Below are 55,734 nucleotides of genomic sequence, written 5' to 3'. Positions count from 1 at the left end.
CGTGTCGCGCAGCGACTCCGTCCAGGAGGCGAGGGCCTCGACGCGGCGCATGGCCGCCCGTTCCTCCGCGGCGCCGCCGAAGAGGCGGTCCCAGAAGAAGACGAGGACACCGGCCGCGATCCCGGCGACCGCCCAGCGCGTCAGCAGCAGCACGACGAGGCCGATGATGGCGGCCAGCGAGCCGCGCTGGCCGGCGAACCGGATGAGTTCGCCCGCGCGTTCCGCGGCCTTCTGCTTCTCGTGCTCGGGCTTCGCGGGCAGCCCGCGCAGGGCGACCATGAGCAGCGCGAGCCCGCCGCCCGCGGCGACGCCGCACCCGATCGAGTACAGGACGGTCGTGGAGAACAGGCCGCTCATGGACCCGAGCGAGCCGAGAGCCTCGTAAGTCATGTCACCCCCACGTGCCGGTGGGCCGGTAGCCGTACGCGATCAGTTCCTCCAGGCACGCGATGGGCGCGTGCGGCACCACCCGCCCGTCCGGGGTCTCCGCGAACACCTCGCTGGACAGCACACGGCCGTCCACGCCGTTGACCTCGCGGACCGAGGTGACCATGCGCTGGAGACGGCCGCCGCTCTGGAAGTTGTTGCGCCGCTGGATGAAGACGACGAAGTTCACCGCGCCCGCGATGAGCATCTGGCTGGCCTCGATGGGCAGCCGCTCCGACGCCTGCAGCGCGTAGGTGGAGATACGGTTGAAGACCTCGCTGGAGCTGTTGGCGTGGATCGTGGACAGTGAGCCGTCGTTGCCCTGCGACATCGCGTTGAGCATGGTCACGATCTCGTCGCCGAGCACCTCACCGACGATGACGCGGGAGGGATTCATGCGGAGCGACCGGCGGACGAGCTCGGCCATGGAAATGGCGCCCTGACCCTCGGAGTTGGGCAGCCGCTCCTCGAAGGCCACGACGTTCGGGTGCAGTTCGGGGAAGGTGTCGAGGCCGAGTTCGAGCGCCCGCTCGACGGTGATCAGGCGCTCGTGCGGCGGGATCTCGTTCGCCAGAGCCCGCAGCAGCGTCGTCTTGCCGGCGTTGGTGGCGCCCGCGATCATGATGTTCTTACGGGCTCGTACCGCACAGGCGAGGAAGTGCGCGACCTCGGGAGCGAGCGTCCCGTTGCCGACGAGGTCGGAGATGAAGACCTTGCCCATGCGGGCCCGGCGGATGGAGAGCGCGGGCCGTCGGGCGACGTCCATGACGGCCGACAGCCGCGAGCCGTCCGGGAGACGCAGGTCGAGCTGCGGGTTCGCGGAGTCGAAGGGGCGGGAGGACAGACCCGAGTAGGCGCCGAGCACCTGGATGAGCTCGATGAGCTCCTCGTCCGTCTCGGCGACCGGCTCGCCGGTGACCTCCCGGCCGTCGGCGTATCCGACGAAGACCTGGTCGCACCCGTTGATGTCGATGTTCTCGACCTCGGGGTCGTCGAGCAGCGGCTGGAGCCGGCCGACGCCGAAGAGGGCGGCGTGCACGGCGGCCGCGTACTGCTCCTCGGTCTCGGCGTCGAGCGGCGTACGGCCCGCGTTGATCTCGGTGCGGGCGTGGTCCTCCAGGATCTGGGCTATGACCGCGCGGGCGTACTGCCGCTCGTCCTCGGTGGACATCGGCGTGACGCCGTTGGCCTGGTCGAGGCGGCGCTGCTCGGCGATGCGGTCACCGGCGTCCTGCCGGAACCGCTTGACCAACTGGTGGTCGACGGCGGTCATGTCCCGGCCCCCGCATGGCCGCTGACATGGCCCTGGTGGGCCTGTGCCGGGACGGACCAGGCGGCGCCGTACTGCTGGTAGATGTCCGCGGTGACCTTGCGGGCCGAGCGGATGAGCAGGGACTTCTCGAGGCGGCCGCGCTTGCGGCCGGCCAGCTGCTCGGCCCCGGCGGGGTCGTCGGCGATGGTGCCCACGACGCGGGCGCCGGTCTGGGCGTGCACCAGCATGTCGTTGACCTGACCGGCGATCTTGGCCGCGTTGTTGGTGTCCGCGATCAGCACGACGCCGATCAGCGGTGTCCCGAGACTGGCGGCACCGCGCGGCCCGCCGTGCAGCTTGTTGCCGAGCGCGGCGGCGCGGTCCCGGACGCGCGCGATGGACTCCGGCTCCGTACGCGCGACGAGCAGGACCAGCGCGGCGTGCGGGAAGAGGTCGACCGCCGGGGTGTCTCCGCTGATCCGGCCGCAGTCGGCGATGACGTCGGCGGGCGCGTTCGGCGAGTCGGCGAGCGAGGCGAAGGCGTGGCCGAGGGTGGGCCAGAGTCCCGCGAGACCGGCGGCGTGCTCGGCGTGCCCGAGGCCGACCAGGACTTCGAGACCGCCGCTCAACGGCTGTACGTGGTCCCAGAGTTGGTCGGGCACCAGGCCGCGGCGCGCGGTCGCGGCGATGGACAGCATGCCGGTGTTGGGGTTGAGCGGTCCGCCGTGCGCCGCGGCGCTGCGGTAGACCAGGTCGCCGCCCGCCGGGTCGGTCTCGGCGAGCAGGACGCGGCGCGGCCAGACCGCCGAGAGGGCGACGGCCGCGGTGGTGACGCCGGGAGAACCCTTGTCGGCGGCGAGGGCGATGAGGGCCATGGTGTGCGCAGCCGCCTTTTAGTTGCCGGGGATCTGGACGACGGCGACCTCGCCGTTGGACGCGGCCTGGGCGAGCGCGGGCGCGTCGGAGGCGTCGACGGTAAGCGTGACCGGCAGGTTGGTGCTGCTGATGACGTCGCCGCTGCTCCGCTTGACGTCGCTGACCACGGCGTGGCGGACGAGCGGGGAGTCGCCGGAGGAGTTCGACGAGGAGGACGAGCCGGAGGACGAGCCACTGCTCGAGGAGCTGCTCACCCGGTACACGGCGACGCTGTCCCCGGGCTTGAGCGTGTTGGGGTACTGGCCTTCCTTGAGGGAGACGCCCACCGTCGCCTTCCCCTGCTGCACGTCGCTCTTCGCGGAGAACATCTGGCCGACGAGGACCGTGCCCTTGTAGAGGGTGGACTTGGCCTGGAGCTTCTTGAGCGCCTCACGCTGGGACCACGGCACGAAGGCGGCACCGGAGTCGTCGTTGACCATCACGGACGTGATCTTGCTGTCGCTGATGGACTCGCCGGCCTGGACGTCACCGGTCAGCCGGATGACCTCGACCCGGTTGCCGGCGCGCAGCACCAGCATGGTGGCGCCGAGCGCCCCCACCAGGATCAGCAGCACCGCCAGTGCGGCCAGTGCCGGTTTGCGCTCGCGAGGCGGCGCGGGAAGCCGGTCGCCGACCGACGGCTGAGCCGGAGCCGCAGAACGCCCTGCGCCCGCCCCCGTACGCTCCTGGATCTTCACGCAACCGCTCCCCGTTACAGCCAAGAATGTCTTAGACACGCTAGCCAAATACCCTGCAAATACGGACACTTCGCCCGACCTGGGCGGTTAGCCATGGCAGGGGCGAGTGTCAAGCCATGGCACCGTATCAGCCGCACATAAGCCCCTCAAGGCGCGTCCTGACCCATGGGCCGCACCCTGCCCACCCTTGTTCATCTGCAACTCGGCGGGTCCGTTTCCCCGTACGGCCCTGGCCGCGGGCCGTGACCGACTGTGCGGAAGCGAATCAGCCACAGGAGCGTGACGCCGCCCGGAGCGGGGCCTCCCGCACGCCGCGACCATGAAGCCTGCACGAATCACTCACGAAGGGGACCTGGGTCGGGCCGGACCGGGCCGGACCGGACCGGCCTGGACACGCACAGCCTCTTCCTCGACTTCCCCGAATCCTCGACTTCCCCGAATCCTCGACTTCCCAGAATCCGCAACCTCCCAAGCATCCGCAACCTCCCCGGATCCGCCTCGCACGGCGACCGCGGGGCGCAGGGAACCGACGACCGCGGCTCGGCGATCGCCTCGCCGCCCCGTCGGCGCGCCGCCCCGTCGGCGCGTCAGCGCGTCAGCGCGTCGGCGCGCCCCCGAGTCATGACGCATGGCCGTTCGCGCCGCTTCACGCCCCGCGTCCACGGAATCGACACGGCGTGCACAGTGACCGCGGGCGGCGGCGGCAATCGGTGTCGTCGCAGGCAGTCCTGCCGAACGGGCGCCACGGACGTCGGGCGCCCGCCCGCGCGCCCGAGACGCCGAGACACCGAGACGCGGAGACGGGTCGTGTCTCCCGTCGTGGTGTAGCCGATCACGGTCCGTCGCCTCCGCTTCGGAGCCGTCCGGTACGTGCCGCTGCGGTCCGTCGTGCGATCACCGCTGGTCCCGGCTCGGCGAGCCCCAACGGGGCCGCCAGCGAGGGTGATTCGGGCCGCGACCTGCGGATTCCGCCAGCTTGATCGGCTACACCACTCGGCGGGACGCCATCCGGAGACGCGGAGACGCGGAGACGCGGAGCACTGCGGTAGCGAACCGGAACACCCACGACCACGGCAGTCGCGGAGGCGCCTGCGCGCCCCAGGAACGCTCCTCGGACCGCCACCCGTCCGAGCACGATCGGGACACATGCCACACCTCCGGAGGACCCCTTACGTCCGCAATTGCACAAGCTCGCAGGGAAGTTCGCTCTGGCGAAACCGGGAACCCCACCGATAGCGTTCGTGCTCTTGACGAACTTCAGTCTCACGGGGAGTCCACCACTGTGAAGCGCCGCACTCTGCCCGCTGCCGCCGCGCTCGCCGCGACCGCAGCCCTGCTGCTGACGGCTTGCGGGAGCGGGGACGACAAGTCCAGCAACAACGACAAGATCGCGGGAGCCGACCAGGGCTCAGAGACACCGAAGGGGTCGGCACAGTCGTCGGCGGCGCCGGCGGAGAACAAGCCGGACGGCGTGGACGTGTCCCTGCCCAAGGACATGCATCTGGTCTTCGACTGGGAGAAGCCGAAGGACAAGAACGAGGCGGCGGCGATGGATGACGCCGCCAACTACATCCGCGCCATCTACCGGGGCGTCGACAAACGCACGACGAAGGACGCGGCCCTGACCGCCTACGCCACCGGCGATGGGCTCCACTACGCCAAGGTACAGATCAACGAATGGCTCAAGGGCGGCTGGACCGCCACCGGCACTCGCCGTCACTACAACGCGACGACACGGTCCGCCCCGAATGGGAACTCGGTCGAGGTCGCGTTCTGCGCGGACACCGGAAAATTCTACGGGAAAGACATCAAGACGGGAAAGGTCCTGAAGTCCAAGCCCAGCATCAAGGACTTCAACTACTACAAGGTCGTCATGGTCAAGGTCCCCACCAGCAAGGCGCTGTGGCAGGCGTCGAAGGTGTTCGTCGAGACGAAGGCGAGCCAGTGCCGGTGAACGGATCACGGCGCACCGCCCTCGGCACCGGCACTGCTGTCCTGACCCTCGTGATCAGCGCGCTAATTCTCGCGGCGCCCAACGCTGCGGCGGAACCGGTGGACACAGGCAAAGGCAGCGGAACGCAAGAATCAGGCGGCAGCGACAGCACCGGCATCTACGCCGCCGCCAGAATCCAGTACTCCGGAGCCGTGGCCAAGAACGGCACCGCCGGCAACATGACGTCCTCCGACGTCAACTGGGCCCCGCCGCCTTGCTGGTACGCCCCGTACCTCGGCGCCAAGGACTTCAAGAAGAAGATGTCCGAGAACATCGACGGCCAGCTGAACACGCCCGGTATGGGTGGTACCGCGGGCGCGGCGCTCGGTCAGTTGCAGCGCCACTACGAGGACGGGTACGGCTGGACCGACACCCCCGGCTACAAGGACTACAACGTCGAGAAAGACGGCAAGGGGATGTTCTGGGCCGCCGTCGAAAATCCCGACGAGCCCGACATCCTGAAGCGGAGCTCGTGCAACGACCTCCCCTTCTGGGTCGACAACGGCGAGGCCCCGCCACCCCAGTACGAAGAGGCCATCACTCCGAAGATGCTCGCTGCCTTGGCGTACCAGCACATCGAACTGCCCGACACCAAGGTCACCCTCGCTCCCAAGGCCGTCACCAAGGTGAATCTGCCGACCTGGGCATGGCTGGACAAGGCCGTCTTCAACGAGGTCAAGGCCACGGCGGCCATCAACGTCCCCGGTTTCGACATCCGAGCCACGACCACCGCCAAGCCGGTGTCCCTGAAGCTGGAGCCCGGCACGAGCGACGCCGAGACCTACCCGGCCTCCGGCGAGTGCACCATGAACGCCGACCACTCCATCGGTGAGCCCTACGCCAAGGGCAAGGCCGACCGGACGCCGCCGTGCGGCCTCAAGTACCTGCGCTCCTCGGGCGACAGCACGTTCAAGCTCAAGGCGACCATCACCTGGAAGGTCACTTGGACCGGAACCGGCGGCGCGGGCGGCAAGATGCCGAACGGTACTTTCGGCACCACCCAGAACATCACCGTCCAGGAAATCCAGTCCATCAACCACTGATGAGACGTGGGGGCGCAGCACAAAGTCCTCGAACCTCCGGTGGTAGCTCCTACCGCCGTTCCGACCTCAACCTGCGCGTCCACGCAGTCGACGGGGCCGGCACGGTGACCACCGACAACGGCAGAGCGCGAAGACATGGCCGGCCGCCGCACCGACCGGTGGCGTACACGTCGCCGCACCTGCCGCTCACTCGTCGAGTCGCAGAACACCGCGATAACGAATCGAAACCCCCGGCAGCGGCGGCTCCGCGCGCTACTCCGGACGCGTCCGGAGCCGCCGCATGTCTGCGCACGATCAGGACAGAACTCACACGTGTGCAAGACCGTTACGCCCTCATTTGCGCTTGCCCGCAGTGAGGTTCGCTCTGGCGAAACCGAGAACCCCACCGATAGCGTTCGTGCTCTTGACGAACTTCAGTCTCACGGGGAGTCCACCACTGTGAAGCGCCGCACTCTGCCCGCTGCCGCCGCGCTCGTCGCGACCGCAACCCTGCTGCTGACGGCTTGCGGGAGCGGGGACGACAAGTCCAGCAACAACGACAAGATCGCGGGAGCCGACACAGACAGCCACACGTCGACGTCACCCAGCGCTTCGGCTGCCGGGAACGCCGGCCGACCGCACATCAAGTTGCCGCCGGACGTCACGGACAAGTACGAGAACTGGAAGACGGGCGATGCGACCCAGGATGCCGTTCTGGGAGACACTGCCCGGCGCATCGACGCGACGAACGATGCCATTCTGCGTGGTGACGCCGGTGCCCGGGGTCTTTCGTTCTACTACCGGGACAAGGCCTTCTCCGATGCGGTGGCCTGGGTCCAGGCCTACGTGAAGGCCGACCTCTCCTTCACGGGAACCACGCGTTACTACGCCCCTAAAGTGACACTCAGCGGCAGCAGCACCGCATCCGTCGTCTACTGTGCCGACGAAAGCAACGGTTTCAATAAAAACCGCAAGACCAACAAGGTCGACCGAACCCCTTCTAAAAACAGTCCATACGTGCTGTACAACACGCGTCTTGAGAAGAACAAGCAAGGTGTGTGGCAGACCAGCAACCTGATTTCGAAGCGAGGGGCCAAGACGTGCGCCGGATGATCGGTCGGGGGCGCATCCTGGCACTCAGCGTGTTCGTTGCCGCGTGTGGCTTGGGGCTGCCGAACACCGCTTCAGCGTATGGCCCCGGTGAAGGACAGGGTTCCCAGCAGTCCACGAGTACGTCCGGGAACTCCAACGGCAAGGGCACCATCTCTGCGACCGCAGGAGGGGTTGTCTACGCCACCTCCGACAACGGCTCCGGACCGTCGGTCGGTCCCGTCACCTCGACGACGACCTGGACCCCGCCAGCCTGCTATTACGCACCCAAGTACACGCCCGCGGCACTCAAGGCGCACCTCGAGCCGATCTGGAACGCCGAATCCACGGGATCTCAGTGGGACCTGCAACAACGCAACACCTACCAGGACGGTGGCAAGGAACCCGGCACCTACAAAGACTTCAACAAGGACAAGACCGGCAAGGGCTACTGGTGGGACTCCTACGTCACCAAGGGGCGTGAGGGCGACCCAGGCGCACTTGACTGCACCAAACCCATCTTCTGGGTCGACAAGGGCGACCCACCCCCCGCCGACGCCAAGAACGCCGTAACCCCCGAGATCCTCGCCGAACTCGCCTACAACGAAATCCGCGTCCCCGGCACCCACCCCACCCTTGCCCCGGCCGGCACAACCAAGGTCAACCTGCCGACCTGGGCCTGGCTGGACGCCACCGCCTTCAAACCCGTCTCGGTCACCGCCTCCGTCCCGGCACTCGGCATCTCCGCGACCACCACCGCCGAACCGGTCTCCCTCACCATCGACCCCGGCACCCCCGACGCCCAGACCTACCCCGCCTCCGGCGTCTGCGACTTCCACAACGGCCGCATCGGCGAGCCCTACGCCAAAGGCAAGGCGAACCAGACCCCGCCCTGCGGCGTGAAATACCTGCACTCCTCCGGCAACGGCGCCTACCCCCTCAAAGCCACCCTCACCTGGAAAATCCACTGGACCGGTACCGGCACCCCCGGCAAACGCCTGCCCGACGGCACCTTCGGCGCCACCCAGAACATCACCGTCCAGGAAATCCAGTCCATCAACCACTGAACAGAGACAGGCGAACGGCGAAATCCGATTGCTCCAGCCGCCAGGAGACAGGTATAGCGTCAAGATCTTCCGTCGCTCTTGACGGAAGGGCGTTGGCTGCCGGAGCGGCGAGACTCCACGTCTGTGGCTATGACGAACATTACGAATAGGGGGTTCTGCGTGACATTCAGGGGGATGTCGAAGGATGACGCACGCAAGTTGGCTGCCGCATTGGACGTCGCTGATGGCGCACTTTCCATTCAGGGGCCACTGGTGTCCGGAATCCTCGCCAAATGGGAAGGCGACCAGGGGAACCTCAAGCGCTTTCGGCAGGATGCGTCCTGGTCACGCGACCAGGCCAAGGACGTACGTCATCGACTCGGAATCCTGAACGCAGATCCGAGTGCCGAGCTCATGTTCATGGGACTCACCGGCGTGCTCAAGACCTGGCAGGAATACCAGGAGCATAGAGGTGAAGTCGGCGAGTACATGGATGAGTTCAAGGAAACCAAAAAGAATGTGACAACGCCGCTTCGGCTCACGAAAATCACTTCAGGTATCGAGGCTTCTCTCCAGCTGTACCAACGCTGGGCACAGGGACAGAACGTCGTCGGGGCCAAGGCGGTGCTTGAACTGAACAAGTACTTCGGCATCACCGGTGACCGGCTGAAGCTGAAGAACATCGACTACATGCGCGAGCTCCTGAAGGCACAGAAAATCGAGGAGCTGTACCAGCAGCCCTGGAAGTGGCAGCAGGGGCTACGTATCTTCCTCACCACTAAGCTGAAGATCCCCCTGCCTGCCAAGCTGCTCAACCAGGCGCCGGGACTCAGCATCCTTGACCGCGTCGGCCTGCCGCTGGCCGTCGTCCATGGCGCCAAGGAGATGGCCGTGCCTGACCACAAGGGCGTGCTGGGCGGGTTCGACCGTGGCATGGGAGTTGTGGAGGCGGGCGGCGCCGGGGCTGTTCTGGGCGGGTCCGCCGTGGCAGGAGCACTTGGCGCGAGCGCGACGGTCGCGGCGGCGGTTCCTGTGGTCGGCTGGGCGGCACTCGGTGTGGCCGGTGCCTACTTCATCGGCACTTGGGCCTGGGACAACAGAGAAGCAATCGGGAACGCGACCGAGAAGGCTTGGAACGCGACGACCAAGTGGGCTGGGGACGTGGCGGACAAGGGCGAGGAGATCGTAAACGGTGCCGAGAGTACGGTCACAAGCCTAGTCCCCAGCACCATCAAGAAGTACAAGTTCTGGTAGGAGATGGCGCCCGTGGATTCGAGAGACCTGTTCGGTGTGCCACGAGAGCAGCAGTGCCGGAACGGGAACACCGCTTCGGTACCGCCGGCTGCATCCATGGGGCGTCGCTATGGGGCGGCGGCCATTGACGGCGGGTTGGCTGTTGTCTGCGCGGGCGTTTCCGGACTGGCGTATGTGCTGAGCCTTCCGGCGTCGGTGGCAATTCCGCTCACCGACGGGATTCTGTGGCTACGGATTTTCGTCACAGGGATGGGTGTCTCTCTGGTCAACCAAATGTTGCTGGTCCTGCTGTTTCGCTGCAGCGTGGGCAAGTTGCTCGTTGGAACCCGGGTGGTCCGACTGACGGACGGCGGCAGGCCGCAGCTATGGCAACTCTTCGGCCGGTGGATCGGCGGTATCGCGTACGGCTTCACGGTCCTACCCCTTGGGTTCATTCTGGGTGGCAGCGATGCGCCCCCGCTTGATTTCGCCGGGGTGCGCATCGTGGCAGCCGTTGACATGCGGCCGGAACAGACCTGACGGCTTCGCGTTCCGACTAGTTCTTACGCAGAACCCTTGTATGAAACCTCGCACGCATCTCCCGAAATGACTGCAAGACTGCAATCGACCCAAGGATCTGGTATGGCAAATCCCGAACTCGATATTGAGCTGGACAAGTTCCGCGAACTCGTTGGCACCGCACTCGCAGAAGGCGGAACGCAGCCGCTCATCAAGCTGACCGACGAGGAGCTTGCCGTACTGGATCCCAGTGCGCTCAAGGACGTCGTGGCGCCGACACCGCATCTGGCGACGTTGCCGGAGGAAAAGCGCGAGTGGGTACTCGGGACAGCGCTTCGCTCGCTGGTCTCCCGGGGCGCGGTGGAGGTCGCGAACATCGCCGAACTCGACGCCGTCCTGAGGTCCGAGGGAACCGGGTCGAATCTGACCGCAGAAGTGGACATGCGGATTACGCCGGAGGTCGGCATGGCGCTGACCTTGCGGCGAACGGCCACGCGGGCGCTCGCCGTCGAGCAGCAGACGTCCAGTGGCAGCGTCACCGCCTTCGTTTTCGTGCATTCCCCTGAGCTCATGCTGATTGAGCAAGTCACCGGTGGTGGCATGCATATCTTTACGCTTGCCGGCAAGGCGCGCGATGCCGCCAGGATCGTCCAGGCGCTGGTGGACCCGTTCGGCACAGCCGACCGGGACAGTAAAGCCCAGCTGCTCGACGCGTCAGCGCTGACAACCGACACGGTGGACAAGAGGCTCGCTTCTGTGATCGACAAAGCTCTGGTGGTGAGCCAGTTGATCACGCTCGCCGATGAGCCCGGCGCACTCCTCACGACGTACGCGACCGACCGAGAAGTCTGGGTGGTCAACGTGGACTCGCCGCAGGCACCGACCGGCATCACGGCGCAGGCGGTTGGCGAGCGCACCCTTGAGGAACGCATCGTCAAATTGCTCACACTGCCGGCCGCGTGAGAAGCGCCCATAGAGAGGGAATCATGAGCGATCGTGTCGATGAATGCAGGAAAGACCTCAACAACCTGAAAAGGTACGCGAACGAGATCGACAAGACGCTGGACGCGGTGGACGCCGCGTCCGGCACCGATACCTGGCGTGGTCCCGCTGCCGATAGGTTTCGTTCGGAATGGAACGGCCGGCGGAAGGCGATCCACGACGCGCTGGACGCGGCACGGGGGCAGTACAACAAGATCCTGCAGCGCGTGCAGGATGAGGAGTACAAGAAGAGGTCCGGCGCCGCGAACTAGGTTGCGGCGCGTCGAACCTTCCTGCACGACACGGCCCTTGCTGAGGTTTCCCGATGAGCGATGCGAACCCACCCGTCTACGAGGCACACTTCGCCCGAACGCCCTTCCAGCTGCTGGGCGGCATGAAGTGGAAGAAGCTGGTCGCTTTCCGCGTCGACGGGGATGGCGTACTGCTCGGGGGCGCTCCGGCACGTTACGAGAGCCAACTCGCCTTCGTACCGTGGAGCGACATCACCTCCATCGTGGTGTGGCGTCAGCGCACCGCTGGAAACGGGATCAACTACATCGGAGTGCAGCGGAAGCCTGGAGCCCCTGCTTTGCCCGGGATGAACAGCGGAGTCAGTCGTGAGAAGGCCGAGACGCTGGCTCCTCATGTCGACTACGAACTGTTCCTGGCAAGTCGTCCCATCAACTTGTGGCGGCTTGACCCAGAACGGCTCCAGGCAGCGGTGGCCGCGTTCGCACCCGAGGTTCCGGTACTCGTGTATTCCCGACCACACCTCTCATAGCCCCGTTATGTTTTCCGCGGTCCTGCAAGAGGGCCGCTGGCCTCCGGGCCCGGCATGACTGTTGCCCCCTGTCGAAGGCATGACCTGGGGGGTGGTGTCACCGGGCCCGGGAGGTGCCGTCGGAGACGCTGATCAGAGGTCCGGCCACCGCCCGGTCCGGCGCAACGCCGGACAGTTCGCGGGCGGCAGGTCTGCATAACGTGGATGCGCGAGCACGACACCCGAGCCGAGGCCGGCACCGTCAACACCCCTGGGGAAGGGGCACGATGTTCGAGATCGAAGACGTGGGCGTGTTCCTGGGCCTGGACGTCGGCAAGAGTGCCCACCACGGCCACGGACTCACCCCGGCCGGGAAAAAGGTCTTCGACAAACCGCTGCCCAACAGCGAGCCCAAGTTGCGGGCCGTCTTCGCCAAGCTGCGCGAAAAGTTCGGCACCGTCCTGGTGATCGTGGACCAGCCCGCCTCCATCGGCGCCCTGCCACTGACCGTCGCCCGCGACGCCGGCTGCCAGGTCGCCTACCTGCCCGGACTCGCGATGCGCCGGATCGCCGACCTCTACCCCGGCGAGGCCAAGACCGACGCCAAGGACGCCGCCGTCATCGCGGACGCCGCACGGACGATGCCGCACACCCTGCGCTCGCTGGAACTGACCGACGAGATCACCGCCGAACTCACGGTCCTCGTGGGCTTCGACCAGGATCTCGCGGCCGAGGCCACCCGCACGTCCAACCGGATACGCGGCCTGCTCACTCAGTTCCACCCGTCGCTGGAGCGCGTTCTGGGTCCCCGCCTCGACCACCAGGCCGTGACCTGGCTGCTGGAGCGCTACGGCTCCCCGTCCGCCCTGCGCAAGGCCGGCCGCCGCAGACTCGTGGAGCTGATCCGCCCGAAAGCCCCCCGCATGGCCCAGCGGCTGATCGACGACGTCTTCGACGCACTCGACGAGCAGACCGTCGTCGTCCCCGGCACCGGCACCCTCGACATCGTCATTCCCTCCCTGGCCGCATCCCTGGCCGCCGTCCACACCCATCGCCGGGCGATGGAAGCCCAGATCAACGCCCTGCTGGAGACTCACCCTCTTTCCCCGGTCCTGACGTCGATGCCCGGCGTCGGCGTCAGGACCGCCGCCGTCCTGCTGGTCACCGTCGGCGACGGCACCAGCTTCCCCACCGCCGCCCACCTCGCCTCCTACGCCGGCCTCGCCCCCACCACGAAGCAGTCCGGGACCTCGATCCACGGCGAACACGCACCCCGAGGCGGAAACCGGCAGCTCAAACGGGCGATGTTCCTCTCCGCCTTCGCCTGCATGAACGCTGACCCCGCCTCCCGCACCTACTACGACCGCCAGCGAGCACGCGGCAAGACCCACACCCAGGCCCTCCTCCGCCTGGCCCGTCAACGCATCAGCGTCCTGTTCGCCATGCTCCGCGACGGCACCTTCTACGAATCCCGGACACCGAAAGGCGTCGAGCTCGCCGCGTAACCTCAGCAACCCCGAACCACCCCAAACCCGACAGGAGTGCCTTGACGAAAGACATAGAGGCACCCCCTCTCCCCCGCCCCGCGGCCAGACCCCGGTCTCCCTCCCTCATCGGCCCCGGTATGTCGATCCGTGTGGCGACCGCGTGACGGTCGAGGACGTCGAAGAGATCGAAGAGATCGAAGAGATCGAGGACGTCGAAGAGATCGAGGACGTCGAAGAGGTCGAGGAGATTCCGGTCGCGAATCGCGCACACCCTGCGCACTCCTCGTATGCTTCACCACCGGCGCCGTGGATCAGCACAGGAGATCGACTCACGGCGCGGCAGCAGGCAACGGGGAAACGGGGAGAGGACCGCGCATGGCGGCCAAGGACGGCGAGGACGCCGCCGAACTGAAGAAGCGGGCGGAGAGACTGCGCGGGTGTGCGCGGGAGGCCCGGTCGATAGCCCGGCGGCTCGGGCCGTATCTCGACGACGCGGTGAGGAAGGCCACTCCGCGTGCCGCCGCCTTCCGCACCGGCGGTGACGAGGGCGCGATCTGGCAGGGTCCCTTCGCCGACCAGTGCACGGCGACGCTGCAGAAGCGGCAGTCGACGCTGCACAGCATGGCGGGTTCGCTGCTCGCCGACGCCACGCGCTGGGAGAACCAGGCCGACGAACTGGACCGGCAGGCCAGGGACAAGGCCAAGGCCGGGACGGGCGGTCACTGATGACGTTCAGGGGTTTCGACGCCGGCAGGCTCACGACGCTCGCCAACGACCTGGACTCGCTCGCCGGGCACTCCGGACGGCTGCACACCCAGCTCGCCACCGTCCTGACCAGCGCCCAGCAGAACCTGCCCGCGGGGCAGAACGCGTCGCGCGATCCCGATCTCCAGGATCTGGTCGGTGACCTGGTCCCGATGCCGTCGATCTTCGGCGGAGGCCGCCGGCTGCCCGGTTCCCTGGGCGCGGAGCTCGGCGGCATGCAGTCGTCGATGAAGCGTCGCATCAAACAGCTCGAGGGCGCACGGGAATTGGCGGAGCGGGGCTATCCGGTCAGCGACGCGTGCGTCTTCCTCGACGAGGACCCGGCGAACGCGCAGAAGGTCGACGACGCCCTGCGTCACCTCCAGGAGCTGCAGGGCAAGGACTTCGGGGCCAACGGCGACCGGGACGACCTCGGGAAGATCTCCGGTGAGCTCGACGGGCTGACGGCCACCGAAACCGACGCGCTCATCTCGAAGGCCTCGCCCAAGGACCTCGCGTTCTACAACCGGCTCCTCAGCCGCACCGACGACTCCCTCTGGAATCCCTTCGACGCCAACGGCCTGCCGGAGGACAGGCGCCGGGACACGCTCGGCCGGATGCTGTCCAAGATCAGCCCGGAGAACATCGGCAAGTTCCAGGCGGCCTTCCCCGGCACGCAGCCGGACGTCACGAACACCGACGCGTGGGAGAAGGGCGGGAACGACCAGAACGGCCAGACCAACAACGGCATCCACTGGGAGACCCCCGCAGACCCGCTCTTCGTGGACGGCGTCTCGGCCGACGACGTCAACCAGCGCCAGTTCGGAGACTGCTGGTACGTCGCCTCATTGGCCGGGCTGGCGCAGAAGGACCCCGCGTTCATCCAGGAAGGCATCAAGCAGAACCCGAACGGCACGGTCAGCGTCCGCGTCTGGGACAAGGACGGCAACTACCAGTGGGTCACCATGACCGCCGACCTGCCGACCGACAGGAACGGCGCCCCCATCACCACGTACGGCAACGGCGAGTCCTGGCCCGCGTACTACGAGAAGGCCTTCGCGATCGCCTACTCCGACGACGGCGACGGCGAGCGCGGCTACGGCGGCATCGAGGGCGACGACCCCAAGAAGTCCGCGCCGTATCTGACCGGCAAGGGGGGCGAGGACCTCACGACCGGCGGTTTCCTCGGCATCGGTGAGCACCAGGACAAGAGCCTGGAAAGGCTGAAGAAGGTCTTCGACTCCGGAAAGGTCGTCACCGTCTCCACGCCGGACGACGAGGGGCTGGACAAGGACCACCCCAAGGAGTGGGGCAACAGCTACTGCACCAACCACGCGTATTACGTGCGCGGCTTCACCGCCGACGGCAAGGTCGTCCTCGGCAATCCCTGGGGCTCGTCGGGCTACCCGCCGATCACGGTGTCGCAGGAGCAGTTCAACAAGTACTTCGGGGGAGCGGAGGCGTTCGATGCCCCCTGATGTCCGGCCCGTATCCCCGCAGGTGAGTGAAGTGTCCGAGCGACCGCACGTGAAGTACCCCTTCGAGTTCGGCGGCCGCTGGGTGCTCCGCCACCACATTCCGTACGACGTCCGGCACGAGGGGCGCGCGCACCACATCGTGGCGAGCGTCTTCAGGGAGCCGTCGGTGCACGGCCGCGTCCAGATCGGCTGCGAGGGCAGGCCCGTCGCCGAGTACGACGAGCTGACACCGGGCGACCTCGTCGAGATCACCGGCGACACGTGGCGGGTCGCCGAGGTCGAGTACCGCACCCACGTCACGCTGGAGCGCGTGGCCGACGGCAACGAGGAGGAGAACGGTGCTCAGGCCGGCGAGTAGGTCGAGTAGGTCGTGCAGTCCGAGTAGGTCTAGTAGGTCGTGCAGGTACGCAGTCGCGGGCGTCGTCACGGCCCTGCTGGCGCTGAGCGGCTGCGGATCGTCGTCGGACGACGCGGCCGGCGGCGACCCGTCCCCCGCGCCCGCGACCACGCACGCGGCGGCCAAGGACGAGGGCCCGGTGTGCGTCGGCGAGGCCACGCCCGACGGGCTGCACGTACTGCGTGGCGGCGGGTACCGGCTGCCGGGTGGCGGCGGCGTCCAGTACGACGCCGCGACCGCCGACGGTACGACGCGCACCGCCACCCTGCGCGACGGCGCGAGCTACGCGGACGGCCAGAAGCAGCGGACCGTCAGGGCAGGACAGCGGATCACCGTCTCCGGGCACGCGTACACGGTCAGCCAGGTCTGCTCCTACCGGGTCGTCCTGGAGCCGCGGGACGCCAAGGACAGGGCAGCGGCGGCAGCGGCCCCCGAGTCCCTGGAGTCGAAGGGCGGCGAGGCGGACAACGGCCTCTGCTTCTCCACCAACCCGTCCGTCCTGGCAGCCGCGGCCAAGGGTTTCCCGGCGAAGGGAGGCACCCTGTCCGTCCTGCGCAACGGCGGCGTGACGCGCTTCCCCACCGGTCTGTCGATCACCGTCTCCTACGTCGACACCACGACGCACACCGCGGGCTTCGGGGCGAACTGCGCGGCGATCCCCGTGGCCGCGTACAAGGACGTCCGCGTCGGCGACACGGTCGAGTTCGCGGGCGTGCTGTTCAGGGTGTCGGGCCTGTCGGACGGTGCCGTACGGATGGAACGGACAAGTGCATAGCAAACGCGGTCGGCTTCCGCCGGATGCGCAGCACCCCGGCGTATTGCCGCGCGCGAGTGCTGGTGAGAATTGGCCAAAGCCCGATCAAGAAACGTAGGAACCAGCCGAGGCTCGCTTACGGTACGGGTCGCCGCTGAGCGGTCGATCCAGACCAGGTCGCCTCGGGCGGGTGCTGAGAGCTTCGGCTGAAGGCACTGTTCCCTTCCCGGCCTCCGCAAGCGGAAGGGGAAGTCACGCAGGCTAGGGTGGCTCGGTCTGGTGGCAGGGCAGCAGCCCAGCACAGCGAGCATGGGGACAGATGGAGTTCGGCAAGAGCAAGCACGTCGATGAGGCTCCCGTCCCCGTCGTGCCCTGGGCCGATGCGTGGGAATTCGCGATCGGTGAAGAGGAGCTGCCGGCAGTCGGCCGGCGCAAGCGACCCGTGCTCGGCGCCCGGGCCTTCAGGGTCCCGCACGGCGGAGGCATGCAGCGTGTCAACGCCCCCTGCGCCTTCCTGCCCCCGCAAGGGGCCGCGAACGGTCTCCGCCTGTACGAAGACGCGGAGGGCCGTACTCTCCTGTGCTCCGTCGACGATCCGGAGGAGGCCGACGGCGCTCGCCACTACCGCCTCCGCGACGGGCAGGGCCGGATCGTGGACACAGTCCGCCGTATCCCGCCGCTCAGGCACGCCCTCAGAGGAATTGGTGATGACATCAAACGCGCAGCACCGTTTCCTGATCAGGGCGGCCTGGCTCGACCGTCGTCTGGTCTTCGCCTACGCGCTCCTTCGCACACCCTGATCGGTCTGATCGGAAGGAAAGCGCGACAGTGGCGTTCGGCCGCAGTCTCCGTCCCGGCCCTCGGTATCTCCGCGACCACCGCCGCCCAACCGGTCTCCACCACCACCCAACCGGTCTCCACCACCGCCGAACTGGTCTCCCTCACCGCCGAACCGGTCTCCACCACCGCCGAACCGGTCTCCCTCACCGCCGAACCGGTCTCCACCACCGCCGAACCGGTCTCCCTCACCGCCGACCCGGGTGAACGCCTGCCCGACGGTGCCTTCGGCGCCACCCAGAACATCACTGTCCAGTCCATCAACCACTGAACAGGCACAGGCCAGCGCAGTCACCCAGGTCTCGTGGGTCAAGGTGGGCGGCCGACGGGCGCGGGCGGTGGCCTCCGCAGGGCCCTTCCCACGTTCCGGGAAGGCCGGAAACCCGCGTGGGTAGAGTCATGTTGTCCGGTGCGGGGTGTGGTCATGGAGGCGGAAGTGGCGTTCGGCAGGAACAACAAGGCGAAGGCGGCGGAGGAAGCCCCGGTGGAGCCCGTCCCCTGGGAGACGGTGTTCCGGTTCGTCGTCGGATCCGTCGAGCGCCCCCGGTCCCCCAAGCGCCCGCGGTCGGTGTGGGGCAAGCCCGCCGTCCGCGTACCGCGGGGCAGCAAGGACCTTCCGGTTCTCGCCCCCTGCGCGTTCCTCGGATCGTCGTCCCTCACGAACCTTCCGTCGCGTCCGGAACTCACCCTCTACGAGGACGCCGACGCCCAGCGCCTGCTCTGCTACGTCGAGGAGCCCCGCGAGGTGGACGGTGAACAGCACCACGTCGTGCGTGACGCACAGGGCGCACTCGTCGGAACCCTTCGCCGCGTTCCGCCCAAGCGCCCCTTCAAGCACACCTGGCGCATCGACCAGCCCGGTCAGCCGGAAATCGTCGGGCGCAACGAGTGGGCGAGCGGAAGCGCCGGCCAGGTGGCCGCACGCGTGGCCATCCGGGCCACCTTCGATGCGGTGGACAGCCTGTTCCACGCGGGCACCGACGACGGCGCGAGCAGCAAGGCGCGGTCCCTGGAGTGGCGGGCCGGGGACAGCGTGGTCATGACCTCGGAGGGCAGCAAGCAGGTCAAGATCGAGTCCACCTGGCTCGACCGGCGGCTGGCCTTCGCCTTCGCGCTCGTAGGCGACGCGTGACGCTCCCGTGGAACACCCGCGCCGAGCCCGCCCGTTCGCGGTGCCGCGTGGTACGCGTGCGTACGATGATGTTCCTGCGTCGGTTCGCATCGGCCTGAGCGCGCCCGAACGGTGGTGCCTGCGCCGCGCCCGGACCGTGGTGCCTGCAGGGTCCGCACTTTTGAGGGGGCAAGAGCGTGAGGACCGTGAACCCGGATGATCTGGAGCAGCTCGCCAAACTGCTGGACGGGCGGGGAGGCGTCCAGGACAAGGTCGACGAGGCTTTCACCAGAGCCTCACGCCTGGGAGTCTCCAGCAAGCTGACTTCTCTCAAACCGCTGCGGAGCTGGGTTGCCGACACCGCCCCGGATCTGCGCAAGCGTGCGACGATCGCCCGGCTGGAGAGCGGTGATCCGGAGGCCGGCGTGCTGTGGGCCGGGTTCAGCGCCAAGGACATCGACAAGTACCTCAAGGACCACAAGGGCGAGGGGCTCTCTCCCGACGAGATCCTCCTCGCCAACTCCGTGGCCGCCAGCGACGATCCGGAAGCCGACGTCTTCAAGCGGAAGTCCGACGAGTCCCTGAACGACTGGATCTCGCGGATCAAGACACATGCCCTGGAACAGATCCCGGGACTCAAGCCGCACGCGGCGACGATCATGAGCGTGATCGACCTGTACGGCGACTGGCAGTCGGTCAAGGGGACCACGGCCACCGTCACCATTCAGGGAGCGGCGCTGACCAAGATCCTGGTCGGCAACTCCTTCAAGAAGGGTTTGCTGCGAACCTGGAAGACCCGTATCGGCGTCACGCTCCGCGGGTCGGACAACGATCTGCTGCGGTGGTCGGGAACGAAACTCATCCAGTACACACCGAAGATGCGCTCCCTCGGCGCTCCCGGCAGCTGGTTCCCGAGCAAGCTGAGTCAGTGGGCCCAGACGGTCCCCGGCACCAAGAGCAAGGTCGCCGAGTGGACCGGCAAGGGCTACGACGCCATCCGCGGGCTGAAGTTCATGCGGTCCCCCATCTGGAAGGGGGTTTCCGCCAACAAGGCCATCAACTTCATCGTCGGCTCCGACTCGCTCGCGGCTCGGTACGGAGGGCTCACCCATTCGGGGCAGGCGGTCGCGCGCGCCGGCAACGCGAGCCTCTTCGAGGTGTCCGGCAACATCTATTCGAAGGCTCGCGGTCTCGGATTCAGCCGCACGGCCTCGCTGGGGAAGGGACTGGCCGGCGCGGGCAAGGTGGCCGGTGTCCTGCGCGGCGCGGGCATCGCCGGAAGCGCGGCGGCGACGGTGTTCAGCACCGCGAACGTCGTCGCGCAGGGCAACCCCGTCAAGGCCTTCCAACGCAACGGCGCCGGCTACGTCGCAGACGTCGCCGAAGCCGGCTTCAACGCCTCCATGACCGCGGCGATGATCGCCCCCAACCCGGTCACCATCGGCCTCGCTGTCGGCTTCGGCGCCGTTTATGCGGGCGCCAAGGTCGTCCAGCACTGGGACGACATCAAGAAGGGTGCCGGAGAGGCGAAGAAGTGGGTGGGCGACAAGGTCCACGACCTCGGGAAGAGCATCGCCAAATCCAAGGCGAATCCCATGAACTGGTTCTGACGCGCCCGCGCCCCCTACCGCCCGGAACGGACCTTGGGGTCCTGCCTCTTGCCCCTCAGATTGTGCCCTCGTCCCGCTGCCTACCGAAAAGAAGGTTCATCGGGACGGCGAGAAGGGCTCCACTGGTGGTGAGTACCGCTGTCTCGACTTCTTCGAGGACGAGGGCGATGGCGAGGTCCGTCGCCGAGGCGTCCCCCTCGACCCTTCCCAGACGGGTCGCCCCCAGCCCGGGAATGTAGCGACCCCTGCCGATGGCGATCTCTACACCATCGCCCTTGAGGTGTGCTGTTCCACCCGCCGCCGTGTAGGTGTACGAGCGACCCAGATGGTCTATCGCCAACCATCGGGAACCCTTGCGCACTCCCTTGACTCTGAGTTCGAGGTCCGCTGCAATCTCGTCAATGATCAGCGAGCCACCATCCAGCGAAGGGACATTCCCCCTGCCGCCAGTGAATCTTACCGCTGGAAACATCTCACCGGAAACAACGGCTTGTCGTAGCGGCTCCGCTCCCGGTTCGGCACTGGGTCGGAATACTCGGACAGTGCCGAACGGGCCCACAACTCCTGTGTAACCGCGCCGCACAGGCCCTTCGAGTTCCGGCTCCACTTCGAATTCAAAACTTGCCATACATATACCTCTAGAACCAGTTCATGGGATTCGCCTTGGATTTGGCGATGCTCTTCCCGAGGTCGTGGACCTTGTCGCCCACCCACTTCTTCGCCTCGCCGGCACCGTTCTTGATGTCGTCCCAGTGCTGGACGACCTTGGCCCCCGCATAGACGGCGCCGGTGACCGCCACCGCGCCGATGGTGAACGGGTTCGGAGCTACTGTCGCCGCCGTCAGCGAGGCGTTGAAGCCGATTTCAGCCACGTCTGCAACGTAGCCCGCGCCCTTCTTCTTGAAGGCGGCGGCCGGATTGCCCTGCTCCCAGACATTGGCGGCGCTGTAGGCGGTCGAAGCCAGTCCGCCTACGACGCCGACGGCACGAAGCGCGCCACTGGCCTTCCCGGCGAACTTCACTCCTCTCCCGAGTGCTGCCAGACGGCCCCCGCCGAAAAGACGCTGGTCGGCGTAGACGTTCTTGGCGACCTTCCACAGACTGGCCTGCCCGGCCCGTCCGGGAATCTGCCCGGCATGCGTCAGACCGCCGTACATCTTCGCGACTTTGTCGGATCCGACGATTCCATCGATCAGTTTGTTACCGCTCAGCCCGAAGAGAACTCTTGTGTTCATCAGCCGATGGGCGCGCACGTCGTCGTAGACCTCACCGACTCTGGAAAGAATCGAGCCATTCAGGAAAGGCACCCTACTGGCGTCCTGATAAACAGCGTTCCCTGATGCGAGCCCCGCCAGCCTACTCGGCAGCCACGTACCAGGAGCTGCCAGCGACTTGACAGGAGGATTCCACTCGTCAAGCCTGACCGCCCATTCGGCGACCTTTTCAGGCACCCACGTGTATCTGCCCTGGAAGCGCTGAAGAGATCCGGCGAACCGGGCCTTGTGTACACGCAAGGCACCCTGCGTGATGGAGTTCCCCACCAGCACCTTGGTGAGGTTCACCGAATGGAACGCGGCGCTTCCTCCTCGACTGAGGGTCGACGTGGCATCGCCGACGTCCCCGAGGATCTCCGCGATCTCCTTCTCATATGGCTTGAGGGCCGGAATCTGGGCGATTCCGTGCGCTCTCATCCGGTCGACCCAGTCGTCCAGGGACTCCCGGGACTTGCGGCGGAAGGCCTCCGTGTGCGGATCGCCGTTGGTGGCCATTGCGTTGGCGATGAGAAGGATGCCCGGCGCTTTGAGACTGACACCCGCCTTGATGATGTCCTTGGGGTCGAATCCGGCCCATTTGAGGCCGGCCGCTGGATCGCCGTCCTCCAAGCGCGCGACGGCGGCTCTCCTGCGCAGGTCCGGCGAGGTGTCGGAGATCCAGGTCCGCAGGGGCTTGACAGGTGCCAGCGTGCCGCTGACGCCCAGGCGAGAAGCCCTGGTGAATGCCTCGTCGAGTTGATCCTGCACGCCGCCTCTGCCGTCGAGAAGCTTGGCGAGTTGATCCAGGTCGTCGGGGTTGACGTTCCTCATGCGCGGTTGGGGGTCTGTTCCGTCACTCGCCCTCGATCGGCAGTTCTTCCTTGTCCGGCAGCAGATCCGTGATCTTCTCCCAGACCTCCGCGGAGTGGGACTTCACCAGAACGAGTGGACTGTCCGGGCCGACCTGGCCCGGCATGATGGGCTCTTCGGGCTGTTCGCGGATCCAGTAGCCTGCAGGCCCGCAGTCCCAGACGGCGAGGGCGCGGATCATGGTGGACGTCTCGCCGTCGTGCTTTCCGTCCCAGGCGGTGGTGATGCGCCAGGTGGCGTTGAGGGAGACGACCAGCTCCAGGAACCGGTCGAGAACCGGCTCCCTGAGATCGGCGTCCGCCTCGACGAGGGCCTTGCGTACGAGCTCGCGCGTGGCGTCATCGTCCGCCCCCGGCTCCTCCAGCGCGACGAACGCGGCGTCCAGCGCGGCCATCTTCGTCTCGACACGCAGCTCAGGGTCACCCTCCTCGGGCCTCTCCCCGCGATGCAGGTTGACCTTGCGCGCCAGCTCCCACACGAGTGTGGTGGGCTCGATGGAGACGTACTCCGACTCCACCTCGCCCGGCCAGCCGTCGTGCGAGATGACGGCTTCCTGGCCCACGACCACGCCATGGTTGACCGGGCCGTGTTCGCCGGTCACCTCCACCTGGAGCAGCACCATGGGCTCTGCCAGCGCGCCGAGCAGATCCCGGAGGATCGGTGCCAGTTCCCCCTCTTCACCGACCAGCCCGATGCGCTGGAGTTCGACCAGCGACTCCCAGAGCTCCTCGGGCGGTGTCTCGCCGTCCAGGAGATGGGCGAATACCGCGATGTGGCGGTCGGCCAGGCGGAATCGGGCTCGGGAGCTGTCGTACGAAGGCACTGGTGTGGGTTCCTCCTGCGAGGCGGCGCCGGCGCCGGCTCACTTCGTCTGGCTCTGCAGGTCCTTGGCTTCCTTGGTGCACTGGTGCGCCTCGTCACGCAGCGCCTGGGCAACCGTGCCGCACGTCGTGTGCCAGCTCTTCAGTTTGCCGCGCACGTGGTCCGCGTTCGGGCCGGACCAGGACTTCATCGAGACCGTGCTGTGCTTCTTGGCAGCGTCGACGAGCCCGTCGATGTGGTCGGCCAGCGACCTCAACTGGCCGGCACGGTGGTTGAGTTCCTGAATGTCAGGATTTGCCATGGCAGCCTCCCCCGCTGTCTCAAGAGCCCCAGCATACCGACGCGTGGTTCGCCGTTTACCTGCCCCCTGACCCGGATGACCACAGTTTGTTCACCGGACGATCAGATCTTCGGCGGCACTGGACGACGGCTACGTATGGTGCTGTAGCGTCCACTGTTGCAAACGGGTAGTCCGCTTGCCTTCGATCACTACGGGGAGGATCGCCATGGATCGCGGTGCAGATCTCCAGCAACTCCGGGAGCTGTCCAAGCTCTTCGCTCACAAGGCTCACGACCTCCAGGTCCTGATCAAGGACCTGGACGGCAGGACGAGCCACAGCGAGGGCTTCTGGAAGGGGCCGAAGGCCGACCGCTTCCGCCACGACTGGCACGACGTGAAGCCGACGTTCTCGAAGTGGGTCGACACCCTGAACGAGGCCAGCAAGTCGGCGAGCACGAGCGCCGACAACATCGAGCGCGCCACCTGATCCCAGGCGATCCGCGCGGATGGCGCTGCCCACCGGGGCGCACCGACGGGACCTGCGGGTCCGCGTCCGTGCGCCCCGGTGGCGTTCCCGGGGTCCCGGAGCCCGGCGTCCGGCGTCCCGGGGCCCGGCGTCCCGGGGCCCGGCGTCCGGCGTCCGGCGTCCCGGGTGACACTCCTTCCGGGCTTCCGGGCTTCCGGGCAACGCGAACCGCGGCCCCGCTCATCGGAGCGGGGCCGCGGTTCGTTCCTCCCGGTGACGGTCGCCGGGAGCTCAGCCGTTCGTCGCCGGAGGCCCAGCAGTCCGTCGCCGGGGACTCAGCCGTTCATGACCGCCTGGACCGGCATGAAGGAGCCGCCCGACACGAACAGGCCGCTGCCGACCGGGCCGCCACCGCTGTTCGCGGGCAGGCGGACTCCGAAGAGTTCCCCGTCCGACGGGCTCTGCGGCGTCAGCAGCAGGCCGTTGCGTGACTTACGGGCCTCCACGGCGAAGCCCCGGTACTGCCCCGACAGGCTGTCCGTCGTGCCGGCCGCGATGAGGCCGATGCCGCCGTCGGCGCCCTTGCGGACGACCGACTCCAGAGCCTCGTCGAGGCCGGTGTCGTAGAGGAGTTCGGCATCGTCGGCGATGACGACGTAGGAGCCGTTCGGCGCCTTGCCGGTCAGCTCCTCCAGATCGTCCTCGCGGCTGTCGGCGTTCAGCACGCCGAGGATTCCGTCCCTGCCCTCCAGGTCGCGCAGCGGCGAGCGCCTCGGGGTGACCAGCACCACCGGCGTCCCGGAGCGCAGCAGGGACTCCGTCGCGGCCAGCAGCAGCGTGGAGCGACCGGACTTCGGCGGGCCCGCGATGACGAATCCGGGGCCGCTCTCCTCCAAGTCGACCCCGATGGGGTGAAGTTCGTCACCGCCGACGCCGATCAGCGCCCACAGAGCGGACGGCGGAGCGAAGTCCGGGTCCAGGGCCAGTGCCTCCGACGCCGTGACGCGGGCGGGCAGCGCGTCCACGCGCAGGGGACGCCGGCCTGCCGGGATCCTGGCGTGGCGGGCCCGCGCCTCTTCCGCGATCTCGCGCAGCGCGCGCACCTGCGCCTGCCCTGCCGGGTCCTCGGCCAGCAGACCGATCTGGGTTTCGTTCACGCCCGTGTCGGTGATCCGCAGGGCGCGGCCCGGAGGCATGTTCTTCGGGACCTCGCGGGGCTGCAGTCCGGCCGTGGCGTAATCGCTCGGGTCGGCGAAGCGCATGACGAGCCGGTCCGCGAACGCGGAGGAGACGTGACCGCTCAGTCCGCTGCGGTCGGCCGTCATGACCACCTTCAGCCCCACCGCGGAACCTTCACGGAACATTCGCTGGGCCGCTTCGAGCAACTGGCCGTAGTTGTAGTTCTCGAAGGTGGAGGCGAAGCCCTCCCAGCTGTCCAGGAGGAGCACCATCCACGGCAGCCGGTCCTCCGGCGCGGCCGACGCGCGCTGCTCGGCCGCGCTGGACGCGCCCTCCATGGCCAGCAGCCGCTGACGCCGGGCGATCTCCGCGAGCAGGCGGTCGATCAGCCGCCGTACGCGGTCGGGTTCGTCGCGGGTGACCACGGCGCCCACGTGCGGCAACCGCATCAGCGGAAGGAGGGCGTTGGAGCCGCAGTCGATGGCGTAGAGGTGCACGTCGTGCGGGGCGGTGGCGCGGGCCAGCGAGCCGGCCAGCGTGCGCAGGGCCGTCGAGCGGCCGGAGCGGGCCCCGCCGAGCAGCAGGGTGTGCTCGCCGTGGACGACGTCGAGAGCGAGCGGTCTGCGGCTCTGCTCTGCCGGCAGGTCGATGAGGCCGTACGGGACCGGCGCCACGTCGGCACCGGGACGCGCCGCCTGCGGGGCAGCCCCGCAGGCCTCCACCTCTTGCAGCGTCACCGTCTCCGCCAGCGGCGGCAGCCACGGGCTGCGCTGCTCACCGAAGCCCATGCGCGTCGCGCCGTCGCGGACGGCGTCGACCAGGACCGCCAGATCGGTGACCATGGTGCCGTCGTCGTCGGCCTGGTCCTGCTTGGGGAGCGGGCGGCTGTAGGCGTGCCAGGCCAGCGGCAGGAGTGTCGCCTTCGGGCCCGTCTGACCCGTGGCCGGGCGGCGGCCACCGATGCGTGCCGACTGCACGCCGACGAGGGACTGGGCGCCGGAGCGGACGTACATGCGGCCGGGCGTCGACTTGGCGATCGCGCCCGAGTCGGGCGCGTCGATGACGTCCTGCGACTCCGAGGCGTCCGTCACGCGCAGCGCGATCCTGAGGTTCGTGTTCGCTCTGATGTCCGCGCTCACCACACCGGCCGGCCGCTGCGTCGCCAGCACCAGGTGCACGCCCAGGGAGCGGCCCCGGCGGGCGATGTCGACCAGGCCGGCGATGAAGTCCGGGAGTTCGGCGACCAGGGACGCGAACTCGTCGATCACCAGCACCAGCCGGGGCATGGGCTCCAGCTCGGGGCGGAGCTTGCGGGTGTCGTTGTAGTCCTCGATGTCCTTGGCCGCGGCGTCGAGCAGGATCCGTTCGCGCCGGTGCAGCTCGGCCGCGAGCGAGGCCAGGGCCCGCTCGGTCAGATGGGCGTCGAGGTCACTGACCATGCCGACCGTGTGCGGCAGCCGGGCGCAGTCCATGAAGGCGCTGCCGCCCTTGTAGTCGATGAGGACGTAGTTCAGGGCGTCCGGGCGGTTCGCCACCGCGAGCGAGGCGATGACCGTCTGCAGCAGCTCCGACTTACCGGCGCCCGTCGTGCCCGCCACCAGCGCGTGCGGGCCGTCCCTGCGGATGTCCAGGACGAACGGGCCGTCGGCCGCGACACCGATCGGGGCCGCGGTCGTGGAGCCGCCCGCCTGCCAGACGCGCACCACGTCCTGGCCGGCCGGGTTCGGCATGTTCAGCAGGTTCAGCAGCCGGGCGGAGGTCGGCAGCGCGGCGTCGGCGTCGTCGCGGCTGACGTCCCGCACCGGCGCCAGGGACCGGGCGAGCAGCTCGCACCACTCCGGGGTGACCTGGTCGGCCAGGATGTCGCCGACGCCCTCCATGCCGTAGCCGCGGACGCGGACGTGGTGGGCGGCGTCCGGGGACCAGGCGACGACGGCCTTGCACTCCTCGGGGAGCAGGCGTTCGTCCTCGTCGATGCAGAGGGCGATGATGCCGTACTGCGGTCCCTCGGTGAGGAGTTGGGGCACGCCGGGCACCCGGCGCAGCAGGCGCGCGCCGTCGAGGACGAGCAGGACGGTGGGGTCCGGGTAGAGCTGGCCCGTCGCGTTCTGCTGCTCGCGGGCGGCCTTGCGGCGGGCGAGCTCGTTCAGCAACTCGTTGACCCGGCGCGTGATGCTCTCGGAGTCGAAGCCCATCAGCGCCACACAGTCCTGCCCCTGGTCGGGGTCGGTGTGCGGCAGCCAGTGCACCCAGTTCCACTCGGCGCCGGCCGCCCGGGTGGCGGACAGGGACACGAGCGAGAGGTCGCGGGGGCTGTGCAGCACGGCGGCCTGGACGCTGATCCAGCGGGCGGTGGCCATCGCGCGGGTGCGGTCACCGGCGACACCCACGACGCCGAGTCGCGCGAAGGGCAGGGTGACCGGGACGTCCGGCAGGATCGGAGGGGCCGGGAGGTCCTCGCTCCCCGTGCCACCGCGGGCCAGGGCCAGTTCGACATCGGACTCCAGCCCGCCGACGCCGATCCGGAGCACCATCGCGTCCGGGTCGGTGAGGCGGCGCTCCCACAGGCGGCGGCGCGGGCCGGTGGCGAAGAGCAGGATCTCGGCCGGATCGGGGGCGTCCTGGCGGCGGCCGCGCTGCTCCTCCTTGCTGAGGACCGCGAGCTCGGCCCGGTGCTCCGCGAGGTCCTTCTTGTACTGCTTCAGAGAGGTCTTGTCCTTCTTCTTGCCCTCGCGGTTCTCGCTGAGCCACTGACCCACCATCATCAGCGGGCTCATCAGGCAGAACGCCAGCATGTAGATCTGCTTGGTGACGAAGTACATGCCCACGCCGAAGAACAGCGGCATGATCGCCATCAGGACCTGGAACCTGGCCCTCTCGCCCTTGCTGGGCGGCACCGGCACCACGAGCCGCCGCCGTGGCCTGAGGGGGGACAGGCGGGGAGGACGGTTGTAGGCGAGGCCGCCCTCGCTCATCAGGGAGAGGTGTGCGTCCGGCTCGGCGACCCGGTCGAGGACGAGGAGGGAGTCACCGACCCGTACGACGTCGCCGAGCGGCCAGGCCGTCCCCGCCTCCACGGCTTCGTCGTCGAGCAGCGCCTCGGCGCCGCCCTCCGGGCTGAGCCGGGTGTTTCCCTGCATGTCGATCGTCACCCGGAGCCCGACCTGGGGCAGCGACGGGTCGGACACGGGCAGCGTGCAGGTCGGCGCCGATCCCACGGTCGCCACACCGACGCCCAGCCGGACCACGCGGCCGGCCGCGGGCCCTCCGGCCACCCTCAGCTCGTACTGCCCCACCGGCTCGCCCTTGCGCAGCAGCGGGCCTATGGAGTCGTCCACGGAGACCCGCATCCCGTCACGCAGCACCGTGGCGGCCGGTGCCTCGGGGTCGCAGTACTGACCGTCGGCCCACAGCGACGGCGCCCGGGTCGCCGTCCCTCCGTAGCCGGGTACGACGGCGGTGCCCGGCAGCTGCACCACGTTCCCCGCGTTCCCCGCGTTCCCCGCGTTCCCCGCGTGCTGCGCGTTCCCCGCGCCGGGGCCGGATGGTCGTCCGGGGGGCCCGAGAGCCGCCCCGAGCGCTTCCGCGACATCACCGGCGGTGGCCGTTTCGTCCGTTGCGATCACAACGTCGTGCGGCTCACCGCCTTCCTGCACGACCGTGACCAGCATGCGCATGGTGGTCATCCTCCCGTCGGCCTCAGTGGCCCCGTGCGTTACATCAGCCAACGGAGACTAATGGCAGTGGCCGCCGTCGTGCTCGGTCGCCCGGACATCGGACCCGGGGAGGCCGGGGCATGCCGGACGCGGCGTGCACGGTGGGGGGAGCCGCCGGGCGGGAGCACGCCGTCGAGGGCGGGGGCCAGGGCCTGCCGCTCGCAGGTGGCGGGGCAGCAGGTGGGGGACCTACGGCTGCAGCAGTTCCACCTTCACGTCCGCCGGGAAGCCGGTCGTCGGCCCGACCCGCCGGGCGAACTCCGCGACCGCGGCCAGCTGCGGGCCGCCGAAACGGAAGTCCAGGGTGGTGAAGTACTGCTCCAGGACCTTCTCGTCGAAGGCCTCCCAGCGGGCCGCCTGCTCGGCGACCTTGCCGACCTCCTCCAGGGAGAGGTTGCGGGAGGCGAGGAAGGCCTCGTGGACCTTGCGGGTGATCTCCGGCTCACGCTCGAGGTAGTCACGGCGCGCGGCCCAGACGGCGAAGACGAACGGCAGTCCCGTCCACTCCTTCCACATCGCGCCGAGGTCGTGCACCTCGAGGCCGTAGCGGGGCCCGTCCAGCAGGTTCGCCCGCAGCGCCGCGTCGCCGATGAGGACGCCCGCCTCGGCCTCCTGCATCATCAGGCTCAGGTCGGGCGGGCAGGTGTAGTAGTCGGGCTGGACGCCGTAGCGCTCGGCCAGCAGCAGCTGGGCGAGGCGGACGGACGTGCGCGAGGTCGAGCCGAGGGCGACACGGGCGCCGTCCAGCTGCGCCAGGGGAACCTGCGAGACGATCACGCAGGACATCACCGGGCCGTCGCATCCCACCGCGATGTCCGGGAAGGCGACCAGTTCGTCCGCGTGCTTGAGGAACTCGACCAGGGTGATGGGCCCGATGTCGAGGTCGCCCTGCACCAGCTTCTCGTTGAGCTTGTCGGGGGTGTCCTTGGTGAGCTCGAAGTCGAGAAGCGTGCCCGTTCTCGCGAGCCCCCAGTACAGGGGCAGGCAGTTCAGGAACTGGATGTGGCCGACGCGCGGCCGGGTGCGAGAAATGTCCACATCGCGAGACTAGCCCCCGTGGGGTACGGTGCTGCGTCCAGGGTGGCGCGGTGCTGTCGCCGCCGTCCCGTCAAACGGACCCGGTTCTTTCAAACGTTCGGGTGACGTGATCTTGAACTCTATTGCTTTCGGCTGCCCCCGTGCTAGGCTCGCCGCAAGTTGCAGTTTGGTTTCCCTTGCAGTACAGAGCCTGCGGAGCATGTAACCGCGGGCTCTCGTCGTTTTCAGAAGTATGCAGTTGTGCGGCACCGTTTCACACTTGCAGGTTCTGGAGCAGGGCGACCCTTTGGGCCCAAGGAGGGCTTATGGCTACCGGAACCGTGAAGTGGTTCAACGCCGAAAAGGGCTTTGGTTTCATCGCCCAGGAAGGCGGCGGCCCCGACGTCTTCGTTCACTACTCCGCGATCAACGCGAGCGGCTTCCGCTCGCTGGAGGAGAACCAGCAGGTCTCCTTCGACGTGACCCAGGGCCCCAAGGGCCCGCAGGCGGAGAACGTCACCCCCGTCTGATCATTCGGTCTCGGAGCCTGGTGCTTTGATCCGGAACTGACAGCAGTACCCAAGGAGCCCCGCGCCGCAAGGCGGCGGGGCTCCTGCCTTTTCCCGTACGGCACGGCACCGGGACAGGGCGCTGAGCCTGAGCGCCGGCATCGATGTCAGTGCTCCCCGGTACGGTCCCCGTCCATGACCGACGCCGACTTCCTCACCGCCACCCGCACCTTCTACGACGCCGTCGCCGAGGACTACGCCGACCACTTCCCCGGGGACGGGCTCGCCGGCCGGCCGCTGGACCGGGCCCTGATCGGCGTGTACGCCGAGCTCGTGGGGCGGGAGGGGGCCGTGGCCGACCTGGGGTGCGGGCCGGGCCGGCTCACCGGGTACCTGGCCTCCCTCGGGCTGCGGGTGTTCGGGCTCGACCTGTCGGAGGGAATGCTCGCGATCGCGCGCCGTGAGAATCCGGGGCTGCGCTTCGAGCAGGGCTCGATGCTGGAGCTCGGCCTGGCGGACGGCAGCCTCGCCGGGGTCGTGTCCTGGTACTCCTCCATCCACACCCCTGTGGACCGGCTCCCGTCCCTCTTCGCCGGGTTCCACCGCGTCCTGGCCCCCGGCGGCCACCTGCTGCTCGCCTTCCAGGCCGGGGACGCCCCGCGCCGGCACGACCGCCCGTGGGGCCACCCGGTCTCGCTCGACTTCCAGCGCCGCCGTCCCGAGCACATGGCGGACCTGCTCACGGAAGCGGGCTTCGCGGTCGTCTCCCGGACCGTCCGCGAGGCGGACGAGGCCCTGGCGGAGCCCGTACCGCAGGCCGTCCTGATCGCCCGCAGGCCCCGGAAGGCGACACCGTGACCGCCGGCCGCCTCCGGCCGGAGGCGGCCGGGAGACGGGGCCCGAAGACGGCCGGAAAGACGGCTCGAAGATGGCTGGGGGACCTTCGGACGCCGACCAAAAGACGACGACTCGAAGCCGGCTCGAAGACGGCTGGGACACCGCCGGAGACCGGCCGGAAGACCACTCGAAGCCGGCTCGAAGACGGCTGGGACACCGCCGGACGCCGGACGGAAGACCACTCGAAGCCGGCTCGAAGACGGCTGGGACACCGCCGGACGCCGACCGGAAGACCACTCGAAGCCGCCTCAGTAACCGCTCGAGGACGGCTGGGAGACGGCCGGCCGGCGGGCGACCCGCCGCGCGCTCCGTCCCTCAGCGCTCGTACAGGCTCTCCACCTCCGCCGCGAAGTCCCGCAGGACCGCCTCGCGTCGCAGCTTCATCGACGGGGTGAGGTGGCCCGCCTCCTCCGTGAAGTCCTGGGGGACGACGGCGAAGCGGCGGATCGACTCCGGGCGGGAGACCAGTTTGTTCGCCTCGTCCACGGCGCGCTGCAGGACCTGCCGCAGCTCCTCGTCGTCGATCAGGAGTTCCGCGGGGACGGGATGCTTGCCGCGCATGCGGCGCCAGTGGCCGACGCCCTCCATGTCGAGGGTGATGAGGGCGGCGACATAGGGACGGCGGTCGCCGACGACCATGCACTGGGAGATGAGGGGGTGTGAGCGGAGCCAGTTCTCCAGGGGGGCCGGGGCCGTGTTCTTGCCGCCCGCGGTGATGATGATCTCCTTCTTGCGGCCGGTGATCGTGAGGTAGCCCTCGTCGTCGAGGTGGCCGAGGTCGCCGGTCGGGAACCAGCCGTCCGCCGACGCGGGGACCACCCCGCCGCCCTGCGGGTCCCAGTAGCCGCGGAAGACCTGACCACCGCTGAGCAGGATCTCGCCGTCGGCCGCGATGCGGACCTTCGTGCCGGGCAGGGGCCAGCCCACCGTGCCCAGGCGGGGTTTCAACGGGGGCGTCACCGTGGCCGCGCCGGTCGTCTCCGTCAAGCCGTAGCCCTCGTAGATCTCCATGCCCGCACCGGCGTAGAACGCGGCCAGCCGCCGTCCCAGCGGTGAGCCGCCGCAGATGATGTGGCGGATCCTGCCGCCCATGGCGTTGCGGATGCGGCGGTAGACGAGGGGGTCGTAGAGGGCGCGGGCCGCCTTCAGGGCGGCGCCCGGGCCCGGGCCGGTGCCCGCGTGCCGGGCCTCCATCGCCTCGCCGTAGCGGACGGCGGTGTTCGCCGCGCGGTCGAAGGTGCCGGCCCGGCCGCCGCTCTCCGCCTTGGCCCGGGCGTTGTTGTAGACCTTCTCCAGCATGTACGGGATGCAGAGCAGGAAGGTCGGGCGGAAGGCAGCCAGGTCGGCCAGGAGGCTGCCGGCGTCCAGGCTCGCGGCGTGGCCGAGGCGCACCCGGGCGCGGACGCAGGCGATCGCCACCATGCGCCCGAAGACGTGCGACATGGGCAGGAACAGGAGCGTGGAGGGGTCGTCCGCCTTGGACCTGAAGATCGGGTTGAGGAGTTCGATCGCGTTGTCGACCTCGGAGAGGAAGTTGCCGTGCGTGAGCACGCAGCCCTTGGGGCGGCCGGTCGTGCCCGAGGTGTAGATGACCGTGGCGAGCGTGTCGGGGACCAGCATGCCGCGCCGTACGGCGACTTCCTGGTCGGCGACCGGCTGCCCGAGTTCGGCGAGGCGGTCGAGGTGGTCCTTCTCGACGATCCACAGGTGCCGCAGGTCGGGCAGGCGGCTGAGTTCGGGGCCGAGGGCCGAGGCCTGGGCGGCGGTCTCCGTCACCAGGGCCACCGCGCCGGAGTCCTGCAGGATCCAGCGGGTCTGGAAGAGGGAGGAGGTGGGGTAGATCGGGACGGTGACCAGGCCGGCGGCCCAGGCGGCGAAGTCGAGCAGCGTCCACTCGTAGATCGTCCGCGCCATGACGGCGATACGGTCGCCGGGCACCAGGCCCTCCGAGACCAGTCCCTTCGCCAGTGCCCGGACCTGCTGTGCGAACTCCGCCGCGGTGACGTCCACCCAGTCCCCGTCGGCCGTACGGCGGCTGAGGACGCGGGCCCCGGGCTCCGCGTCCGCGTTGTCGAACGGCAGGTCGGCGAGCGAGCCGTGGGTGCGCGGCGGGACGAGCGGCGGCACCGACGTCTCCCGCACTTCCCCGCCCAGCCGCCGGATCTCGGGCTCCACCAGCTGGGGGGTGCCGTCGTAGTCGGACGCGGAAGGGTAGGGCACGGACTCGGGGACGGACATGGCAGCTCTCCTGGGACGTGCAGCTCGGTTCCGCTCTGCTGTTGAGGTACGTGCAGGGCGCGCCGAGTGGTTCACCGGCAGTGCGCGACGGAGGGGTTACCGGCGGTCGGAACGGCGATCGTACGGTGCCGGAGTGAGGGGTTCGTGCGGGTTCGGGGTCGGAACGGGGCCGGGCCTGTGCAACCTGTACGGCAACGTGGGCGTACGCCCACGGCACCGGTCGTCATGTTGAACATTTCTCACGTCCTGAGCTGCCATTACCTCGGGTAACCTGACTCCAGAGTAAGCACAAGTCCGCCTGGGGAGAATGGACATGGCCGACCGCTATCTGCGTTTCGCCGGCACCGCGCCCGGCCGCTTCCTGACCCGCCGTCTGGGACTGCCGCGGCCCGCGCCGCTGCACCGCTTCTCGCCCGAGCGCCCCTCGCTCGGCGGCGGCCTGCTCCACCTCACCGCCGGCGAACCCGGCCTCGATCTCGCGCCGGTCCTCACCCGCGCGGGGCTGCCCGACGCTACCAGCGACCCCGCCGCCGTCGTCCTCGACGCCACCGGGGTACGGGACGTCGACGGGCTCGCCGGGGTGCACGCCGCCCTGCACCCCGTGGTGCGGTCCGTCGCGAGCGGCGGACGGATCGTCGTGCTGGGCTCGCCGCCCGACCCGGCCGACCACCACCAGGCCGCCGCGCAGCAGGCACTGGAGGGGTTCGTGCGCTCGCTCGGCAAGGAGATCGGGGGCGGGCGGACCGTGAACCTGCTGCGCCTGACGGACCCCGGCGCCGCCGAGTCGACCCTGCGCTTCCTGCTCTCCCCCAAGTCCGCCTACGTCAGCGGGCAACTGATCGAGACCGGGGCCGCCCAGGAGGCCGACGTCGACTGGGACCGCCCGCTCGCCGGGCGCACCGCCCTGGTCACCGGGGGCGCCCGCGGCATCGGTGCGGCGGTCGCCGGAACGCTGGCGCGGGACGGGGCCCTGGTCGTCGTACTCGACGTGCCGCAGGCCGAACCGGACGCGCGGCGGGTGGCCGAACGGCTCGGCGGCGCGGCCCTCGCGCTCGACATCACCGCCGCGGACGCGGGGGAGCGGATCGCCGCCGCGCTCCCGGACGGACTGGACGTGCTGGTCCACAACGCGGGCATCACCCGTGACCGCAGGCTGGTCAACATGCCCGCCGAGCGCTGGGGCGAGGTCCTGGAGGTCAACCTGGCGAGCGTGCTGCGGACGACGGACGCGCTGCTCGGGGCCGGGGCGGTCAGGCGGGGCGGGCGGATCGTCGCGACCGCCTCGATCGCGGGGCTCGCCGGGAACGCCGGGCAGACGAACTACGGCGCGAGCAAGGCCGGCGTCGTCGGCCTGGTCCGCTCCCTCGCGCCGCGCGCGCTCGCCGAGCACGGGGTGACCGTGAACGCGGTCGCGCCGGGGTTCATCGAGACGAAGATGACGGCGGCTGTCCCGCTGCTCGTCCGGGAGGCGGGGCGCCGGCTGAACTCCCTCGCACAGGGCGGACTTCCGGCCGACGTCGCCGAGACCACGGCCTGGCTCGCGCACCCGGCGTCGGGCGCGGTCAACGGCCAGGTCGTCCGGGTCTGCGGCCAGAGCCTGCTGGGAGCGTGAGGAGCGGTGTCCGTCGTCCTGTCCGGCTCCCCCGCGCTCGCGCCGCTGCTCGCCCGCGGCGCCCTGCTGTCCCCGTTCAAGCGCCCGCGCCCGGACGCCGGCTTCCCCCGCGACCGGCTCGTCCTGCCCGGCCTGCGCATCGACCTCGCGCGGCTCGCGGCGTACGAGCGGGTGTGCGGCTTCGCGACCGGCGACGACGCGCTGCCGCTGACCTATCCCCATGTGCTGGGCTTCCCGCTGGCCATGCGGCTGATGAGCGGGCGGGGCTTCCCGCTGCCGCTGCTCGGTCTCGTCCACACGTCCGTCGAGATCACCCGGCGGCGGGCGCTCGCCGCCACCGGGGAGTACGAACTCGCCGTCCACGTCGGCGGTCTGGCACCGCACCGGCGGGGCACCGAGGCGTCCGTGATCACCGAGGTGCGGACCGGCGGCGAGGTGGTGTGGGAGTCCCGCAGCGCGTACCTCGCACGGCACCGGACGGCACGGACGGCCGAGCCGCCCGGGACCGATCGGCGCGGGACTGATCTGCGCGGATCCGATCCGCGCGAGACCGAACCACGCGGGACTGATTCGCGCGGGACTGATCCACACGGGACTGATCCACACGGGACTGATCTACGCGGAACCGATCCGCGCGAGACCGATCCGCCCGGGACCGAACCGCGCGAGACCGAACCGCCCGTGGCCGTACCCGGGCCCCTGCCCGCCGTGGCCGAGTGGCACCTGGGCGGGGACGTCGGACGTCGCTACGGCGCCGCGTCCGGCGACCGCAACCCCATCCACCTGTACCCGCTCACCGCTCGGCTGTTCGGCTTCCCGCGCGCCGTCGCGCACGGCATGTGGACGGCGGCCCGCTGCCTCGCCGCGCACGGGGCGCCCGAACGCGTCCGCGTGCGGGCGGAGTTCAGGGCGCCGGTGCTGCTGCCGGGCACGGTGACGTACGCGGCGGACGGGGGGCGGTTCGAGCTGCGCGGTGGGGAGCGGGTGCATGTGAGCGGGGTCGTCGAGGACCTCGGTCCCGGCGGACGCTGACGCCGCCGAGCAGGCCCCAGGCGTCGAGGCGGACCGCCGGACCGCCGGACGCGTCCGGGCCGCCGTCCTTCACACCGCCCAGCCGGAGGCCGCGCACCTCGACGCGGACGTCCGGGCGGGCCCGGAGGCCGACGCCGCCGGGGAGGCCGGCCCCGAGGTCGGTCTTCCGCCCGTCGGCTGCGCCGTCGGTCCCCGTCACGGCGGAGCCGGCAGGGGCGGGAGGACGCGTTCGCCCGGTGCCCCGCGTCCCGGTCACCGCGTGCCGGGTGTCAGGCCTCCGCCGTGACCGGGGGTGACCACGGCCGGCCCTCCATGAGGTTGCCCAGGCCCGCCCAGGCGAAGTTCATCAGGGTGGCCGCCGCCTGCCGGGCCGTGGTGCCCGGGGTGGCGTTGGCCCAGGCGGCGAGGGACTCGGCGGCGCCGACCAGGGCCTCGGCGAGGCCGGCGACCTCGCGCTCGGGGAGGTCGGGGTCGCGGTGCGCCTCCCGGGCCGCGACGACGATGAGCTGGGTGACGAGCGCGACGATCTCCTCGCGCATCGCGGTCACCTCGGCCGCGAACGGTTCACGGGTGCGGGCCTGCAGGTGCAGCACCGCCCAGCCGTCCGGGTTGCGCGCGGTGTGCGTGAAGAACGCGCCGAGCCCCTCCCAGAGCTGGCGGTCGGCGGGCAGATCGGGCCGGACGCCGGCCCGCACCGCCGCCACGAGGGCTGTCGCCTCCCGCCGGATGCAGGCGGTGAACAGGTCTTCCTTCGAGTTCAGGTACAGATAGACCAACGGCTTGGAGACACCCGCCAGTTCGGCGATCTCGTCCATCGACGCGGCCATGTACCCCCGCTGCCCGAAGGTCCGCACGGCGGCGTCCAGCATCTGCTGCTCACGGACCGCCCGCGGCATGCGCTTGGTCTTCACGGCACCCATGGGGAGAAGGGTAATTGGGCGGCCGTTCGCGCAGACCCCGCTTGCCGTACGACTTCGGGGCGCGACCCGGGCGACCGGTGCGGGCCCGTTCGGACCCGGGCCCGGCCTAGGAGGTCTGGCCCTGCGCCCGTGCCGCGTCGTCCGCGCCGTCCTCCTGGCTGCGGTTGGCCTCCAGGTTGGCCTTGGCCCGGTCGACCCGCTGGACGATCTGGACGGAGGCCCGGTCGCGCTCCTTGCGCAGGACCACGAAGCTGATCGGGGCCGAGATCACCAGGGACAGCAGGACGACCCACATGCCGTTGGACGCGCCCAGGCCGCGCGGGACGATGCCGGAGTAGACCAGGCCCCAGACGACCACGAGGCAGCCCGCGAAGATCCCGAGGCGCATCAGCGTGTAGCGGAGCATGTCAATCCACTCTTCCGGTTCCAAACAGGGGCACCGTCCAGTGAAGCACGCCGGAGGGGCGATCTTCGAGCGGGGTCAGGTGAGCGGCAGCAGCATGAAGACGTCGTCGCGGTCGTCGCCCGGGGCGACCCGGATCGCGCCGGGCACCCGCCCGACCTCCTTGTAGCCGCAGGAGCCGTAGAACCGCTCCAGTCCGTTGCCGCCGCGGCAGGTCAGCCGGATCGCGTCGATGCCGCCGAAGCCGCGGGCCGCGTCCCCGGCGGCGGCCAGGAGGTCGCGGCCGTAGCCCCGGCCCTGGTGGCGGGGGTGCACCATCACCGTGTAGAGCCACACCCAGTGCCGCATCAGCCGGTGGGTGTTGAAGGAGAAGAAGGCGGTCGCCGCGACCTCGCCCGCCCCGTCGTGGCCGACCAGCAGCCGGGTCCGGCCCTCGGCCATGGCGACGAAGTGCTTCACGAGCTCCGGGCGTATGTCGTCCGCCGTGACGGGCGGCACGAAGCCGACCGAGCCGCCCGCGTTCGAGACGTCCGCCCACAGCTGGAGGATCCCGTCGCGCAGCGCGGGAGTGACGGCGGGGTCAAGAGTGAAGGTAAGGGACACCGGGCCATGGTACGCATTACCTAAAGCAGGCGTGCCGCCACTCCGAGATCCGAGACGAACCCCCGGTACGCCGTCTCCCGGTCGTCCGCCCGCAGCACGGACGAGGGGTGCACGGTCGGCACCAGCCGCTCCGCGCGCCCGTGGATCTCCTCCTCCAGGACCGTGCCGCGCACCTGCGTGACCCGGAACGACGAGCCCAGCAGCGCCTTCCCCGCGGTCGCCCCCAGCACCACGACCAGCTCGGGTTCGACGACCGCCAGCTCGGCGGCGAGCCACGGCCCGCAGGCCGCCGCCTCGCGGAGCGTGGGGGCCTTGTGGATACGGCGCTTGCGCGGCTCGGTCCGGGTGAACTTGAAGTGCTTGACCGCGTTGGTGACGTACGCGTCCCGCGGATCGATGCCGGCTTCCTCCAGGGCGCGGTCGAGGAGCTTGCCGGCCGGGCCGACGAAGGGCCTGCCCTGGCGGTCCTCCTGGTCACCGGGCTGCTCGCCGACGAGCATCACGCGCGCGTGCGCGTCGCCCTCGCCGAAGACGGTCCGGGTGGCGTCCCGGTGCAGCGGACAGCCCCGGCACTCCGCGGCGGCCCTGCGCAGCGCCCGGAGGCCGCCGCGGGCCGGCAGGAAGGGCTCCGCGGTGTAGGCGTCCTCGGGCGCGGTGGCAGGGGGGTTCACATCCGCCGGGTACCCCGCGCCCGGAACGGCTCACACCCGCATCGGCTGCGGGGTCTCCCGGCGCTCCGGGTCCGGGCCGTCGTACTCGCGGATGATCTCGTAGCGGGTGTTGCGTTCCACCGGGCGGAAGCCGGCGTCGCGGATCAGGTCGAGGAGGTCCTCGCGGGTCAGCTTGTTGGGAGTGCCGTAGTTGTCGGCGTCGTGCGTGATCTTGTACTCGACGACCGAGCCGTCCATGTCGTCGGCGCCGTGCTGGAGGGCCAGCTGCGCGGTCTGGACGCCGTGCATGACCCAGAAGACCTTCACGTGCGGGACGTTGTCGAAGAGCAGACGGGAGACCGCGAAGGTCTTCAGGGCCTCGGCACCGGTGGCCATCTGGGTGCGGGCCTGGAGGCGGTTGCGGACCTTGCCGTCCTTCATGTCGACGAAGTCGTGCTGGTAGCGCAGCGGGATGAAGACCTGGAAGCCGCCGGTCTCGTCCTGGAGCTCACGCAGCCGCAGCACGTGGTCCACGCGGTGGCGGGGCTCCTCGATGTGGCCGTAGAGCATGGTGCACGGGGTCTTCAGGCCCTTCTCGTGCGCCAGGCGGTGGATGCGCGACCAGTCCTCCCAGTGGGTGCGGTGGTCGACGATGTGCTGCCGCACCTCCCAGTCGAAGATCTCGGCGCCACCGCCGGTGAGCGACTCCAGGCCGGCGTCGATCAGCTCGTCCAGGATCTCGCTCGCGCTCAGCCCGGAGATCGTCTCGAAGTGGTGGATCTCGGTCGCCGTGAACGCCTTCAGGGAGACGTCCGGCAGGGCGGCCTTCAGTTCCCGCAGCGAGCGCGGGTAGTAGCGCCACGGCAGGTTGGGGTGCAGGCCGTTGACGATGTGCAGCTCGGTGAGGTTGTCGCCCTCCATCGCCTTGGCGAGCTTCACCGCCTCCTCGATGCGCATCGTGTACGCGTCCTTCTCGCCCGGCTTGCGCTGGAAGGAGCAGTAGGCGCAGGAGGCCGTGCACACGTTGGTCATGTTGAGGTGGCGGTTGACGTTGAAGTGGACGACGTCGCCGTTCTTCCGCGTCCGCACCTCGTGCGCGAGGCCGCCGAGCCAGGCCAGGTCGTCCGACTCGTACAGCGCGACGCCGTCCTCACGGGTCAGCCGTTCACCGACCCTGACCTTCTCCTCCAGCTCGCGCTTGAGCCCGACGTCCATGCCCACACCTTTCTACGACGACACCGACAACCGTACGTCCCGGCCCTCAGACCTCTTCGGGCAGCTCCCCGACCCGGTTCTCCCACTTGGTGGAGAGCACGATGGTGGTACGGGTGCGGGAGACGCCCTTGGTGCCCGACAGCCGCCGGATGATCTTCTCCAGGCCGTCCACGTCCGCCGCCCGCACCTTGAGCATGTAGGAGTCGTCGCCCGCGATGAACCAGCAGTCCTCGATCTCGGAGAGGTCCTTCAGGCGCTGGGCCACGTCCTCGTGGTCGGTGGCGTCGGACAGCGAGATGCCGATGAGCGCGGTGACGCCGAGGCCGAGCGAGGCGGCGTCGACGGTGGCGCGGTAGCCGGTGATGACGCCGGCCGCCTCCAGCCGGTTGATGCGGTCGGTGACACTGGGTCCCGACAGGCCGACGAGGCGTCCCAGCTCCGCGTAGGAGGCCCGGCCGTTCTCCCTCAGGGCCTGGATGAGCTGCCTGTCCACCGCGTCCATGCGATCGAAGCCTTCCGCTGAAGAGTTCCTGAAGTGATGAGAGGTGCTGGGGGTGCTGCGACTCGCGCTGCTCGCTTGCTCGCTCTACTCGCCCGCCCCGCGGTGCAGCTCGCCCTTCCAGCGCCGGTACAGGCCGTGCCCGACGCCCGCCGCGTCCAGCACCCGTCCGGCGACGAAGTCCACGAGGTCCTGGATGTGGGTGGCCCCCGCGTAGAAGCCAGGTGAGGCCGGCACCACGCTGGCGCCGGCGTCGTCCAGCGCCACGAGGTGGCGCAGGGTCTGGCCGTTGAGGGGGGTCTCCCGGACGGCCACGACCAGGGGGCGGCGTTCCTTGAGGGTGACGCTCGCCGCCCGCTGCAGCAGGTCCTTGGACAGCCCGAGCGCGACACCCGCGACACAGGCCGTGGAGGCGGGCACGATCAGCATGCCCCTGGTGCGGTACGACCCGGAGGACGGTCCGGCCGCGAGGTCGCCCGCGTTCCAGTACCGCACGTCCGAGAGGTCGGTCTCGAAGGTGCCGGGCTTGCCGTCGGCGCCCCGGGTCAGCCATTCCCGCAGGTCGTCCCGCCAGTGCGCGTCCCGGAACGAGATGCCGGTCTCGTCCAGCAGTGTCAGCCTCGAGGCCCGCGACACGACGAGGTCCACGCTCTCGCCGGCGTCGAGGAGCGCGCGCAGCACCGACGCGGCATAGGGCGTGCCGGAGGCGCCGGAGACCCCTACGATCCAAGGCGTACGCGGCGTCTCTCCTGGCTTGACTGGGTTCACGACACCGAGCCTATCCGGCGTCGCGGGGTGGGAACCGGCCAAGGGGCCCGGTCGTTCCCCGGAGGGGACGGGCGAACAGTGGGGGATGCCATGCCGGGTACCGAGCTCGAGTGGTCGCGCACCGGCCGCGCGAAGGCCGCGGCCAAGCTGATGGTGGGCTGGGTCGCGCTGCTGTGGCTGCTGGAGGTGGCCGACGTGCTCAGCGGCCACGCGCTGGACGGGCTGGGCATCGTGCCCCGGCAGCCTTCGGAGCTGGTCGACGTCGTCCCCGCCGCGTTCATCCACTTCGGTTTCGCCCATGTCGCCGCCAACAGCGTGCCGCTGCTGGTCATGGGGTTCCTCGCGGCCCTGGGCGGGCTGCGCCGGTTCGCCGCCGTCTGTCTGGCGATCATCGTGGCCGACGGACTCGGCGTGTGGCTCATAGCCCCGGCGCACACCAACACCGCCGGCGCCTCCGGCCTCATCTTCGGCCTCTTCGGCTTCCTGCTGGTCAGCGGCTTCGTGGAGCGCCGCCCGCTCGGTGTCCTGGCCGGCCTGCTGGTCGGGGCGGTCTGGGGCGGCTCGATCCTGTTCGGTCTGTCCCCGCTGCAGACCGGCGTCAGCTGGCAGGCCCATCTGATCGGCCTGGCGGCGGGCGTGGCGGCGGCGTTCTGGTTCGGACGGCGGCCGGCGAAGGCCCCGGCGCTTCAGGGCTGAGGGCGCGCGGGGCCGGTCCGGGCCGGCCGAGCGGGGTTCCTCCGTCTCCCCCGACGCCCCCACATCCTGCGCGGAGGCCGCGAGGCCCGTGAGGCCGCCGAGGCGGACTGAGACCCTCGCGGCCACGCCTACACGGTCAGCCCGCGCACCAGCAGGTCCAGCAGCGCGCACACGAACAGGGCGATCCCGATGAACCCGTTGACCTGGAAGAACGCCCGGTTGAGGCGGGAGAGGTCGTGCGGGCGGACGATGTGGTGCTCGTAGACGAAGGCGCCCGCGACGATCATCAGGCCGATCCAGAAGAAGGCGCCGGCGTCCGTCGCCACCGCGTAGGCGACGAGCAGCGCCATGACCGCCGTGTGGCAGACGCGGGCGCCCCAGATGGCGGCCGGGATGCCGAAGCGGGCCGGGACCGACATGACACCGATCCGGCGGTCGGTCTCCACGTCCTGGCAGGCGTAGATCAGGTCGAAGCCGCCGATCCAGACGCCGACGGCGAGGCCCAGGACCGTCGCGTCCCAGGACCACTCCCCGCTGATCGCGAGCCAGCCGCCGATCGGGCCCATGGCCTGGGCGATACCGAGGATGGCCTGCGGGAAGTTGGTGAACCGCTTGCCGTAGGGGTAGACCACCATCGGGATCACCGCGATGGGGGCCAGGGCGAAGCAGAGGGGGTTGAGCAGGGCCGCCGAGCCCAGGAAGACCACGACCGCGATCAGCGCGCCCGTCCAGGCGTGCCTGACCGACATCGCGCCGGTCACCAGCTCGCGGTGCGCCGTCCGCGGATTGCGGGCGTCGATCTCGCGGTCGATGATCCGGTTGACGGCCATCGCGAAGGTGCGCAGGCCCACCATGCAGATGGTGACCAGGAGCAGCCGCCCCCAGTGGATGTTCCGGTCCCACTCGAACATCGCCGTGAGGGCGGCGATGTAGGCGAAGGGCAGGGCGAACACCGAGTGCTCGATCATCACCAGCCGCAGGAACGCCTTGGTGCGTCCTGGCTGCGGGATCGCGGCGGAGGCGCTGCTCACAGACCGTACTCCTTCCATCGGCGGTCGACCTTCGCCGCCGTCTGAGGGTCGGACAGGACCATGTCGGGCCAGCCGCCGTCGCGCGTGTAGCCTTCTTCGGGCCACTTCCTCGTCGCGTCGATCCCGGCCTTCCCTCCCCAGAACTGCTGGTAGGAGGCGTGGTCGAGATGGTCTACGGGGCCTTCGACGACGCTGAGATCACGGGCGTAGTCCGTGTTGCCGAGGGCGCGCCAGGCGACCTCGTGCAGGTCGTGGACGTCGCAGTCGGAGTCCACCACCACGATCAGCTTCGTCAGGGACATCATGTGTGCCCCCCAGACAGCGTGCATCACCTTCTGGGCGTGCTTGGGGTATTTCTTGTCGATGGAGACGATCGCGCAGTTGTGGAAGCCGCCGGCTTCCGGCAGGTGGTAGTCCACGATGTCCGGCACGATGATCTTCAGCAGCGGGAGGAAGAACCGCTCGGTCGCACGCCCCAGCGGTCCGTCCTCGGTCGGAGGGCGGCCTACGACGATCGACTGAAGCAGCGGCCGCCTGCGCATCGTCACGCAGTCGATCGTGAGGGCGGGGAAGGGTTCCTGCGGGGTGTAGAAGCCGGTGTGGTCGCCGAAGGGGCCCTCGGGGCGCATCTCCCCCGGCTCCAGCCAGCCCTCGATCACCACCTCGGCCTGGGCCGGCACCTGCAGCGGCACCGTCCTGCAGTCGACCATCTCGATCCGCCTGCCCGCGAGGAACCCGGCGAAGAGGTACTCGTCGATGTCGCCGGGCAGGGGGGCCGTGGAGGCGTACGTCACCGCGGGCGGGCAGCCGAAGGCGATCGCGACCGGCAGCCGCTCGCCCCTGCGCGCCGCCACCTGGTAGTGGTTGCGGCTGTCCTTGTGGATCTGCCAGTGCATGCCGATGGTGCGCCGGTCGTGGCGCTGGAGGCGGTACAGCCCGAGGTTGCGGACGCCGGTCTCGGGGTCCTTGGTGTGGGTGAGGCCGAGGTTGAAGAAGGAGCCGCCGTCCTTCGGCCAGGTGAACAGCGCGGGCAGGGCGTCGAGGTCGACGTCGTCACCGGTCAGGACCACCTCCTGCACGGGGGCGTCCTTCACCTTCTTCGGCGGGACGTGCGTCATCGCGCCGAGCTTGCCGAAGGCCTCGCGCACGCCGACGAAGCCGTGCGGCAGCTCGGGGCGCAGCAGTCCGCCGATCTTGTCGGAGATCTCTCCGTACGACTTCAGGCCGAGTGCCTTCAGCAGCCGCCGGTCGGTGCCGAAGACGTTCATCGCGAGGGGCATGGACGAGCCCTTCACGTTCTCGAAGAGCAGCGCGGGGCCGCCCGCCTTCTGCACCCGGTCGACGATCTCCCCGACCTCCAGGTACGGATCGACCTCGGCCTTGACGCGCTTGAGGTCGCCCTCGCGTTCCAGTGCCCTGAGCAGGGAGCGAAGATCGTCGTAAGCCATGCGTCCCAGTATCTGCCACCCGCTAACCTGACCCCGTCACCGGGGCCGGACAGCGCCCCGCCACCGTCTGTTGGGGGATCGCGCCGCCATGCTCAGGTATCTGCCGTTCCTGCTGGTCCTGGCACTGTGGATCTTCGCTTTCATCGACTGCCTGAACACTCCCGAGGAGCAGGTGCGCGGGCTGCCCAAGGTCGTCTGGGTCCTCATCATCCTGTTCTTCGGCGAGGTGCTGGTCGGTCCGATCGCCTGGCTCGTGGCGGGCAAGGTCCGCAACGCCCCGGCGAACGGCGCCACGCCCTCCGAGTGGCACCGCAACCACCGCACGCCGTTCGTCGCGCCCGACGACAACCCCGAGTTCCTGAAGTCGCTGCGCGAGGAGAACAAGAAGGACGAGTCCCTCCTCAAGAGCTGGGAGGCGGACCTGCGCCGCCGCGAGGAGGAGCTGCGCCGCCGGGAGCAGGGGAACCGGGACGCGGATTGACATGCTCCTCGCCTTGAAAGGCGAGGATTCTGGCCGCGGACGAACCCCGCCCGTCCGGGCGGGCTTCACGTACGGCGAAGGCGTTCAGGCGGTCGTCTCGTCCCGCAGCACCAGCTCCAGCAGCCCCGGGAAACGGGCGTCGAACTCCGCGCGGCGCAGCCGGTTGACCCGTCTGGCCCCCTCGTCGCGCTGCTCCACCAGTCCGGCGCCGCGCAGTACCGCGAAGTGGTGGCTGAGGGCCGCTTTGCCGACCGGCACGTCGAAGCTGCCACAGCTGCGCGTCCAGTCGCCCGAACCCGCCAGCTCCCGCACCAGGGTCAGACGTACGGGATCGGCGAGGGCGGCGAGGGCCGCGAGCACGGGGACCTCGTCGGGGTGCGTGTGGCCGGGGGCGGCCCGATGACCGGTGGTGCGCTGCGCCACGTCCTGCCCCTTGCCACGTTCCCGCTTGCCGAGTGTTCGATGAAAACCATACACTCGCGACTGTTCGCTTTCCATCGAACACTCGTGAGGAGTGCTGTCGTGCGCGCGGTCGAGTTCCAGGAGTACGGCGGACCCGAGGTGCTGAAGGTCGTGGAGGCGCGGGTGCCCGAGCCGGGCCCCGGCCAGGTGAGCGTCGACGTGGCGTACACCGGCCTGAACTTCGCCGACCTCAAGGCGCGCCAGGAGGGCTACCGCGTGCCGCGGCTGCCGTTCGTACCCGGCCTGGAGGCGTCGGGCCGGATCCGTGCGCTCGGCGAGGGGGTCACCGGACTGTCCGTCGGACAGGAGGTGACGGCCCTGACGGAAGGCGGCGCCTACGCGGACGTGGTGCTCGCGCACGCCTCGACCGTCTTCCCGGTCCCGGCCGGCGTCGGCCTGCGCACGGCGGCGACCCTGCCCACCGTGCTGCCGACGGCGTACGCCCTCGTCCATCGCGTCGGCCGCCTCCAGCCCGGCGAGACGGTGCTCGTGCAGGGCGCGGCGGGCGGCGTCGGCACCGCGGTCGGGCAGCTGGCGAAGGCGGCGGGCGCCGGTGCCGTGTACGGAGTCGTGTCGGGCGGGGCGAAGGCGGACTACGCGCGCGAGCAGGGATACGACGAGGTGTTCGTCGGCGGGTTCACGGAGGAGGTGCGGGCGGCCACCGGCGGCCGCGGCGTGGACCTCGCGCTGGACCCCGTGGGCGGCGAGACCTTCCGCGGCAGTCTCGCCTCGCTCGCGCTCTTCGGACGCCTGGTCTCCTTCGGCAACGCCAGCTCGGCGCCGGCCTGGACCGTCGGGCAGCCGGAGCTGTACCCGACCGGCGTCTCGGTGGGCGGCTTCTCCATCCTGACCCTCGCGAAGACGGCCCCCGGCGAGCTGCGCGCCCTCGCCGAGCGGGCCTTCGCCAAGGCCCTGGACGGCACCGTGTCCCTGCCGGTCACCGCCGAGTTCGGCCTGGCGGAGGCGGCGGAGGCGCACCGGCTGATGGGCACGCGCGCCAGCACGGGCAAGCTGCTGCTCAGGGTCGGCGGCCGGTAGCGGCTCAGCCCTCGGGACCGGCCTCCAGCCAGGTCAGCTGGAGGTCGTCGAGGAGCGACTGCACCGATCGGCCCGAGGCGTGCGCGTTGATCTCCACCTGGACCGTCGCCCAGCACGCGAGGCTCATGGCGAGCACCCGCAGACCGTCCGTGCCGTACCGGCCCAGGATGTCGTCGACGCATTCCAGGGCCTCCTGGGCGACGCGTTCGGCGGGGTGGGTGCCGACCGCACGGCGCAGCAGGTCGATGGAGAGACGGGAGACCTCCGGAGCGATGGCGGACAGATGCCGGTCTTCTTCTTCGTCCACGCCTTCACACATTAGGGGACGGAGTCGAACTCGTACGGATTCCGCCATGAATCCGCCGTTTGGTGAAGATCCGGCAACGGGCGGCGGAACCGGAGCGGGCCGGTCCGCACCCTCCGCGGCCTTCCGGCGGCGAAGCCGCTGGACATCCGGCGGGGAATTTTGACACGGTGAGGCGCACCGGCCCGTATTCGAACGCGTGGTCGACGATGCCGAAAGGGAGGCTGCGTGTCCCTCGCCTTCTACGCGTCCCAGAGCACCTTCTCCGACCCCGGTGAACTGGCGCCCCGCTACGCCGGTCTGCCGCGCGACCCGGCCCGGCTCGCCCGCATCACCCGCGACCTGCTCATCCACCGCCTGGAGGACGGGATCTTCGGCCACACCCATCCGGTCGACCGCCTGCACCACGACGCCGAGACGCGCTACGTCGACGACATCGTGCGCATCCTCGTCTCGCGCGACGACGCCCCGCTCGGCCGACGGCGCGAGCCGGCCGACCGGTTCGTCGGGACCTGCCGGGACTTCGCGCTGCTGCACTGCTCGTTCCTGCGCCACGTGGGCGTCCCCGCCCGCACCCGCAACGGCTTCGCCGACTACTTCGGCTCCGGCGGCTTCCACGTCGACCACGTCGTCACCGAGTACTGGGACGAGGAGCGGGGCTGGCTGCTCGCCGACGCCGAACTCGCCGATCCCTTCATCAGCGGCCACTGGGAGGTGGACTTCGACCCGATGGACGTCCCGCGCGACCGGTTCCTCGTCGCCGGGGAGGCATGGCGGGCGATCCGGGAGGAGGGCGCGGACCCGGAGACCTTCGGACTGCACCCTCCGGATCAGGGACCGTTCTGGGGCGAGTGGTTCGTCTCCGGCAACATCCGGCTCGACCTGGCCGCGCTGAACAAGGTGGAGACGCTGCTGTGGGACGTCTGGGGCGACACCGAGGGCGAACCCGGCACGCCGCTGCCCGAGCCGAAGCGCCTCTTCTACGACCGCGTCGCCCCCGTCGTCAGCGGTGCCGTCTCCTTCGAGGCGGTACGGAAGCTGTTCACCGAGGACGACGTCCTGCGCACCCCGGAGACGGTGACCTGCTACGCGCCCTTCGACGGGCCGAGCCGGGTGACTCTGCGCTGAACCCCGTCTTCCGTCTGCGCTGAACCCCGTCTTCCGTCGGTCGGCCGGTGTTGCCCGAGTGCCCCGGCCGCTCGACAGTGGGAGACATGGATCACGCACAGGCACGCACCTGGCTCGCCACCGCCGTGGAGGAGGCCCGCGCCGGGCTCGCGGAGGGCGGCATCCCGATCGGCGCCGCGCTCTACGGCGCCGACGGCACCCTCCTCGGCCGCGGGCACAACCGGCGCGTCCAGGACGGCGATCCCTCGATGCACGCGGAGACGGCGGCGTTCCGCGCGGCGGGACGGCAGCGGTCGTACCGCGGGACGACCTTGGTCACCACTCTCTCGCCGTGCTGGTACTGCTCCGGTCTGGTCCGCCAGTTCGGCATCTCGCGGGTCGTGGTCGGCGATGCGGTGACCTTCCACGGCGGGCACGACTGGCTGGCGGAACACGGCGTGGAGATCGTGCTGCTCGACGACCCCGGGTGCGCCGCGATGATGCGCGACTTCATCGCGGCAGAACCGGCACTGTGGAACGAGGACATCGGTGAGTGAGCACTTCCTGCGGCGGGTGTTCCGGTCACGGTGGGCCGAGCGTGTCGAGCAGCCGCTCGAAGCGGGCCCGCCAGCGCGGCTCCGTCTCCCCCTCGCCCCGGAACTCGTGGGTGAAGCGGAGGGCCGTGCCGTCCTCGCCGTCGCGTTCGAGGTGGAAGCGGATCCGGCCGCCGTCACCCAGGGTGTACTCGGCGATCCGGTCCACGTCCCAGGCGGTGACCTGTCCGCTGCCGAGGTCACGCAGGGTGACCGAGCCGTCGAGCCGGGGTTCGAGGACCTCGGCGGCGGTGAACCACTCGGCGAGCCCCTCCGGGGTCGCCACCGCCGCCCAGGCCTCCTCCATGGGCCGGGGGATCCGCACCAGGAAGTGCAGGATGTGCGTGCTTCCGTGGGTCAGGCTGGTGGCCTGTTCGATGGAACCGGTCATGACACCAGCGTGGCCCGGGGGACGGCGTCGCGCACGTGCCCCGGGCCACCTCGGCGGTCTGCGGCGCCTACACGCCCGCGTAGGAGTGCTTGCCGGAGACGAAGATGTTGACGCCGTAGTAGTTGAACAGCCAGCAGCCGAAGGCGATCAGGGCCAGGTAGGCGGCCTTGCGGCCCTTCCAGCCGGCGGTGGCGCGGGCGTGCAGGTAGCCGGCGTAGGCGACCCAGGTGATGAACGCCCAGGTCTCCTTCGGGTCCCAGCCCCAGTAGCGGCCCCAGGCCGACTCGGCCCAGATGGCGCCCGCGATGATCGTGAACGTCCACAGCGGGAAGACGGCCGCGTTGAGGCGGTAGGCGAACTTGTCCAGGGACGAGGACGCGGGCAGGCGCTCCAGGAAGGACGTCGCGAAGCGGCCGGGCGTGCCGCCGCTCTCCAGCTTGGTCTCGTAGGAGTCCTTGAAGAGGTAGAGCAGCGTGCCCGCCGCGCCCACGTAGAACACCGCGCCGCACAGGATGGCGGTGGAGACGTGGATGTAGAGCCAGTACGAGTGGAGGGCGGGAACCAACTGGTCGCTGGCGGTGTACAAGACAGTGACGGCGATGCCGAGATCGAGGAGGACCGTCGTGACCAGGAACAGGCCGAGCCAGCGGACGTTCTTCTTCAGCGCCAGCAGCACGAGATACACGGCGACGGCGACCGTGGAGAAGGTGATGTTGAACTCGTACATGTTGCCCCACGGCGCCCGCTGCACCGAGGCCGCGCGGGCGATCACACCGCAGAGGTGGACGAGGAAGGCGAGCACCGTGAGGGAGATGGCGATACGCCCGTAGAGGTCGCCCTGCTCGTCCCCGCCGTGCGCTCCGGGCCCGTCGGGCACATCCCGGGAGCCGGCCGAGGACCGTACGACGACCTTGGGCCGCTCCAGCACGGCCGTGCCTCCGCCGGCCGCCTTCACGGTGACGGCCGGCGCCTGCCCGGCCTTCCCGCTCGTGGTCAGCGCGGCCGCGGTGCGGGCGACCTTGCTGCGGCTGCCGAAGAGCCATTCGGCGATGTAGGCGAAGAAGGCCAGGGTGTAGACGGCCATCGCGGAGTAGATCAGCGTGTTGCTGATGTTCGCGAGGTGTTCGTTGGCGGCCGTGGCCAACTCGGTTCCGGCGGCGAGAGTCACTCGGTCTCAGCCCCTTCAGCAGGTACGGCTTGGGGTTCGGGGGTGGTATCGGCTTGATCTGGGGAGTCGTCGGGCTCGGGTGCGCCCGGCGCCTGGTCATAGAGGATCCCGGCGAGGTCGCCGAGTTCCTCGGCCACCTTGGCGGACTCGCTGCGGCCGAGCCCGGCCATCTCGACGACCGTCACGCCGTCGGCGCCCGCGACCGCCCGCACCCAGACGCGGCGGCGCTGGATGAACAGGGAGCCTGCGAGGCCGAAGATGGCGACGAGCGCACCGCCGAGCGCCCAGCCGGTGCCGGGCTGCTGGACGATCTGGAAGTTCGCCCACTCCTTGGTGCCCTCGTAGGTGACCGAGCCCGCGCCGTCGGGGAGCTTCAAGGTCTGTCCCGGCTTCAGGTTGTCCCTGAGCTGGGCGCCCTTGGCGTCCTTGAAGCCCTTCATGTGCGACTTGTCGAGCTGGTACACGCTCTGCGGGATACCGGAGTCGACACCGAGGTCACCGTGGTACGGCTCCAGGTTCAGCACGGGGTTGTTCAGCGCGGGGAAGGTGGACGCCGTCTCGCTGCCCGGGGTGTAGGTGGGCAGGAGGAAGGCGCGGATGCCCAGCTGTTCGCTGACGCCCTTGGCGTTCTTGTAGCCGTCCATGACCTTGACCACGCCGGTGGAGGTGACGTTGGAGTCGAGCGGGAGGAGGGGGACGGCGTCGTGGTAGACGACCTTGCCCTTGCCGTCGCGGACGGTGATGAGGGGGGCGTAGCCGTGGGCCGTGAGGTAGACGTTGGCGTCGCCGACCTGCAGCGGCTCGTTGACCTTGACGAGGTCCTTGTGCTCCTTGCCGTAGGCGCCCTTGCTGTAGGTGATGGCCGCCTGGAAGGTGCGCGGGGTGGCCTTGTTGGGCCCGCTGGTCTCGTAGGTGCCGGTGAACTTGTTCAGGGTGAAGCTGAACGGCACCAGGTCGCCGGGGGTGAAGAGGTTGCCGGACTTGAAGTCGTCGTAGGAGAGGAGCGTGTTGGAGAAGCCGTCGCCCTCCACGACCAGCTTGTTGCCCTCGGACTTGAACAGCTGGCCCCAGGCGAAGGCGACCAGCAGCACGATCAGCGCGATGTGGAAGGCGAGGTTGCCGACCTCCCGCAGATAGCCCTTCTCGGCGGCTACGGCGTCACCGGCGCGATGGGCGCGGAAGCGGCGCTTGCTGAGCAGGGTGAGCGCGGCCTCACGCACCTGCTCGGGCCCGGCCTCCGTCCGCCAGGTCGTGTACGCCGGCAGCCGGGTCAGCCGCCTGGGCGCGCCCGGCGGGCGGCCGCGCAGCTGGCCGATGAACTGATGGGTGCGCGGGACGATGCAGCCGATGAGGGAGACGAACAGCAGGATGTAGATCGCGGAGAACCACACCGAGCTGTAGACGTGGAACAGGCCGAGACGGTCGTAGACCGGCGCGAGGAAGGTGTGGGCCTTGCGGAAGTCGGCGACCTTGGTCTCGTCGGTGCCGGTCTGCGGGATCAGCGATCCGGGGATCGCGCCGAGCGAGAGGAGCAGGAGCAGCAGCAGCGCGACCCGCATGGAGGTGAGCTGCCGCCAGAACCAGCGGGCCCAGCCGACCGCGCCCATGGAGGGCAGGTTCGGCAGGTCCTCCTTGGGGGCGGTGGAGAGCTGGGAGCCGGCGGCGCCGAGGTCGTCGTCGGCACGCTCGGGGGTCGTACCGGAGGCGGTCTTTGGAGTGGTGCTCATCGAGTCAGATCCCCACAGTGAAGCCGGCGGACCAGGACTGCATGTCCTGCACGATTTGGTCCCAGGCGCCGGTGACCAGGAGCAGACCGGTCACGATCATCATCGTGCCGCCGATCCGCATCACCCACACGTAGTGGCGCTTGACCCAGCCGAAGGCGCCGAGCGCCTTGCGGAAGGCGACCGCGGCGAGCACGAAGGGCACGCCGAGGCCGAGGCAGTAGGCGACGGTCAGTATGGCCCCGCGGCCCGCGCTGGACTGCTGCGAGGACAGGGCCAGCACCGAGGCGAGGGTGGGTCCGATGCACGGCGTCCAGCCGATGCCGAACAGCGCGCCCAGGAGGGGGGCACCCGCCAGTCCGGCCACGGGCCGCTTGTGGAAGCGGAACTCACGCTGGCTCATCCAGGGCATCAGGCCCATGAAGAACACGCCCATGACGATCATGAGCGCGCCCAGCGCCTTGGACAGGATCCCCTTGTTGTTCTGGAGGGTGTCGCCGAAGTAACCGAACAGGGCCCCGCTGGAGACGAAGACGGCGGTGAATCCCAGGACGAAGAGCGAGGCGCCCACGACCATCCGCCCACGCCGGGCCTCGGCCAGATCGGTGCCGGTGACGCCGGTCACGTAGGAGAGGTATCCGGGCACCAGCGGCAGGACGCACGGGGAGAAGAAGGAGACGAGGCCGCCGAGCAGCGCGATGGGGAGGGCGACCAGCAGGGCCCCGTTGAGCACCGTGCCGTTGTAGCCCGTGGCGGCGAGCGTGGTGACTGAGGTCACGTCACTTCTCCGCGAGGACCGGGGCGATCATCTTGCGCAGTTTCTCCTCGCTGAGCGGTGCCAGCGAACGCGCGGCGATCTTCCCCTCCCGGTCCAGGACGAGCGTGGAGGGGATGGTCTGCAGGTTGAGCGTGCCCTTCTTGAAGCGGAGCATCAGCTTGCCGGTCGGGTCGTAGAGACTGGGATAGCTGACACCCTGCCGCTTCTCGAAGGCCACGGCGTTCTGGACACTGGTGTCACGGGTGTTGATTCCGACGAACCGCACACCCTTCGCCTTGAGGTCCTGGTACACCTTCTCGAAGTTCGGTGCCTCGGCGCGGCAGGGGGCGCACCAGGAGCCCCACACGTTGACGACGACCACCTTGCCCTTGTAGTCGCGCACATCGAGCCGCCCGCCGTCGACCGTCTTGCCGGAGAGGTCGGGAGCCGCGTCGCGTTCCCCCTTCTTGACGGTGGAGATGCCGTCCTTGCCCATGACGAAGTTGGTGTCGCCTCCGCCACCGGACGTGCCTCCGGAGGAGCAGGCGGACATCAGCAGTGCGACGACCGCGCCACCGGCGGTGGTCAGGACGGCTCGGCGACGTGCGCGGTTCGGACGCATGGGGGCACGACTGGCGGCACTCATGTGAAAAGTTTCGCATGTCCGTTCCGGGGATCTTGGGCGCCCCCCTCGCAGGGGGAATACCCGCCTCTCAGGCGGCCTGCCCGGTCGCCGAGGAGGAGGACGACGGGGCGTCCCGCAGGAACGACTTCCACCCGCCGGCCGGTGTCTGTCCGACGTCGAGCGTGCGCAGCTTGTCGAGCACCTCCGGCCGCTGGACGTCCATCCAGTCGGTGAACTGCCGGAAGGAGACCAGGCGCACGTCCGCTCCCTTCTCCTTCTCCCGCGCGATGTGCTTGAAGGCCTGCTCGACGGCGTCCATGTAGATGCCGCCGTTCCACTGCTCGAAGTGGTTGCCGATGAAGAAAGGTGCCCGATTGGTTCCGTATGCCCGCTTGAAACCTGATATGTAGGAATTCGCGGACTGGGTGCGCCAGGCCGGGTAGTTGTGGGCGGGCGCGTTCGTCGAGTTCACCGACTGGTTGGCGAGCATGTTGTAGTCCATCGAGAGGACCTCGAAGCTGTGGCCGGGGAACGGGATCTGCTGCAGCGGCAGGTCCCAGATGCCCCGCTTCTTGCCGGGCCAGATCTGGCGGCCGCCGGGCGAGGAGGCGTCGTAGCGCCAGCCGAGCGCCTTGGCGGTGGGCAGCAGGTTGTCCTGGCCGAGCAGGCAGGGGGTACGGCTGCCGACGAGTTCCTTGTCGTAGTCGAAGGGGAGCGAGGGCAGGTCCGTCCACCCCGTGTTGGTGCGCCACTCCTTCACGAAGGACTTGGCCTGCTGGATCTCGCTGCGCCACTGCGCGGGCGTCCAGTTGCCGACGGTGCCGTGACCGGAGCAGAAGTGACCGTTGAAGTGGGTGCCTATCTCGTGGCCCTCGAGCCAGGCGCGGTGGACGTTGGAGAGCGTGGCCTTGATGTGCTCGTCGGTGAGGTAGCCGATGGCGGAGGCGCCGCGCGGGTTGTTCGGCGGGTTGTAGAGGCGCTTCTTGGACTCGGGCAGCAGATACAGCCCGGAGAGGAAGAAGGTCATGGACGCGCCGTGCTCCTTGGCCAGGTCCAGGAAGCGCGGGAAGAGGCCGTTGCCGACCTCGCCGGCCCCGTCCCAGGAGAAGATCACGAACTGGGGCGGGGTCTGGCCCGGCTGCAGCGGCTCGGGCCTGGCGGGCTGGTGGGGCTGCTTGCCGGTGAAGGACGTCGAGCCGTCGCCGATGGGGCGCGCCGGGTGCGCCGTACCGCCGGACTTGCCGCCCGACTTGCCGCCGGACCCGCCGCCGCTGGAACCCGATGCGTGGCTCGATCCGTCTGACGTCCCGAGGGCCCCGCAGGCCGAGAGTGAGGCGGCTGCCGCGGCGCCCGCGCCGAGACCGAGCATTCCCCTGCGAGAGAGCGTGCGCATTCCATCCCCGATTCGTCATGTGCTCCGGTGGTCAACCAGTCAGAGGACACGACGATCGGGAAGGTTCACCGCAAATACATTGATCTCGTAACAAAATCCTACGGACGCGCCGGGCGACCGAAGAGGATCATTCCCTCTCCCCTCAGGCGCCGTAGGCCTTTCCCTGTCCCTTCACCGGCCTGGCGCCGGCGCGCAGATGGGCCGGGACGAGATCGCGGGCCGGCTCGCTGTAGCCCACGGAGACGAGCTTGTCGCCCTGGTAGGTGAAGCTGGTCAGCGAGGCGAGCGTGCACTGCCGCTTGCGCGGGTCGTGCCACAGCCGCCGCTTCTCGACGTACGACCGCACGATCCAGATGGGCAGCTGGTGGCTGACGAGCACCGCCTCGTGCCCGCGCGCGCGGTCCTTGGCGGCGTCCAGCGCCCGCATCATCCGTACGACGATGTCGACGTACGGCTCGCCCCAGGAGGGCTTGAACGGGTTGACCAGGTGCTTCCAGTTGCCGGGCTTGCGCAGCGCGCCGTCGCCGACGCCGAAGGTCTTGCCCTGGAAGACGTTGTCGGCCTCGATCAGCCGCTCGTCGGTGGCGAGGTCGAGCCCGTGCGCCTTGGCGATCGGGGTCGCCGTCTCCTGGGCCCGCTCCAGCGGGGACGCGCAGACGTGGGTGACGTCGCGGGGGGCGAGGTGCTCGGCGACCCGGTCGGCCATCTGCCGCCCGAGCTCGGACAGGTGGTAGCCGGCCAGCCGCCCGTAGAGGACCCCGGCCGGGTTGTCGACCTCGCCGTGCCGCATGACGTGGACGACGGTGATGTCGCCGCCCGCCGTGTCGGTGATCTCACTCATGCCGCTGTGGCCTCCGCCGCCGCTCGGGCCGCCGCCGGGAGGGCGTCGGCGATGCGCTGTACGGCCTGTTCGTCGTGGGCCGTGGACACGAACCAGGACTCGAAGGACGAGGGCGGCAGATAGACGCCCTGCGCCAGCATCGAGTGGAAGAAAGCGGTGAAGCGGAAGGACTCCTGCCGCTTGGCGTCCTCATAGTCGCGGACCTCGCGGTCGGCGAAGAAGACCGAGAACATGTTGGAGGCGTTCTGCACCCGGTGCGCGACGCCTTCCTTGCTCAGCGCCTCGGTGACGAGCGCCCGGATCTGCGCCGAGACGGAGTCGACCGTGGCGTAGGCGGCGTCGTCGAGCAGGCGCAGCTGGGCCAGGCCCGCCGC

Annotated in this window: 58 protein-coding genes (2 of these 58 running past the window's edge); 28 read left to right on the top strand and 30 right to left on the bottom strand. The window is 69.6% G+C overall.

Features of this window, described 5'->3' with window-relative positions:
* The 4 genes in view from ACJ9NR_RS23000 to ACJ9NR_RS22985 are tightly spaced (at most 18 nt apart) and all read right to left on the bottom strand, a layout consistent with a single transcriptional unit that may run on beyond the window.
* Positions 1-390, bottom strand: partial view of a type II secretion system F family protein gene (locus ACJ9NR_RS23000; protein WP_412494225.1) — the 5' portion only. The gene continues 600 nt to the left of window position 1, outside the view; 390 of the gene's 990 nt are visible here — the first part of the coding sequence; it begins with the start codon at positions 388-390; its stop codon lies off the left edge, out of view.
* A gap of 1 nt (position 391) precedes the next feature.
* Complete coding sequence (locus ACJ9NR_RS22995; RefSeq protein WP_412494224.1) at positions 392-1,699, bottom strand: TadA family conjugal transfer-associated ATPase; 1,308 nt, start codon at positions 1,697-1,699, stop codon at positions 392-394.
* Positions 1,696-2,553 (bottom strand): hypothetical protein, encoded by an 858-nt coding sequence (locus ACJ9NR_RS22990; protein WP_412494223.1) that lies wholly within the window; start codon positions 2,551-2,553, stop codon positions 1,696-1,698. The genes ACJ9NR_RS22995 and ACJ9NR_RS22990 overlap by 4 nt, the downstream gene beginning before the upstream one ends.
* A gap of 18 nt (positions 2,554-2,571) precedes the next feature.
* Positions 2,572-3,291, bottom strand: coding sequence for a hypothetical protein (locus ACJ9NR_RS22985; protein WP_412494222.1), 720 nt, complete (start codon positions 3,289-3,291; stop codon positions 2,572-2,574).
* Between the two features lie 1,282 nt (positions 3,292-4,573).
* Between ACJ9NR_RS22985 and ACJ9NR_RS22980 the strand changes: the two genes are divergently transcribed.
* The 18 genes from ACJ9NR_RS22980 (at position 4,574) to ACJ9NR_RS22895 (ending at position 20,352) form a co-directional block, all read left to right on the top strand.
* Positions 4,574-5,245, top strand: coding sequence for a hypothetical protein (locus ACJ9NR_RS22980; protein WP_412494221.1), 672 nt, complete (start codon positions 4,574-4,576; stop codon positions 5,243-5,245).
* Positions 5,242-6,327 (top strand): hypothetical protein, encoded by a 1,086-nt coding sequence (locus tag ACJ9NR_RS22975; protein ID WP_412494220.1) that lies wholly within the window; start codon positions 5,242-5,244, stop codon positions 6,325-6,327. The genes ACJ9NR_RS22980 and ACJ9NR_RS22975 overlap by 4 nt, the downstream gene beginning before the upstream one ends.
* 438 nt (positions 6,328-6,765) lie before the next feature.
* Complete coding sequence (locus tag ACJ9NR_RS22970) at positions 6,766-7,419, top strand: hypothetical protein (RefSeq protein ID WP_412494219.1); 654 nt, start codon at positions 6,766-6,768, stop codon at positions 7,417-7,419.
* Positions 7,416-8,462 carry a hypothetical protein gene (locus tag ACJ9NR_RS22965; protein ID WP_412494387.1) on the top strand — a complete coding sequence of 349 codons (1,047 nt, stop codon included), beginning with the start codon at positions 7,416-7,418 and terminating at the stop codon, positions 8,460-8,462. The genes ACJ9NR_RS22970 and ACJ9NR_RS22965 overlap by 4 nt, the downstream gene beginning before the upstream one ends.
* Positions 8,463-8,636: 174 nt before the next feature.
* Entirely contained in the window at positions 8,637-9,695 is a 1,059-nt protein-coding gene (locus ACJ9NR_RS22960; RefSeq protein WP_412494218.1) for a hypothetical protein, read from the top strand.
* A gap of 12 nt (positions 9,696-9,707) precedes the next feature.
* Positions 9,708-10,214: an RDD family protein gene (locus ACJ9NR_RS22955; RefSeq protein ID WP_412494217.1), complete on the top strand. Its 507-nt coding sequence runs from the start codon at positions 9,708-9,710 to the stop codon at positions 10,212-10,214.
* Between the two features lie 102 nt (positions 10,215-10,316).
* Positions 10,317-11,156 carry a hypothetical protein gene (locus ACJ9NR_RS22950; protein ID WP_412494216.1) on the top strand — a complete coding sequence of 280 codons (840 nt, stop codon included), beginning with the start codon at positions 10,317-10,319 and terminating at the stop codon, positions 11,154-11,156.
* A 23-nt stretch (positions 11,157-11,179) separates the two neighbouring features.
* Positions 11,180-11,446 carry a hypothetical protein gene (locus ACJ9NR_RS22945; protein ID WP_412494215.1) on the top strand — a complete coding sequence of 89 codons (267 nt, stop codon included), beginning with the start codon at positions 11,180-11,182 and terminating at the stop codon, positions 11,444-11,446.
* A gap of 53 nt (positions 11,447-11,499) precedes the next feature.
* Complete coding sequence (locus ACJ9NR_RS22940; protein WP_412494214.1) at positions 11,500-11,955, top strand: hypothetical protein; 456 nt, start codon at positions 11,500-11,502, stop codon at positions 11,953-11,955.
* A 266-nt stretch (positions 11,956-12,221) separates the two neighbouring features.
* Positions 12,222-13,439, top strand: coding sequence for an IS110 family RNA-guided transposase (locus ACJ9NR_RS22935; protein ID WP_412487501.1), 1,218 nt, complete (start codon positions 12,222-12,224; stop codon positions 13,437-13,439).
* 142 nt (positions 13,440-13,581) lie between these two features.
* Positions 13,582-13,833, top strand: coding sequence for a hypothetical protein (locus tag ACJ9NR_RS22930; protein ID WP_412494213.1), 252 nt, complete (start codon positions 13,582-13,584; stop codon positions 13,831-13,833).
* Entirely contained in the window at positions 13,797-14,147 is a 351-nt protein-coding gene (locus ACJ9NR_RS22925) for a hypothetical protein (RefSeq protein ID WP_412494212.1), read from the top strand. The genes ACJ9NR_RS22930 and ACJ9NR_RS22925 overlap by 37 nt, the downstream gene beginning before the upstream one ends.
* On the top strand, positions 14,147-15,643 hold the full coding sequence (locus ACJ9NR_RS22920) for a C2 family cysteine protease (RefSeq protein WP_412494211.1): 1,497 nt from the start codon (positions 14,147-14,149) through the stop codon (positions 15,641-15,643). The genes ACJ9NR_RS22925 and ACJ9NR_RS22920 overlap by 1 nt, the downstream gene beginning before the upstream one ends.
* Positions 15,644-15,674: 31 nt before the next feature.
* The gene (locus ACJ9NR_RS22915; protein WP_412494210.1) at positions 15,675-16,001 is read left to right on the top strand and encodes a DUF6406 domain-containing protein; all 327 of its coding nucleotides are present in this window, start codon (positions 15,675-15,677) and stop codon (positions 15,999-16,001) included.
* A gap of 178 nt (positions 16,002-16,179) precedes the next feature.
* Positions 16,180-16,815, top strand: a complete 636-nt coding sequence (locus ACJ9NR_RS22910) for a hypothetical protein (RefSeq protein WP_412494209.1) — start codon at positions 16,180-16,182, stop codon at positions 16,813-16,815.
* 298 nt (positions 16,816-17,113) lie between these two features.
* Positions 17,114-17,902: a hypothetical protein gene (locus tag ACJ9NR_RS22905; RefSeq protein WP_412494208.1), complete on the top strand. Its 789-nt coding sequence runs from the start codon at positions 17,114-17,116 to the stop codon at positions 17,900-17,902.
* A gap of 153 nt (positions 17,903-18,055) precedes the next feature.
* A complete protein-coding gene (locus ACJ9NR_RS22900) occupies positions 18,056-18,763 on the top strand; it encodes a hypothetical protein (protein WP_412494207.1) in 708 nt (235 codons plus the stop codon).
* Positions 18,764-18,939: 176 nt separating this feature from the next.
* Positions 18,940-20,352 (top strand): PE-PGRS family protein, encoded by a 1,413-nt coding sequence (locus ACJ9NR_RS22895; protein ID WP_412494206.1) that lies wholly within the window; start codon positions 18,940-18,942, stop codon positions 20,350-20,352.
* A 55-nt stretch (positions 20,353-20,407) separates the two neighbouring features.
* On the opposite strand, the gene ACJ9NR_RS22890 is transcribed toward ACJ9NR_RS22895, so the two are convergent.
* Genes ACJ9NR_RS22890 through ACJ9NR_RS22875 form a run of 4 tightly spaced genes read right to left on the bottom strand, consistent with a single transcriptional unit; the run spans position 20,408 to position 23,598 of the window.
* Positions 20,408-20,980 (bottom strand): hypothetical protein, encoded by a 573-nt coding sequence (locus ACJ9NR_RS22890; RefSeq protein WP_412494205.1) that lies wholly within the window; start codon positions 20,978-20,980, stop codon positions 20,408-20,410.
* A 10-nt stretch (positions 20,981-20,990) separates the two neighbouring features.
* Positions 20,991-22,436 carry a PE-PGRS family protein gene (locus ACJ9NR_RS22885; protein ID WP_412494204.1) on the bottom strand — a complete coding sequence of 482 codons (1,446 nt, stop codon included), beginning with the start codon at positions 22,434-22,436 and terminating at the stop codon, positions 20,991-20,993.
* 22 nt (positions 22,437-22,458) lie between these two features.
* Entirely contained in the window at positions 22,459-23,298 is an 840-nt protein-coding gene (locus ACJ9NR_RS22880) for a hypothetical protein (RefSeq protein WP_412494203.1), read from the bottom strand.
* Positions 23,299-23,337: 39 nt separating this feature from the next.
* Complete coding sequence (locus ACJ9NR_RS22875; protein WP_412494202.1) at positions 23,338-23,598, bottom strand: hypothetical protein; 261 nt, start codon at positions 23,596-23,598, stop codon at positions 23,338-23,340.
* A 205-nt stretch (positions 23,599-23,803) separates the two neighbouring features.
* Here ACJ9NR_RS22875 and ACJ9NR_RS22870 point away from each other — a divergent pair, with 205 nt between their 5' ends.
* Positions 23,804-24,064 carry a WXG100 family type VII secretion target gene (locus tag ACJ9NR_RS22870; protein ID WP_412494201.1) on the top strand — a complete coding sequence of 87 codons (261 nt, stop codon included), beginning with the start codon at positions 23,804-23,806 and terminating at the stop codon, positions 24,062-24,064.
* A gap of 314 nt (positions 24,065-24,378) precedes the next feature.
* On the opposite strand, the gene ACJ9NR_RS22865 is transcribed toward ACJ9NR_RS22870, so the two are convergent.
* On the bottom strand, positions 24,379-28,899 hold the full coding sequence (locus ACJ9NR_RS22865) for an FtsK/SpoIIIE domain-containing protein (RefSeq protein WP_412494200.1): 4,521 nt from the start codon (positions 28,897-28,899) through the stop codon (positions 24,379-24,381).
* Positions 28,900-29,127: 228 nt separating this feature from the next.
* Positions 29,128-29,976 (bottom strand): menaquinone biosynthetic enzyme MqnA/MqnD family protein, encoded by an 849-nt coding sequence (locus ACJ9NR_RS22860; RefSeq protein ID WP_412494199.1) that lies wholly within the window; start codon positions 29,974-29,976, stop codon positions 29,128-29,130.
* A 305-nt stretch (positions 29,977-30,281) separates the two neighbouring features.
* On the opposite strand from ACJ9NR_RS22860, the gene ACJ9NR_RS22855 reads away from it, so the two are divergent.
* Entirely contained in the window at positions 30,282-30,485 is a 204-nt protein-coding gene (locus tag ACJ9NR_RS22855; protein ID WP_003992177.1) for a cold-shock protein, read from the top strand.
* A gap of 174 nt (positions 30,486-30,659) precedes the next feature.
* Positions 30,660-31,322, top strand: a complete 663-nt coding sequence (locus tag ACJ9NR_RS22850; protein ID WP_412494198.1) for a class I SAM-dependent DNA methyltransferase — start codon at positions 30,660-30,662, stop codon at positions 31,320-31,322.
* A 354-nt stretch (positions 31,323-31,676) separates the two neighbouring features.
* On the opposite strand, the gene ACJ9NR_RS22845 is transcribed toward ACJ9NR_RS22850, so the two are convergent.
* On the bottom strand, positions 31,677-33,599 hold the full coding sequence (locus ACJ9NR_RS22845; protein WP_412494197.1) for an AMP-dependent synthetase/ligase: 1,923 nt from the start codon (positions 33,597-33,599) through the stop codon (positions 31,677-31,679).
* A gap of 313 nt (positions 33,600-33,912) precedes the next feature.
* On the opposite strand from ACJ9NR_RS22845, the gene ACJ9NR_RS22840 reads away from it, so the two are divergent.
* Positions 33,913-35,211, top strand: a complete 1,299-nt coding sequence (locus tag ACJ9NR_RS22840) for a 3-oxoacyl-ACP reductase (RefSeq protein ID WP_412494196.1) — start codon at positions 33,913-33,915, stop codon at positions 35,209-35,211.
* Between the two features lie 6 nt (positions 35,212-35,217).
* Positions 35,218-36,243: a MaoC/PaaZ C-terminal domain-containing protein gene (locus ACJ9NR_RS22835; RefSeq protein WP_412494195.1), complete on the top strand. Its 1,026-nt coding sequence runs from the start codon at positions 35,218-35,220 to the stop codon at positions 36,241-36,243.
* Positions 36,244-36,512: 269 nt separating this feature from the next.
* Here the strand turns inward: ACJ9NR_RS22835 and ACJ9NR_RS22830 are convergent, their stop codons facing one another.
* The 7 genes from ACJ9NR_RS22830 to ACJ9NR_RS22800 all read right to left on the bottom strand — a co-directional run bounded on the left by ACJ9NR_RS22830 (position 36,513) and on the right by ACJ9NR_RS22800 (position 41,301).
* On the bottom strand, positions 36,513-37,163 hold the full coding sequence (locus tag ACJ9NR_RS22830; protein ID WP_412494194.1) for a TetR/AcrR family transcriptional regulator: 651 nt from the start codon (positions 37,161-37,163) through the stop codon (positions 36,513-36,515).
* A gap of 106 nt (positions 37,164-37,269) precedes the next feature.
* On the bottom strand, positions 37,270-37,569 hold the full coding sequence (locus ACJ9NR_RS22825) for a DUF4229 domain-containing protein (protein WP_412494193.1): 300 nt from the start codon (positions 37,567-37,569) through the stop codon (positions 37,270-37,272).
* A 75-nt stretch (positions 37,570-37,644) separates the two neighbouring features.
* Positions 37,645-38,169, bottom strand: coding sequence for a GNAT family N-acetyltransferase (locus ACJ9NR_RS22820; RefSeq protein ID WP_412494192.1), 525 nt, complete (start codon positions 38,167-38,169; stop codon positions 37,645-37,647).
* 20 nt (positions 38,170-38,189) lie between these two features.
* Positions 38,190-38,840 carry a UdgX family uracil-DNA binding protein gene (locus ACJ9NR_RS22815; RefSeq protein WP_412494191.1) on the bottom strand — a complete coding sequence of 217 codons (651 nt, stop codon included), beginning with the start codon at positions 38,838-38,840 and terminating at the stop codon, positions 38,190-38,192.
* 30 nt (positions 38,841-38,870) lie between these two features.
* Positions 38,871-40,034 (bottom strand): aminofutalosine synthase MqnE, encoded by a 1,164-nt coding sequence (mqnE, locus tag ACJ9NR_RS22810; protein WP_412494190.1) that lies wholly within the window; start codon positions 40,032-40,034, stop codon positions 38,871-38,873.
* A 46-nt stretch (positions 40,035-40,080) separates the two neighbouring features.
* Positions 40,081-40,536: an Lrp/AsnC family transcriptional regulator gene (locus ACJ9NR_RS22805; RefSeq protein ID WP_356446292.1), complete on the bottom strand. Its 456-nt coding sequence runs from the start codon at positions 40,534-40,536 to the stop codon at positions 40,081-40,083.
* 84 nt (positions 40,537-40,620) lie between these two features.
* Positions 40,621-41,301, bottom strand: coding sequence for a UbiX family flavin prenyltransferase (locus ACJ9NR_RS22800; protein WP_412494189.1), 681 nt, complete (start codon positions 41,299-41,301; stop codon positions 40,621-40,623).
* Between the two features lie 90 nt (positions 41,302-41,391).
* On the opposite strand from ACJ9NR_RS22800, the gene ACJ9NR_RS22795 reads away from it, so the two are divergent.
* Positions 41,392-41,997, top strand: coding sequence for a rhomboid family intramembrane serine protease (locus ACJ9NR_RS22795; RefSeq protein ID WP_412494188.1), 606 nt, complete (start codon positions 41,392-41,394; stop codon positions 41,995-41,997).
* A 128-nt stretch (positions 41,998-42,125) separates the two neighbouring features.
* On the opposite strand, the gene mqnP is transcribed toward ACJ9NR_RS22795, so the two are convergent.
* Positions 42,126-43,028 (bottom strand): menaquinone biosynthesis prenyltransferase MqnP, encoded by a 903-nt coding sequence (gene mqnP, locus ACJ9NR_RS22790; RefSeq protein ID WP_412494187.1) that lies wholly within the window; start codon positions 43,026-43,028, stop codon positions 42,126-42,128.
* Positions 43,025-44,476, bottom strand: coding sequence for a menaquinone biosynthesis decarboxylase (locus ACJ9NR_RS22785; RefSeq protein ID WP_412494186.1), 1,452 nt, complete (start codon positions 44,474-44,476; stop codon positions 43,025-43,027). The genes mqnP and ACJ9NR_RS22785 overlap by 4 nt, the downstream gene beginning before the upstream one ends.
* 88 nt (positions 44,477-44,564) lie before the next feature.
* On the opposite strand from ACJ9NR_RS22785, the gene ACJ9NR_RS22780 reads away from it, so the two are divergent.
* Positions 44,565-44,957: a PLD nuclease N-terminal domain-containing protein gene (locus ACJ9NR_RS22780; protein WP_412494185.1), complete on the top strand. Its 393-nt coding sequence runs from the start codon at positions 44,565-44,567 to the stop codon at positions 44,955-44,957.
* 84 nt (positions 44,958-45,041) lie between these two features.
* Here ACJ9NR_RS22780 and ACJ9NR_RS22775 read toward each other — a convergent pair whose 3' ends face one another.
* Complete coding sequence (locus ACJ9NR_RS22775) at positions 45,042-45,380, bottom strand: ArsR/SmtB family transcription factor (RefSeq protein ID WP_412494184.1); 339 nt, start codon at positions 45,378-45,380, stop codon at positions 45,042-45,044.
* A 99-nt stretch (positions 45,381-45,479) separates the two neighbouring features.
* On the opposite strand from ACJ9NR_RS22775, the gene ACJ9NR_RS22770 reads away from it, so the two are divergent.
* A complete protein-coding gene (locus tag ACJ9NR_RS22770) occupies positions 45,480-46,457 on the top strand; it encodes a quinone oxidoreductase family protein (RefSeq protein WP_412494183.1) in 978 nt (325 codons plus the stop codon).
* Between the two features lie 4 nt (positions 46,458-46,461).
* Here the strand turns inward: ACJ9NR_RS22770 and ACJ9NR_RS22765 are convergent, their stop codons facing one another.
* Positions 46,462-46,764 (bottom strand): hypothetical protein, encoded by a 303-nt coding sequence (locus ACJ9NR_RS22765; protein ID WP_412494181.1) that lies wholly within the window; start codon positions 46,762-46,764, stop codon positions 46,462-46,464.
* Positions 46,765-46,989: 225 nt separating this feature from the next.
* Between ACJ9NR_RS22765 and ACJ9NR_RS22760 the strand changes: the two genes are divergently transcribed.
* A complete protein-coding gene (locus ACJ9NR_RS22760; RefSeq protein WP_412494180.1) occupies positions 46,990-47,889 on the top strand; it encodes a transglutaminase-like domain-containing protein in 900 nt (299 codons plus the stop codon).
* Between the two features lie 86 nt (positions 47,890-47,975).
* Positions 47,976-48,425, top strand: a complete 450-nt coding sequence (locus ACJ9NR_RS22755; RefSeq protein WP_412494178.1) for a nucleoside deaminase — start codon at positions 47,976-47,978, stop codon at positions 48,423-48,425.
* 25 nt (positions 48,426-48,450) lie between these two features.
* Here ACJ9NR_RS22755 and ACJ9NR_RS22750 read toward each other — a convergent pair whose 3' ends face one another.
* The 8 genes from ACJ9NR_RS22750 to hemL form a co-directional block, all read right to left on the bottom strand.
* Positions 48,451-48,852, bottom strand: a complete 402-nt coding sequence (locus ACJ9NR_RS22750; protein ID WP_412494177.1) for an SRPBCC family protein — start codon at positions 48,850-48,852, stop codon at positions 48,451-48,453.
* A 67-nt stretch (positions 48,853-48,919) separates the two neighbouring features.
* Positions 48,920-50,020, bottom strand: coding sequence for a c-type cytochrome biogenesis protein CcsB (ccsB, locus tag ACJ9NR_RS22745; protein WP_412494176.1), 1,101 nt, complete (start codon positions 50,018-50,020; stop codon positions 48,920-48,922).
* On the bottom strand, positions 50,017-51,747 hold the full coding sequence (gene resB, locus ACJ9NR_RS22740; protein ID WP_412494175.1) for a cytochrome c biogenesis protein ResB: 1,731 nt from the start codon (positions 51,745-51,747) through the stop codon (positions 50,017-50,019). Before resB ends, ccsB begins: the two co-directional genes overlap by 4 nt.
* Before the next feature lie 4 nt (positions 51,748-51,751).
* The gene (locus ACJ9NR_RS22735) at positions 51,752-52,522 is read right to left on the bottom strand and encodes a cytochrome c biogenesis CcdA family protein (RefSeq protein WP_412494174.1); all 771 of its coding nucleotides are present in this window, start codon (positions 52,520-52,522) and stop codon (positions 51,752-51,754) included.
* A gap of 1 nt (position 52,523) precedes the next feature.
* Positions 52,524-53,147 (bottom strand): TlpA family protein disulfide reductase, encoded by a 624-nt coding sequence (locus ACJ9NR_RS22730; protein ID WP_412494173.1) that lies wholly within the window; start codon positions 53,145-53,147, stop codon positions 52,524-52,526.
* A 67-nt stretch (positions 53,148-53,214) separates the two neighbouring features.
* Positions 53,215-54,519 (bottom strand): polysaccharide deacetylase family protein, encoded by a 1,305-nt coding sequence (locus tag ACJ9NR_RS22725; RefSeq protein WP_412494172.1) that lies wholly within the window; start codon positions 54,517-54,519, stop codon positions 53,215-53,217.
* Between the two features lie 142 nt (positions 54,520-54,661).
* Positions 54,662-55,360, bottom strand: a complete 699-nt coding sequence (locus ACJ9NR_RS22720) for a histidine phosphatase family protein (protein WP_412494171.1) — start codon at positions 55,358-55,360, stop codon at positions 54,662-54,664.
* Positions 55,357-55,734, bottom strand: partial view of a glutamate-1-semialdehyde 2,1-aminomutase gene (hemL, locus tag ACJ9NR_RS22715; protein ID WP_412494170.1) — the 3' portion only. Its footprint extends 942 nt past the window's final position; only the last 378 of its 1,320 coding nucleotides appear in the window; its start codon lies beyond the right edge, outside the window — the gene reads right to left on this strand; its stop codon occupies positions 55,357-55,359. Before hemL ends, ACJ9NR_RS22720 begins: the two co-directional genes overlap by 4 nt.

The sequence above is a fragment of the Streptomyces sediminimaris genome (assembly GCF_047049295.1).
In the GTDB taxonomy this organism is placed as follows: Bacteria; Actinomycetota; Actinomycetes; order Streptomycetales; family Streptomycetaceae; genus Streptomyces; species Streptomyces sediminimaris.
This window is presented reverse-complemented; position numbering and strand designations above follow the sequence as displayed.

Bases quoted from the DNA above. Each gene is read 5' to 3' on its own strand.
- ACJ9NR_RS22960 (WP_412494218.1), top strand. From the start codon at position 8,637: ATGTCGAAGGATGACGCACGCAAGTTGGCTGCCGCATTGGACGTCGCT.
- ACJ9NR_RS22870 (WP_412494201.1), top strand. From the start codon at position 23,804: ATGGATCGCGGTGCAGATCTCCAGCAACTCCGGGAGCTGTCCAAGCTC.
- ACJ9NR_RS22780 (WP_412494185.1), top strand. From the start codon at position 44,565: ATGCTCAGGTATCTGCCGTTCCTGCTGGTCCTGGCACTGTGGATCTTC.
- ACJ9NR_RS22935 (WP_412487501.1), top strand. From the start codon at position 12,222: ATGTTCGAGATCGAAGACGTGGGCGTGTTCCTGGGCCTGGACGTCGGC.
- ACJ9NR_RS22900 (WP_412494207.1), top strand. From the start codon at position 18,056: ATGGAGGCGGAAGTGGCGTTCGGCAGGAACAACAAGGCGAAGGCGGCG.
- ACJ9NR_RS22940 (WP_412494214.1), top strand. From the start codon at position 11,500: ATGAGCGATGCGAACCCACCCGTCTACGAGGCACACTTCGCCCGAACG.
- mqnE (WP_412494190.1), bottom strand. From the start codon at position 40,034: ATGGACGTCGGGCTCAAGCGCGAGCTGGAGGAGAAGGTCAGGGTCGGT.
- ACJ9NR_RS22965 (WP_412494387.1), top strand. From the start codon at position 7,416: ATGATCGGTCGGGGGCGCATCCTGGCACTCAGCGTGTTCGTTGCCGCG.
- ACJ9NR_RS22795 (WP_412494188.1), top strand. From the start codon at position 41,392: ATGCCGGGTACCGAGCTCGAGTGGTCGCGCACCGGCCGCGCGAAGGCC.
- ACJ9NR_RS22825 (WP_412494193.1), bottom strand. From the start codon at position 37,569: ATGCTCCGCTACACGCTGATGCGCCTCGGGATCTTCGCGGGCTGCCTC.
- ACJ9NR_RS22850 (WP_412494198.1), top strand. From the start codon at position 30,660: ATGACCGACGCCGACTTCCTCACCGCCACCCGCACCTTCTACGACGCC.
- ACJ9NR_RS22885 (WP_412494204.1), bottom strand. From the start codon at position 22,436: ATGAGGAACGTCAACCCCGACGACCTGGATCAACTCGCCAAGCTTCTC.
- ACJ9NR_RS22855 (WP_003992177.1), top strand. From the start codon at position 30,282: ATGGCTACCGGAACCGTGAAGTGGTTCAACGCCGAAAAGGGCTTTGGT.
- ACJ9NR_RS22925 (WP_412494212.1), top strand. From the start codon at position 13,797: ATGGCGGCCAAGGACGGCGAGGACGCCGCCGAACTGAAGAAGCGGGCG.
- ACJ9NR_RS22805 (WP_356446292.1), bottom strand. From the start codon at position 40,536: ATGGACGCGGTGGACAGGCAGCTCATCCAGGCCCTGAGGGAGAACGGC.
- ACJ9NR_RS22845 (WP_412494197.1), bottom strand. From the start codon at position 33,599: ATGTCCGTCCCCGAGTCCGTGCCCTACCCTTCCGCGTCCGACTACGAC.
- ACJ9NR_RS22720 (WP_412494171.1), bottom strand. From the start codon at position 55,360: ATGAGTGAGATCACCGACACGGCGGGCGGCGACATCACCGTCGTCCAC.
- ACJ9NR_RS22905 (WP_412494208.1), top strand. From the start codon at position 17,114: ATGGAGTTCGGCAAGAGCAAGCACGTCGATGAGGCTCCCGTCCCCGTC.
- ACJ9NR_RS22840 (WP_412494196.1), top strand. From the start codon at position 33,913: ATGGCCGACCGCTATCTGCGTTTCGCCGGCACCGCGCCCGGCCGCTTC.
- ACJ9NR_RS22865 (WP_412494200.1), bottom strand. From the start codon at position 28,899: ATGCGCATGCTGGTCACGGTCGTGCAGGAAGGCGGTGAGCCGCACGAC.
- ACJ9NR_RS22830 (WP_412494194.1), bottom strand. From the start codon at position 37,163: ATGGGTGCCGTGAAGACCAAGCGCATGCCGCGGGCGGTCCGTGAGCAG.
- ACJ9NR_RS22990 (WP_412494223.1), bottom strand. From the start codon at position 2,553: ATGGCCCTCATCGCCCTCGCCGCCGACAAGGGTTCTCCCGGCGTCACC.
- ACJ9NR_RS22755 (WP_412494178.1), top strand. From the start codon at position 47,976: ATGGATCACGCACAGGCACGCACCTGGCTCGCCACCGCCGTGGAGGAG.
- ACJ9NR_RS22725 (WP_412494172.1), bottom strand. From the start codon at position 54,519: ATGCGCACGCTCTCTCGCAGGGGAATGCTCGGTCTCGGCGCGGGCGCC.
- ACJ9NR_RS22785 (WP_412494186.1), bottom strand. From the start codon at position 44,476: ATGGCTTACGACGATCTTCGCTCCCTGCTCAGGGCACTGGAACGCGAG.
- ACJ9NR_RS22950 (WP_412494216.1), top strand. From the start codon at position 10,317: ATGGCAAATCCCGAACTCGATATTGAGCTGGACAAGTTCCGCGAACTC.
- ACJ9NR_RS22750 (WP_412494177.1), bottom strand. From the start codon at position 48,852: ATGACCGGTTCCATCGAACAGGCCACCAGCCTGACCCACGGAAGCACG.
- ACJ9NR_RS22920 (WP_412494211.1), top strand. From the start codon at position 14,147: ATGACGTTCAGGGGTTTCGACGCCGGCAGGCTCACGACGCTCGCCAAC.
- ACJ9NR_RS22995 (WP_412494224.1), bottom strand. From the start codon at position 1,699: ATGACCGCCGTCGACCACCAGTTGGTCAAGCGGTTCCGGCAGGACGCC.
- ACJ9NR_RS22890 (WP_412494205.1), bottom strand. From the start codon at position 20,980: ATGGCAAGTTTTGAATTCGAAGTGGAGCCGGAACTCGAAGGGCCTGTG.
- resB (WP_412494175.1), bottom strand. From the start codon at position 51,747: ATGAGCACCACTCCAAAGACCGCCTCCGGTACGACCCCCGAGCGTGCC.
- ACJ9NR_RS22945 (WP_412494215.1), top strand. From the start codon at position 11,180: ATGAGCGATCGTGTCGATGAATGCAGGAAAGACCTCAACAACCTGAAA.
- ACJ9NR_RS22875 (WP_412494202.1), bottom strand. From the start codon at position 23,598: ATGGCAAATCCTGACATTCAGGAACTCAACCACCGTGCCGGCCAGTTG.
- ACJ9NR_RS22730 (WP_412494173.1), bottom strand. From the start codon at position 53,147: ATGAGTGCCGCCAGTCGTGCCCCCATGCGTCCGAACCGCGCACGTCGC.